Origin of the sequence: Tritonibacter sp. SIMBA_163 (genome assembly GCF_046535935.1) — a bacterium.
Classification (GTDB): Bacteria; Pseudomonadota; Alphaproteobacteria; order Rhodobacterales; family Rhodobacteraceae; genus Epibacterium; species Epibacterium scottomollicae.
The window spans coordinates 112,656-160,404 of the sequence record NZ_JAWJBP010000007.1 but is presented as its reverse complement, the minus strand read 5'-3'; the positions used below and the strand labels follow the sequence as shown (position 1 = coordinate 160,404).

Sequence of the window (47,749 nt, the reverse complement as noted above, 5' to 3'; positions counted from 1 at the left end):
CGCACCACCTGCCCCTGCGCCACCACATGGCGGGTCAGATCTTCCACCCCCTTGGCCAGCGGGCGATTGTCGAGCATGGCCACCGACTCCGCGTGGCTGTGAATGCGCGAGGGGCCGGTGCTCTCGATCTCCCAGCCCCGCTCGCCGACGATCCGCGCACCGCCCTGATGCGCGCCGCCCCGGGCAAAGGCCGGAATGCCGCCGAGATCCCGGATCTGCGCCCTGAGCTGCTCGACCTGCGCCGCATTCTGGCCATAGCGCCGATTATAAGCGCCGATCTGTGCCTCCAGCCCCTCGGCCCCCCGAAAGGCCGCACGGAACCCGGCCAGATCTGCCCCTGCCCCATAGGTCAGGTAATCCGCATCATAGAGAATGCGGCCAGACACATCCGAGAGCCGCAGCTCCGCATCCCGCCCGCCGCTGCGGGTCAGGCTGACACCGGTCTGGCGTTCCAGTGCCTCGATCTGGCTGACGATCCCTGCCGCCTCACTGCGATCAGACAGGCCATCGGCCAGTCCCTGGCCTTGTGCCTGCAGGCTGGCCAGCTGGACCTGCGTCTCACGCGACACCCGATCCGCATCGACCGCCGTGCGCAGCTCCCCCAACATGCCCCGCAGCCGTTCCATCGGTGCGCGCAGACGTTCGGTCTGGGTGGCCAGATCGCCAAAGACATCATCGGCCTCCAGCACCACACCGCCGCCAAAGGTCAGCCGGCCACTGCCATTGCCATCACCAATCAGCCCGGCAATCTCGGTGAGCTGCGCCACGGTCTCTGCCCCTGTCCCAGTGAGCGCCACATTGATGCGCCGTGACAGGTTTGCCGAGCGGGTCAGCACCAGCGCACGGGTCTCGGGGTCGAGATCTCGGCCCAGATCCAGACGCAGGCTGCGACGCACGTCTGCCGCCGCCGTCAGCGCCAGCCTGCGGGTGGCCTCATCGAGATCCTCCCCCAGCACCAAGTCCAGCGTTGCCACATGCTGAGACAGGGCATGGGTGGCAATCCAGCGATCCGCCGCGCTCAGATCATCGCGCCGGAGGATGAAGTCCAGCGTGGTGCGAATGCCGGTGTCGGCCTGTTCCACCAGATCGCGCAGCCAGACCGGGGCGTTGTCATCCAGCGTCACCGCCACATCCAGCGCCCCCACCAGATCGTCATAGCTGAAGGCCTCGGCAGTCTCGATGGCGTCCTGCAGGGCGGAGAGTGAGCCCTCAAAGGCTGACACCGTGCCATCCCAATCCGCCGCCAGCGCCTGCACCCCCTCGCTCAGCTCCGCCACCTGATCACCGGTGAGGCTCTCCAGCTGCAGGAAGTTGCCCAGCGAGGTCAGCACCTCGATCTGCTGCTGATAAAGACCGGCCAGCACCTCATCATTGCCTGCTTCCAGATCGGCAATCCCCGCCGCATAGGTGAGGCGACCCTGCACCTCGGCGGCAATCCGGCGATACTCAAGCTCCGTGCCTGCGGTCTCTCGCGCCCGGCGCAGAAAGGCGCGGGCCAGCTCCGGCAGGTCAGCTGCCGCGTCCACATCCCCCGCCTGCACCTTGGCAAAACCTGCATCCATCCGCGCGCGCAGGATCGCATCAGTCTGCCCGCCGCTGGCGGCACTCAGTTCTGTGCTCACGAGATCCACCACAAAGCCGCGCAAGCTTTCTGCGGTACGCCGCCAAGCCTGCGCCGCATCGCGCGCCTCTGTCACCATCTGCTGCGCGGCCTCGATCTGCACGCCAATCTCGCCGCCAATCTCCGAGGCCAGCCCCGCCAGCTCTGCGGTGAAGGCCCCGATCTGCGGCAGCACATCGCCAAGTGCCCCCGAGAGACGCAGCAGATCCGCATAGAGCGCCTGCCCGCCCTCGCTGGTCAGATCGAGGCTGTCCACCAGGGCGCGGAAGCCATCGCGCGAGGTGGGCATGGCGATGCCAAGGGCTTCAAACTCTTCCTGCAGGCGGCGCATCAAGACCTCGCTGCGCTCTGCTTCGGTGTAAAAGCCGCTAAAATAGCTGGAGATCGCCACCGAGAACGCGTCAGAGCCGCCAAAGGCCTCGACCAGATCAGAGGCCAGATCGGCCCCGGCCAGCGAGACATCAAAGGCGGCACGGCCCAGAAGATCCATGGCGTCATTGACCGCCACCAGGCTGCCCGACAGGCGCGCCAGCGTCTCCGAGGCACTCTCCCCGCTGCGGGTGAACGCATCGGTGCCCAGGATCAGATCCGCCATCTGATTGGAGGCCGCTGCCATGTGATCCGCGATGTCCTGCTGAATCTGCTCCTGCGTACGCCCCGAGGTCATCACCGAGAGCGTGTAGCCCTCGAAGTCCGCCAAGGCGTCAGAGCCAAGCCCCAGCGCATCCGACATCGACAACAGCCCGGAGGTGATCCCCGCCACCTGCTGATCCAGCGCCGCATCCAGCCCGCCATCAAGGGCGCGATGAACGTTCTTGTCACTGCGGAACAGGCCGCCCTTGTAGAAGTCCCGCGCATAGCCATCAAAGCCGTCCGCCCCCACCGTGCCCTCCAGCGCGGAGAAGGCGAACTTGCGGCTGAAGGCCTTCTTCAGAAGTGCGGCACCACCAAGCACAATGCCAAGCGCCGGGAGTGCCGCGCCGATGGCGCCCAGCCCGCCAGACGCGCCGGAGAGCAAACCACCAAGGTTGGCAAAGCTCGATCCCAGCCCACCACCGGAGAGCACCCCGCCAAGACCAGATCCCAGCCCGCCGAGGATGCCACCGCCGCCCAACAGGCCGCTTGCCCCCTGCCCCAGAATACCGGACAGCAGACCACCACCGCCCCCGGCACCGCCGCCAAAAAGCCCACCGGCGGCACTGGCTGCAGAGCCCGCCCCCGAGAGCGACAGCCCCAGGGCGATGCGGATCTGGCTCTTGGCAAAGCTGGCCGCAAGATCCGCGAGACCCCGCTTGGCCGCGTCTTTAATCCCGTCCCACATGCTGCGGAAGTTGCGCAGACCACCTGCGATCCAATCGCCGAAGGAGCGCGCCACGCCATCCACTGCCGAGGACAGCGGCCCGCTCATCTCCTGCCCCAGATCCTCTGCCGCCTCGGTGGTTTTGGACAGTCCCCCTGCCACGCCACCGCCGGATCCGTCATCCAGCGTCTCGCCGAGACCATCCAGCGAGCTGGCAAGCGCATCCGCGCTGTCGTCGCCTTCCGACAGCTCAGAATTGGCGCTGTCCATCTGACCGGACAACCGCCCCATCGCCGCCCCTGCCTGTTTGAACCCCTCCTTGAGCTTGCCACCGGCTTCCTTGCGCAGCCGGATCATCCGACCCTCAAGCGTGCTGGCAGCAAGATCAAGCTCCATCACCTTGTCGATGGCTCCGTCAGAGGCGTCGCGCAGGCGTTGCTGCACATCCGACAGGGCCGGAATGCCGTGCATCCCCTCCGACAGCGTCCACAGGAAGTTGCCCCAGCTCAGGGACAGATCCTGCACCATGCGGGTGAACCCCGCCTGCACCCGCGCCCAGATCGCCGCAAGCGCCGGGCCAATCGCCGTGGCGCTGGTCTGGATGCCCTGCCAGACGCCCGCCGCAAGATCGCCAAGCGCGCGCAGCGCCGCGCCCCAGCCACCGGTGGCCACCACCAGCTGATGGAACTTCATCGCCAGGTAGCCCGCCCCCACCACCAGCGCGCCAATGCCGGTGGCAATCACCGCTCCGCGCAGCAGCAACAGCCCCCGCTGCAGGCCTTTCATGGCAAGGCTGGTCACCGCCGCCTTGGTCGAGGTGGCCCCAAGTGCCACTTCCAGCGCAATGGCCGACTTTGCCGCCGCCGCAAAGCGCAAGGGGGCCAGCGCCACGGTCGAGATCACCCCCGCCATCGCCACACCCAGCGGCGCGGCCACCTTCAGCACCAGCCCCAGCGCCAGCGCTGCAGGCCCTACCGTGCCGACAATCAAGGCGCTGGTGGCGATGAACCGTTTGGTGCCCTCCGACAGACCGTTGAACCAGGTCGCCACATCCGCCACCCGATCACTCAGCCCCTGCAGCGCCGGCGCCAGCGCGACGGTCACCTGGTTGGCCAGCCCCCGGCCCGCAAGGCTCATCCGCGACAGCGCGTCATTGGTCAGCTCGATCTGATCCGCATCCACCTCGGAGATCGCCACGCCAAAGCGGTTCACATCCTGCGCCGCCGTGCGCAGTGCGGCGCCATCCACGCGGGTGAAGATCAGGCCGGCGCGACTGCCAAACAGCTCTGAGGCCACCGCCGCGCGTTCCGCCTCCGGCACATACTCCGCCAGGGCGCCCTGGATCTGTTCCAGCCGCTGATCAAGCGGCAGCGCCTGCAGCGCGCCGGCACTCAGATGCAGCCGGTCCAGCGCCTTGGCCGCCGCCCCGGTGCCGCCCGCCGCCTGGCTCAGGCGTTTGGTCAGCTGGATTGTCGCCTGCTGCACCTCGCCCATGGAGACGCCCGACAGATCCGCCGCCCGCTCCAGCACCTGCATCGAGGTGACGGTGGTGCCCAGCGACTGCGCCATCTTGGCCTGCGCATCCACGATTTGCAGGCTGGAGCGCACCGCCATGGTGGCGGCAGCCGCCATCGGCACCGTCAGGCCAAGCGCCATGCGCCGCCCCGACCGTTCCATCCGCCCGGCCAGCCGCACCATGCGGCGCTCCACCGTGCCCATGGTGGCCTTGGCCCGCTTCGCGCCCGTCTCAAAGGCGGCGGAATCCATGGAGAGCACGCCCCGCAGCGCGCCAATAACTGCCGACATCTACGGCCCCTTTTTACTCTCGAAGTGCATGTTCATCAGACCGGCGCGCAGCTGTTCCAGCTCCTGCGCAGGGTCGGTTTTGCCGCGGCCCTTGCGGCCCGCGGCTTTGGTAAAATCCGGCATCTTCCTGGGATTGTGGAACGCGTGACTGACCAGCACGCCAAGCTCCTGGTTCAGCACCCGGCGCGCCGCCACCTGTGCATCCTTGGCCCGGATCCGCGCGCGGGTGATGAGGTCGTATTCCTTTAAGGTGACCGCCTCAAAACGCTCGTGGTGCAAGCCCAGCTCACACCACGACGCAAACAGCGCGCTCCAGTCTACGCCCCCGCCGGGGGGCTGGCCTTTCCCGCTGTCTTCTCCCCGTCGCCCTCGCCCGAGGGCGGCGGGAAGGCCTTGGCGATGGCATCGCCCACAAACGGCACCACTTGGCGTGCGCCACCGGCGGCATCGACCAGGGCAATCGCCTCCTCGCGCGCAACCCCGGCGCCATTGTCGAGCCCTGCCGACAGCGCCGAGACCAGCAGGCGCACGCCGCCCTTGCCCTGGATCAGATCATCCAGCAGCACGTCAAAGGCCTTGCCGTTGTTATCTTCTTCAAAGCGCATCAGCGCGCCGGTGGTGAAGCGCAGTTTATGGGTGGTCTTTCCCTGCTTCAGAGTTGCCGCTGCAATCATCGATTACACCCCCTTGGTCCAGTTGATGAGCCCGGTGGGGCGCAGTTTGAGATCCGTCATCAGATCTCCCTCATGGTCGACCGAGGGCACCGAGGGGTTCACGAAGGCCTTGTAGGCAAAGACATCCCCCGTGGTGGCCTGACCCTCCATCATTGGCAGCTTCACCCGGAAGAACACCGGCTTGCCGGAGGCCTTGTAGCCGGCGGCCAACTCGTAAAGCGCGGCGGAATAAAAGCAGCTGAGCGTCAGCTCGCTGGTATCCGTGAGGCCCACGCCCCATTCGCGCGACCGACCGGGGCTGTCGAGCGAGGTGCGATCCCGGTATTCCGGGTTTTCTTCGGGGATCCCCACCGTCTTGCACCCCTTGATGACGACAAACGTCGCCTCTTCTCCATCCGGGGACCATTCAATGTCCGCCAGATCGCCTGCGATGACATTCTCTGCCATGGCTCGTCCTTTCATATTGTTTGGGAAGTGCCGGTTGCCCGGCCAGATCAGGCGCGGTAGCGCACCTGCACATCCAGCATTTGCAGCCGGATCACATCACCGCCGGTCTCCTGTGTGGAATCCCGCCGGGAGAGTTCTTTGATGCGGATCACCGATCCGCCGCGATAATCGGTGAGTGTCTGCGAGACCAAAGGCGCAAGCTCGATCACCTCATCTGCATCATCCGAATAGAGATTGACCTGCACCCGCGCCGTCTCCACGTTCGAGCGTCCCTTCAGGGAATAATCGGTCAGGTTGGAGATCCGTTGCAGTGTGATACGCGGGAACCCCTTGGCGTCATCAAACCCGCCCCAGACAACCGCCGGCGTGAATGATAAGAGCACGGCACAGAGATCCGTCTCCATGCTCATTTTGCCACCCTCGCCGCCTTGCGCCGCGCGCGTTCCAGCGACTTCTCGATTTCATTCCAGACCTCACGCCGCAGCGTTGCCAGCATTACCGTTGTCCCGACATCCCAGGCAGGCCGCAGAAACGGACGCGCGGGCATCGCCCCGGTCGACCGCCCCGTGGAGGACTGGACACGCGGCCCGGTGCCGAACTCATAAAGATGTGCATGCGGCGCACCCTCCCCATTCGGCTGCACCGGCCCCACATAAAGCACCACCTTGCTGCGCCCGGTATCACCGCGCGCCTCTTTGCGCTGACGGGCAGTCAGCTTGCTGGTCACGGCGACGGTAAACGGAGACACACCGCTCGCCAGATCCGCCACGGGTTTCAGGCTTTTCTTCATCGCGCGGCGCATCACGCCCTTTGCGGTACCCCGCGCCATATCCGCCAGCGCGCGCTCGATGTCGCCCGCGCCTTCGATCTTCATCTTCACCGACATGTCGCCCTCACTGACTTTTCAGGGCGGTGATCTCGATCCACCGCCGCCGGCCGATTTCCTTCGTCCCGGTGATTTCCCAATCCACCCCATTGATCCGCAGAACGTGCTCGGACGTGATCGCCGCAGCGCGCGCGGAATAGCGCAGCACAAAGCGGGCATCGGCCTTTTGCTCCACCGCCCCCGCCCGCCAGCGCTCACCGTCTGTAAGCGGCTCATAGCTGGCCGGAACCGTCAGCAATTCGACCTCGCCCGTTTTCCGCTTGTTGCCGGTGGCCGTGGTCTCAGTCTGCCGCGCAAGCACGGTCACCACGCGATCCAGACGCCTGCCCATCACTCCACCTCGCAAGGGCGGCGATAGCGTGCCTGCTTCATCAACAGCCGCACCCCAAACGAGAGCTGCGGCGGCTGCTCACCATCCACGGCGATGCCCGCTTCAAACCATTCCTTTGCCAAGAGAAAGATCGCCTGCCGCAAACGGGCCAGCGTGGGCACATCCGCGCCGCCCACCGTCGCCTGCACCCGCAGAAGATCACCGCGCACCGAGCGACCGGCCCAACTGCCACCCAACACAAGCTGCGGCTCATCATGGGCCTGTTGCACCCATGCACCCGCCAATGGCTGATCGAGCCACCCTCCAATCCCGTCACTGATCGCGAGGCCCGTCAGGTCCGTGACCGGCAGCACCGGAAACCACCACCGGACCCAAGCACCACGGGTCACGATGAACTCGACAGAGCGCGGCGTCAGCGGGCGACCGGTGGCGGTGGCGACCACCGATTCCGCCGTTTCCAGAACAAGGCTCAAGGCGGCATCGTCATCCAGATCTTCAGCAGCGATATGAACCGACCGTTTGAAGTCCTCCAGGGTCACGCCCGCCGGGATTTGCCCCTCTTCGATCACCCGCATAGTTCGCGCTCCTTACGTTTTTGCGCCCTGTTTTGGCGGTGTGCCTGCGCCTTCCTTCGGCAACGCGCTTGCGGGCTTTTCCGTCTTTTTCTCCAGTGCGGGTGGCGTGTTTTCAGCTTCTGCAGCCAGCGCCGCTTCCCGCGCCGCAAGCGCCTCTTCGCGCGCCTTCAGGTCGGCGTCGCGCGCATCCAGCTCGCCCCCCTTGGTTTCGAGTTCTGCACGCGCATCGGCGATCATCTGTTCGGCAGCGGTGGTGTCCACGCTCAGCGCTTCGACGGTCTTGGAGGCGTCCGGGTCATAGGGTTTGCACACGCCCTGCGGCCATTTTGCGATGGTTGCGGCATCAAATCCGGCGACATCGCCTTTGACGTAGCGGCCATGAGTTTTCAGAAATTCAACGATGAGTTTTGCCATATCAGCAGTCCTTGTCAGAGTGGGGTAGGACCCCGGCGCGCGCCGCCGAGATCAGGAGATCAAAGTGCGGATCAGAGCGACCAGCCGACGCCGTTCAGACCGGCAATGGCCTCATCATGCGCAGGGGCCATGTCGTGTTCTGCGATCGCGCGCATCAGGGTCAGATCATTCTGGAAGGCCGACACGGTATCACCAGACTGGTTGACGTAAGCGGCCTCCGTGCTTGACCCGAAGGTGATCTGCATCGAGTCACCGATCATGATCTCGGCAAAATCCGCGAAGTAGATCTCGGTCTCATCGCCACCCGCACCGAGATTGTCGGGGATCTGCGAGGTGGTGCGGATCGGATAGCCATGCAGGGTGCCGCTGTCGTCAATGGAGGGGAACACCTTGAAGCCATTGGGCCAACGCAGGCTTGCGAGGAAGTTCTTGGCCGAGGCCCGCATGATCCAACCCGGCGAGACCATGGCCACGTTGGCATCCTCAACCCGGCTTTTGATCCGGCGGATCGCCGTTTCGACCACGGCAGGATCCGTCCCCGCTACGGCGTCCTGCCAGTTTTCAGCCAGCGCCCACTGGCGCAGACCTTTCGGCAGATTGCCAGAGCCATCAAAGCGCAAAAACGCCAGGTCATTCTTCAGGCCCATTTCCATGATGATGCTATCGCGGGTCAAAATTGCGATGGACGCGCTGGAATGGCGCAGCAGAGAATTGCCAACCGGCACCAGCGAAGTTAGCTTGCGGAACTTCTCTTCCACCTTGTCAAACGTCGGCTCGCTCTCGACCATGGCAGCGTTTTCCGCGCCATAGGCCGCCGACGCTGGCGTGGCCTGCCGCGCGTTGCGCAGCTCACCGGCTGGCATGTCATGCACGCGCGCCCCGGAGGCCCGCACCGTCACGCGCGGTCGCAACAGCCCGATGACCTGCTGCGCTTGCGGGCGCGGCAGTGTCACGCCACCGGCGCTCTCGGACGCACCGGACAACGCCGCCGAAATTGCGCTGTGACCGTCCTGTTCCAGCCGCGCCGCCGCGCGATCCCGGTCACCGCGTGCGTTGATCAGCGCATGCGCCATGAACCCGACTTCAATGCCGTCATGTTCCGGATCTTTCGCCGCAGCAGGTGCCTGCGGTGTCTCAGTCGTGCCGCTTGCACCGGTCGCGCTGGTGTCGAGTTCGGATGTGGCGGTGGCCGCTTTGGCGCGCTCAACCGCTTCGGCCCGCGTCACCTTGACCTGCAGCGCCTTGAACTCGCCCTCAGCGGTCTCGAAGGCCGCAACCGCCGCCTCCAGCGCACCGACCTCCGCGTCGTCCTGCGCCTCCAGGTCTTCAATGGCCTTCGCCTTGTCGCCCATGGCGTCCGCCGCAGCCTTCAGCATGCGGCGCAGATCGTTGATGTCCATGTCGTGTCTCCTTTTCACATGGAAAGGCTGCACATGCGCAGCCCAATTGGCCTCGCCGCGAATGCGCGAGGTGTCCTCAGCCCAAATTGGCCAGAGAGTGTCAGAGAGAGGCGTGCGCCCGTGCCGTGGCGGCGCGCGCCATATAGGCTCGCGATGAGGTCGCCTTCTTCGGTGCGTACAAACCAGAAAGGCGCGCAATGAAGTCCGGCAGCGTTTCAATCTGGTCGACCAGTCCACGCGCAACGGCATCGCCGTTCCAGAAGACATCGCCGCCTTGTTTAATGTCGTCGCTGCGGCTCATTCGCCCCGGCAAATCCTCGGCAGCAATCCCGCGCCCCTGCGCCACGGCGGCCAGGAACTCCGCTTCCATTTCATTCAGACGCACCATGGCCGTGGCCTGCCCCGCGTCAGAAGAGAGATCCGGGCGCTTGGCGCCTGCGTGCTCCGAGGTCAGGATATAGAGCTGATTGCCCGCCTCACCCGGTTGCACCGGCTGATAGGACGTCAGCATGGTCCCGACAGATCCAACCCAGCTGCCGGGGGTGGCGCTGATCTCGGTGCATTGGCTTGCCAGCCAATAGCCCGCCGACGCAGCCAGCGGATGCACCAGGGCATGCACAGGCTTTGAAGCCGCACAGGACCGGATCGCCTCGACCGCCGCCTGCACGCCGAGGACAGACCCGCCGGGGGTGTCGAAGATCATCACCGCCGCGCGCACCTCATCGCTCGCCGCCAGTGTCGTCATGGTCTCGGCAACACCGTGATAATTGGACCAACCGAGGAACCCCTCCAGAATGCCGGAGTTCGGGGTCAGCGCGCCGCGCACCGGGACATAAGCCACGCCGCGATGCACCGCGTATCTTTGGCCGCGTTCGATGGACACGCCGACATCGGCCAACGCCTGGAGGTCCGTTGAGGCGTCCGGGGCCTCGGTTGGGATCTGCTGGTTCAACAGGCCCAACCCCGAGTCATGAATTGACAGATCCGCGCCGTGGAACAACGCGCCGATAGTGGCTCCGCTCATTCGTCTTTCCCCTTCTTTGGTTGGGTGTCATCGCGCGTCATGTTCGGCGCGGGGTTCAGCGTTTCGCCGCCCTCTACCGGCTCAAGGCCAATCTTCCTGCGCCCTTCGTTGGGCGTCATGAACGGCCCGCCGATAGCCTTGTTCATGGCCTCGTTGCGCTCTTTGATGGTCGGCTGCAGGAGTGCATCGAAGTCATGGCGCAGGAAGAACTCCGCCTCGCGTTCGCTGCGGGTCAGCACCGCCATCGCCATGGTCTGCTCTGCCAAACCGGACCAGTGGAACAGGCAATCGGTCAGGTAGTCGATGGCCTGCTGCTCGCCGTTGGCCTTCACGCCAAATTCCAACATCTGCAGCTTGGACGGCGGCATGCGGTAAATCGCGGCCAGCTGCTCCCGGTCGAACTTGCGGCTCGACAGCAGCTCCTGATCCGCCGCTGTCAGATCGAGGCTCTTGATGTCATCATCCGGGCCCAGCACGGGAACACCATCAGAGTTTGGATTGCTCAGATGCTCCTTCAGGCGGCGCGCATTGCGTCTGCGATCCTCGTCATTCTCATAGGAATCGCCCATCTTCATATACGCTTTGGCATGCGCCCCGGAGAGTGACCGCGCAGCAGACTCCTGACCAGCAAAGGCCAACCCCACCGTTTCCGCAGCCACCTGCAAAGGCGACCGACCCGTCCAGCCATCCAGCGCCATATAGCGCAGATGCACCATTGACCGGCTGGCAACACGGCGCGCCACACCGGCCCCATCGGTGAAGTCATAGAACCGATCCCGACCTGCTTTCAGTGGGGTACATCCATCCTGATCTACCAGCTCGATCAGCTCCAGCTCGCCACCGCCATCACGCGGCCCAAAGGCAAAGCCGTTGCCGCGCAGCGCCCAGGCATAGACCAGCGCAAAGCGCATGACCTTTGCAGGCACCCCAGGCGAAGCCTCCACGTTCAACAGATAGTTGGCCGGATGATCACGCACGCGAACCTCCTGACCGTCAGCGTTGCGCTGCCACAACTTCAGCGGCACCTTCGACAGATCCCCGGCGATATTATTGCAGCAGGCAAAGACAGTGCCGTGCTGCTCGCCGCGCTGTGGCGTCACGCGCGGCAGCTTGGTGGAGAGTTTCGAACCCCCACCCCAGCCGATTTCGGTCATCCGTGGCTGCGGGTTGGCGGTGCCAGAGGTCTCCACCTCCGCCGCCGAAGCCATCACCGGCGGCTCGACCCGCGCCCGCGCCGGCACCGACGCCCCGGCGCGGCTGATCTCCAAGCCCAGCAACTTCATACCACTTCGACCTCGCGTGCTTTGCGTTTCTCTTCTCCGACCTCGGCGCGCCCCAGCGCCATGATCGCCGCCACCGCCGCATCAATGCGCCCGGTGGATTTCTTCTTGTTCGGTTTTACGTTTTCGGCGGCGTCCTCATCGCGGTGGACATTGCCCACCTGCCAACCCAGCACCGGATTGCCTCCGTGCCGGATCTTGTTTTGCGCCACCTTTTCCTCGAACCGCTTCATCGGGTTCGACATCGAGGCATAGCCCTGCCGATGCTCGACCATCGGGAACCGCCGCTTGTCCAGCTTGTCCGCCAGGTACTTCATGCCCCAGGGATCATAAGCGACCTCCTGCAGGTCGAAGTTTTTCCTGATCCACTCCAGTCGGTTGGCGATCTGATCTTCATCAATCGTGCCGCCCTTGTGGATCTCCAGCCAGCCCTGATCCCGCCAGCCGACATATTCCCGTTTTTCCGTCTGCGCCCGCTGGATGAAGCCTTTCGGCCCCTCCGGCAGGAACGTGTAAGTGATCAGATAGATCAGCCCATCCATCGGCACCGCGACCACAATGGCCGTGGTGTCGATCTTGTTCGACAAATCCAGCCCCACCCAAGCCTTGCGCCCGAAGAGCATCGCCGGGTCAAACGGCGCCGAGGCCATGCCATGATCCCAGACATCCGGCGCAATCCACGACTGCGCCCCCTCGGTCCAGAGATTCAGGTGGAAGCGCCGAAAGTTCGGCATCTTGCCTGCAATCGCCAGCGCCGAGCGCAGTGTGGCCTGCATCGCCTCCTGCTTTTTACTGATGCCAAGGTTGGGGTTTCCCATCGCCCAGGCAATGGGATCGCTGGGGTCACAATCCGCCGGCGGCTCCGCCACAAAGCCAAAGAACGCATCATCCTCGACCTTGCCGCCCAACACGCTTTCCGCGTAGCCGCGGATCTCACCGCAGAGCGAGTTGCGATCCTGCCCCGCCGTGGTGATCACCCAGTCAATCGGCTGGTCCCGCGCGATCATGCTTTCCACGATGGTGTCGGCCAGTTCGCGGTCGGTCCAGCGGTGCATTTCATCACGGGCCAGGAATGACGGGTTGATCCCGTCCGAACTGTCCCCGTCCCGGCTCAGGCAGGCGATGGAGCCATCCGTGCGCGGCGTCTCAATCGAGGTGCGCCAGACCTTCATCATCTGCCCCAGAAACGGCGAGCGCTTGATCATGCGCTTCATTTCCTTGAACAGCAGCCCCGCCTGGTCCTTGGTGGTGGCGGCGCAATATCCCTGCGGCGCGGCCTCGCCGTCAAAGAGCTGCGTGAACAGCATCGGCACGCCGGTGTCGGTGGTCTTGCCGTTTTTCTTGCCCACCTGGTGATAGGTGGACCGGAACCGCCGCAGTCCGGTCTCGCGATGTTTCCAGCCAAAGACAGATCCGTGCCGAAACTCCTGCCATGGTTCAAGTTTCAGCGGCTGCCCACCCATCGGGCCCGTCGTGTGCTGCAGCATCCCCGCCCAGCGAATGATCCGGCTTGCCGCCTCACAATCGAAGTAGAGCCCGCGATCCGCGCCGGTTTCCAGATCCATCAGGTGCCGTTCGCAGGCCATCCGCACCAGATCGCCCGCGATGATGTCTCCCTCTACAACCCCAGTCGCATAGCGCGAGACCGGGTGATCAATCGGTTCCATTGAGCATCTTCATAGCATCGTCAAAGAGATCGCCTTGGCCCTCTCCCGACAGCCGCAACGCATCAACCGGCGATAGGCCAAACAGTGCCGAGTCCCGCCGCATGCCCGCCATCGCTTCCTGCTGGATGCCCCAAGCCGCCCTTTTTTTCTGCTGAACCCCGTTCCGGGTCTTGGTTTCATAGTACAAGCCCTCCAAAGCGAGGCAGGCCGACGCCGCCACGAAATTGGCGACACAGGTGCAATAGCTTGCAAACTGATAGGCATAGAGCGCATCGAGCCGATCCTTTCGAACCAGTTCGGGTGCAAGCGCATCCCAAACTTTCCGGGCCTCATCCTCCAGAAACTCCGGCGCGTCAGGGACAGGCTTCTGGATGTCGTCTTTCATGGGAACGACGTTTTGCAGGTTCGGTTTTTTCCCTTTCATCCCGCTTCCTCCATGGTTGATTAGTGGGCTTTTTTCCTCAATTTCGCGCGCACAAAAACAAAGGTATCACCGCCGGTTTAGGACATACCCCGCTCAGTTTTGAGATACCCCCCGGTCACCCGTGGAACACCTCGCGCGCAGTCTTGCGGCTGTGGCAACGATGACAAAGCGCCTGCCAGTTCGACCGATCCCAGAACAGTTTCCGGTCACCCTTGTGCGGCGTGATGTGGTCGACGTCCGTTGCCGGCTCGATCACGCCAAGCTCTCCGCAGTCCGCGCAAAGCGGATGGTGGCGCAGGAAAGCAGCGCGCGCCGCTTTCCATTTCGGGTCGGCATAGAGCACCCGAGCCAGCACTGCTGCTGGCGAGGTCTGCGCCTTGGCCCGCCGCGCCTTTAGCTTGTTTTGCCGCGCCGCTTCATGCCGTTCGCAATGCGACAGCCCAGGCACAGCGAAGTCCTCACAGCCCGACGTCACACAGATCTTCAATCGCGCCATGAGGCATCCATTCGTCAAAGTGCAAAGGGGCACGCACGTGAGATGCGTGATCAAAATCAACATCCATCAGCAATTGTTTATTGCAAAACGATAAGAATCAGTACAAATGCGATAAGCACACAACAGCAACTCTATGAGGTTTCACATGAGCGAAAATCGCTTGTCCCGCTTATCTTGGTGGCTACACCTACTCGCCACGCTCTTTGTCATCGGCATCGTCACCAGCGTCGTGGTGGTTGGCTTTCTGTTTGCGACCGATCCCAACGCCGTCGAGCTTACCGACTTCCAAGTGCCTGCAGAGAACATCGTGGTCGGCCCAATGTTTTGGTTGGGCTTTGCCATCAGCCTCATTCCGACTGGCTTTGCCATCTGGGCAATCCTGCTGCTGCGCAGGCTGTTCCGCTGCTACATGGCGCGCGAAGTTCTGACAGCTCACTGCGCCACATTGATCAAGAAGAGCGGCCTTGCGCTGCTGATCATGGCAATACTGCGCATCGTGCTCCAACCTGTTGTCACGGCTTTGATGAGCTGGTCGGCCCCTCCGGGAGAACGTATGCTCTCGCTAGGTTTTGGGACGCAGGACATCAACTTCTTCTTTGTTGCCGGCCTATTGGTGGTTATCGGTTGGGCCATGAATGAGGCGGCAGGTGCCGCAACAGAAAACAAAGCGTTCGTGTAATGGAAGTCGTTGTCAGGTTGGATGTCGTGATGGCACAGCGCAAGGTGAGAGGTCGTGACCTTGCCAAAGAGATCGGCATTACCGAACAAAACCTGAGCCTGCTCAAATCAGGTCGCGTCAAAGGTATTCGCTTTGATACTCTTGCCAAACTATGCGCTGCACTAGACTGCCAGCCCGGTGATTTGCTTGAGGTTGTCGATGCTACCGAGGCGCAACCGACCTAAGCGACATCATGAAAGACATCGCAAACGAAGTGCGCCCGGAGCAGGATCTCTGCACCGGGCGCACGTTGGGTGACTGCAATATGTCAATTGGGCTAGGATTTCGTCAAGCGGTTTTCTTCCATGGCGCGCTTGGAGGCATCACGTTCGTCACCACATGAGCGGTTAAGTGACTGATCTGAAGAGCCGATTTAATCTCCAGAAGTGCTGACCACCATTCCAGATATCCGCGCCGCATCGATGCGATCTCGCGCGCAGTTGGACGGATTTCGATTGGAGAGTAGAGCACCGGCTCCATAGCGATACTGCCATTGCGCTTGCGGCGGGGATGACTGGGCCACCCCATCGAACCGAGTTCCGCCGCATCTGATGTCCGTGCCCGCGTGCCATGCCGGTTGGTCGTGGTCGCCATGGGGCGCACCTGCAACTCACTCTGCCATTCAGGAGCCCGACCAGACCGCGCCAGCTCCGCAATCCAGATTGCCATGCGCCGGCCACCGCAACCCTCCGGCAAGACAGCCAAGGTGCTGGCCACGATCTCCGCATCATGATGCGCCGAGGATGTGCCGCCACCCTGAACCCGGCACCCCAGCCGCGCTTGCTCCATCAGGATGTACTCCATCCCGACACCGGGCTTTGCTCCGGTTTCGCGCTCGATCTCATCAAAGTCTATGCCGACCTTCTCGCGTTGAAACGCCCACTCGATGATTTCCAACACCGAAACAGATCGTTTGGTCGCGATGCCATGGGCGCCGCTGCGTATCGTAACCGTCAAACCGCACCTGCCTCTGCGACCAGAGCCGCAATCCGCTGGCATTTATCCTGCGCCTGACGCCGTGCCTTGCGGAAATTCCAATCCGCATCCGACAACGTCCCACCCCGCGCGACCCGCTCATCCTGGCGGACAATCTGGCGGCGGGCATCCTCGGCCTTGGAGCGGATCTGGTTAAGATCATAGTCCCGCGGCCAGATCCGCACCCGGCGCAGATGACCCAAGAGCTCTGGTGCCCAGCCCTCCTTCAGCGCCGCTTGCCCCAGCGGATGCGCAAACACCGCCCGGAACAGCGGCGACGCATCATCCGGCGGTGGCTGGATTGCCGCCGCCCATTGCAGGATCTTCGCAGCAATCGGGAACTGATCCTGTCCCTTGCCGCCCGGCATGCTGGCCACCTGTTCTGCGAGCGCCGCGAGGTTCAGATCGTTCATGTACGCCAGCTTGCCGCAGAGGTCCGTGATCATCACATCAAACCGCGCCACCGTCAGCTTGCTGGGCTTAGCAAGCCCAAGCCGCACCAGCGGCTCAATCAACAACTGCCGAACCCGCACCGCGCCTGCCGCCTGTTCCTTCGCATCCATCTCTGCACCTCTTTTCTCAGCAAATCCGAGTTATCCACAGCCACCGAACCCGAACGGTCCCGCGACTGTCCTTCTGTTTTGTTATGTCTCTGTCTCTGTCCCTGTCGTGCAGGACAGTCTGAGACTGTCCGAGACTGTCTTGAACTGTCCGCCGGACAGTCTTGGACACTGTCGGACAGTTATCGGACAGAGCCGGAGCGCGCCTTGCCGAGGTCGAACATATGCGTCGACCAGGACCGCATGGCGCGCTCGATCCAGCTGGCGTTGCGGTATTCACAGCCCTCCTGGACCAGCCATTCGTCCATCCAGCGAATGGCGGCGTCGTTCTTCGCCAGCTCGGCGTGATAGCCGGCCACCGTCATGCGCAAGCGCTGCAACCGCTTGGCGGCATTGGCCGCTTCATGCTTGGCGCGATTGTCTTCCTTGCGCGAAAGCGCCTCGGTCAGTGACCTGAGCACCATCGGATGCATGAGCCGCACCTCGCCGCCCTCGCAAATGCAGGGCGTCCACTTGTGCAACGGCCCGTAATCCAGCTTGCAAAGCGACCGAAAGTGCCCCGGATCAGCCAGCAACAGCTTTGCCAGCGTCTCAAGATCCTGCGGCACAGTGCCCACCGGCGTCTGGTCATAAGCGATATTGATCAGATCGAAGTAGAGCGCCCGGCACTCCGGCGTGCCCTTCAGCCGCATGTCCGAGTTCAGCCAGCGCCGCCGCTCCCACGCCATGAAATAGTGGCTATCGAGCCGGTCCTCGATGCCGAGCGGGTATTCCGGCAGCTCCTCGGTCGAAACTGGCTGCAATCCAACCGCGCCCAGCATCACGCTGCCTCTCCGAACAGAGACGACAACTCATCATCGATTGCATCGATCAGCTGCGGGCCGTTGTCGACCGCATGGCTGCGCGCCATCTTGCGATAGCGTCCAGACCAACCGCGATAGCGGCAGATCTGGGAACAAGTCTGCGTTGATGCGCCGGTGAACGTGGCCATATCCGCCAAGGTGCATTCCCCGGCGCTGTCCTCGATCAGCCACCAGATCTGATAGGCGATCCGCTCGATACGCGGTGAAGTGATCTGAGCCATTAGTGCCTCCCCCGTCCATTGGTATTGTGCCGGGAAGAAAGCTCTCTCAGTATTCCATTCAGATCAGCATGTGCATTTTTGAGGAACTTATTTTGGACACGAATACAATCACAGATACCCTCGAACTCGCCGAAAGCGGCCTGAGGGCGACGAACTCCGTCTTCAACATCGCGGGACGCATCAAGAGCCTTTTCCAGTCGCCGCAAACGGGTAGCGACGAAGAGATGAAAGCCCTGCTTTCCGATCTGACATTGCAGGTGGCTGACGCGAAGCTCGCGAATGCGGAATTGAAGGACAAGCTGACGCAATTGCTGGAGGCGCACAGCGCAGAGCAGCGCACGCTTGCCGAACTTGATGGCTACCGGATCACGCAGACCGAAGCTCGCGGCGTTGCTTACGCTCCAAAGGATATTCCAGAAGATCATCCTGAGTTTCATTTCATTTGCCCGAATTGCTATGAAGATCGGAAAAAGGCCATTCTTCAGACGCAGGGCCCTAAAATGGTCTGCGGGCGTTGCGCGACCACAGTGCAGAGGTGGTTTCCGGGAACAACGGTCGTCTAGCCTTTCCATCAAGCAGCCCTCCTCAGTTCATCCTGAAAGAATGTCGCCGCACCGGGATCGGTCAGGATCATCAGCAAGGCGGTATGGCTGGCCGGCGCTGTCACCGCGCCCCACCAGTTCAGCGCGGTCTGGAAAGACACATCGCAGAATAGCGCCACCTCGCGCGGGCTATGAAACCGCGCGTGGAAATAGGCCGACCAAAGGTCAGGCGCGCTGACCTTCAGCGCATATGGATCAAACTGATTTGACCAAGACGCTTGGTCAGCTGACGTGCCAGGCTGGTCGCATGGCACATCATTGTTCACGATCAGGGTTAGACGCGGGCGGCTCATGCGGCGGTGCCCTTGTCTGTGTCAGCCATGCAAGGCTGAACCCAAATATGGGGTTTAACCGCACCATTCGTTGCGAACTCAATCCGAATAGCCAGTGCAAGTCCTGGCTGCTTATGGCCAGTAGACAAGCGCGAAATCACCCCTTGGGTCACACCGACCCTCGCGGCGAACTCAGATTGGGTGATCCCCGTTTTGTTTAAGTACTCAGAGAGGTTCATCATGGGCGCAATATTCCTGACACGAATATGCCAGTCAAGAATATTTATTCCCGAGGGTGTTTTGCCTCCCCATCAGACTAGTGGGATATTAGCTAGATGAGCGCGACAAAGACACTTCGTCAGCTGAAGGGCTGGAACCAAAGCACCCTTGCGAAAGCAGCGGGGCTGGAGCAATCGACGATTTCCAAGATCGAACGAGGGTGGGATGGAGCGACCATTCGCAGCATGAAGCTCATCTCACAAGCGCTTGAAGTCCCACTCTACCAGTTATTTTCGGAAGAGCAGGACAGCTCCGAGCTCAAGCTTATTGAAGTTTTTCGGAGCCTGTCTGAGGAACGCCAACAGGGTTGGCTGGATATGGCGCAGTCGGTACTAGACCGGAATCAAACAAAGCCTGAATAAACTCATCCAACTGAGCTTGGTTCATTTTGCCAAGCGCGAGCCTAAATTTCTCTTCTTTCATGGTACTTCCTCGACCCTCCCACCAGGGTGGCATGAGTCCGCTTGTTCGTTTTGTGATGTCAAACTCTCAGCACTCACAGCGTCGAGAGCATGAAGAAAGCCCTCTGATCAATAACTCAATAGTCCTCACAGGACTATTTATTCTTGACAGACATATTCCAGACAGGAATATTACCCCCATCAACCGATGGAGGATTGAATGCAAGACATCACCAAGACAGCCCAGCAGATCGCCGGTTCGCCCGAAGATCACCTGAACGAAATCCACCTGTTCACATCCGCTTGGGCAGCGATGAAGGCAGCGCGCGGACAGGGCTTCAACCCTGCCCGCCTGCGTCCCCAGCACATCATCGAAGGGCCAGCGCCCTCACCGGAGCCAACTGACATGGTTCTGGATCGCGTCGGGCACCGGGTTCGCGAAATCATGCAGGACCGGGGCATCCAATCACATCGTCGCAATGCGGCGTGAGGCAAGGCGCAACCGAAACGGTCCACCGTTCCTAGCGGCCAACATGGCTCATCTAGGACAGATCCCACGGGCACCGCCCAACAGCCAATAACAGCACCACTCACCACATGGGTTTGAGGATTGACCATGTGGTTCTGTGCAGAGGTTTCGCACCCGTCTTGCGGTGCGGATCAGGCGCGGGCGGCTCAATCCTCCAAATTGCCCACCGCCCGCGCACCATAACGTCCCCGATCACGCGGCCTGAAACTGGCCCGTGACGAACTGGCCGGAGCTTCGGCTTCGGCCCTTTTTCTTCAGCATGAGGGCAGTCACCCCGCCCAAGCCTGTGGAGCATCCAATGCCATGTCCGAACTCTGAAACCAGCTTCCCGTCCGGGGCGCGCGCAAGTTCCACCACTCACGCAACCAACAAAGAGCGCGCGCCCATCCCGTCGGAGACCTCAGATTTGATTGGAACAAAGCTCAGCAACTCGCCCGCGCAACTGGCGGGCATTCTCTGCAATGATCCGCAGTTCCAGAAGTTTGCTGCCATCCGAAGCGGCCTTCCAGATCAGCAGATCAACGCCAGCGCTGCGGCCGAGTACCTGCGCACGGTCTGCAACATCATCACGCGCCGCGATCTCGACTTGCGCGGCGAGGCTTACAATAAATTCAATGCTCTACGCACTGACTTTGATGCGTGGCGCGGACGGATCGCAGCACCGCGGGAAGGCTCTCACAATGGCTAAAGCACTGGTTGCCTGCGAAACCAGCGGCATCATGCGCCGCGCCCTGGCAGCGTTGGGCCATGATGTCTGGTCCTGTGACATTTCCCCCGCCGAAGACCGATCCAACCGCCACATCATCTGCGACGTGCGGGATGGCATACTGCACGAGGGCTGGGATCTGCTCGCGGTGATGCACCCACCCTGCACCCGCCTCTGCAGATCCGGGCGGCGCTGGATGTCAGGACCAGGCAAGTGGACCCACCCGAAGAAGCTACCCAGGGGGCGGTCATGGGCGGAACTGAAAGCTGAATTCGAGCTTGGCGTGGATATCTTCACGGCCTGCTGGCTCGCGCCCATTCCCTGCCGCGCTATCGAGAACCCGACAATGAACGACCTCGCCCGCGATCGCATGCCTGCGGATCTGCCGGCGCCCGATATCGTCCAGCCCTTCCAGTTTGGCGATCCCGCCTACAAGGCGACCGGATGGTATCTCGATGGCCTTTCACCGCTGCGAGAGACGAACCGCCTGCCAGAGCCGGAACGACTGTCCGCAGAATGGAAGCGCTGGAACCATGTGCATCGCATGCCACCCAGCCAAGAGCGCGCCCGCCTCCGCAGCCGATCATTTGAAGGCATGATGAACGCCGCGGCCCGCCAGTGGGGCGATGAAGCGGACAGGCACCGCTCTCTCGCCGCCTAACTCCCGCCCCAAATGACACACACCGTCGCGACATCGGAGACAAAGATGGAAACTGCATTCTTTCTGATGGCCCAATATGGTCAGCCCGTCATCCCGGTTGATCGGTTGGTGAAGGACTATTTCAGCCACCTCACACTGCGGAGCTTCTTGCGCAAGGTAGACGAGGGCAATCTGCCTATACCGCTAGTGCGTATGGAAGACAGTCAGAAAGCTACCAAAGGCGTCCATATCAACGACCTTGCAAAGTATCTCGACGATCAGCGAGCAAAGGGCCTTCGGACATTCAACCAGATGTACAGCTGAGCCAATGGCCGCAGGAAGCACAATCACGACATTCACATGAGGCGTAGCTAGAGTTTTCCTGCATGCGCGAAAGATTTCACGAGAGCCGGCTTTTATGTCTGCTTGGATCGGCTAATCAAGCTTCGCTCCGCGCAAGTTGCAACGTTTGCAAGCTCAGCCTACTGGTGTGTTCAAGCTGGCATATTCTCCACGCACACTCCGCAGTGCGCCGTCATTCGCTGCTCGATTAGATTTGAAAGGCTCGAATAGGCACCGTAGTTATGCTTGCTTTCTTCTTCCAATTCGACTGAGACATTCGCCTATGCAACGATTTGACAGGGAATGTCGACCATACACATTGACTTCTGCTAGGTACGTCTTTCCGAAGGATTCATCAGCGACCCGCGCATTCGGTCAACCTTCCAGAAGGTCGTTCGCGATTTCACTGGTGTCAAAAATACGCGCTTGGCGCACCTTCTCTAAGACCTGCAATCGATACCGTTGTTGACGAATCTGATCCAGAGAGACGACAGAACTCGGCACAGTACATACCGTACCTAAGGCTTCGGATGAACTCTCTGCGCATGGCAAGGATTTGAAATCAAAGGATAATTGCTCATCACTTGTGGTCACATCAATCTCCCCTTCAAGCCCTCTACGCGAGGGATGCGATTACGTACTCTTCGTACTTTGTTGCAGCATCTAACGGCATCACGAGCCGAGGCAAAGCATTTTTTGTGTCACCAGGTAGGAACGAACCTCGCTCTCCCTTCCTTTCACGCTCAGATCTGAAAAACTTCAGATAGTTGCGTGGCGAAATGCCATCGAACTGGCGAAACAGCACCTTATCGACTCTTTCAGCAGGGTCCTCGGAGATCGCATCATTGTGCAGGGTGATAGCCATACTTTTTAAGTATGGCTCAATATATACGACTTCCTTGATACCAGCAGCCACGATGTGTCGAGCACAATTGTGGCACGGATAGGTATTGGTGTAGAGTGTAGCTCCTACAAGCGAATGTTTCCCCTCTCTGGCCACCGAAAGTATAGCTTCCATTTCCGCATGTATTGACCTTGAAAACTCGATCAACGCATCGACGGGGGAACCCATTAAGGACGTTCGTATTTCTTCAATTTTAGTTCTACTCTTCACATAACTTGAATCGGCAATAATCTCCGAAATCTTATCAACAATGTCATTACGGGTGCTTTCGTTGTGGCATTTAAAGCCGTCCCAAGCGTAGCAGCGATTATCAATATTTTCAAATTGGCGTTGATCCTCGTCATAGAGACCGCCTCCAAAACGTGGCACATCGTTCCAACCTAAACCTATAAACTCACCAGATTCTGAAACGATTGCAGCTCCCACTTGCCTCGACAGGCACGCGGAATTCCCCGCAATCGCATTGGCTTTGAACATTGCGGCTTCAGATTTCGTCGGAGTGTTGACTCCAATATCAAAACAAAGATCCGTTAAACGTCTCACTTTCCCTTTAAGGGCATCTAAATCACTATCATTCGAAACAAACCAGTCTGATTTGGTGAATATTTTTCGTGTTGCCTGCCCAAATTGGTGCTTTTCACCAAGATCTTTCTCGAAAAGGACCCCAATGGCTTTCGGATCCATAAGGGGGACATCAAGCCTCTTGGCTCGTTGACTGTCTGGCGCAAATACACCCACAACAACCAAAGTATCTCGATAGATACTGCGAAGGAGCTTCAACTCTTCAACATTCTTGATGGAGTCGATAATATAAGCATTCCTCTTTGGAATAATGTTTCCATCGGAGTACCCTCCGAGAGAGGTTCTAAGCTTGTGTATTTTTTCGATTACACGCTTAATCAGATATTCTTCTCCGAACCTTTCTCGTATCGCATTCCCGGCTTCCTGAGATCTCTTTAGGTAGCCCTGAAAGTTAGATCTTTCTGGAATATCAACTCCGACCAAAACAGCACTTTCGCGAATAATTTCTGAAACAGTGATAACTTCGGGGACGGTATATTCATATCTGCTTTGAAGCTCGGATTTGATATGCGTCGCAACTGTTGTGCAGCCTGATCCCACAGGCCCGACCATGGCGAATACTAGTTCTTGGGACAGACGCTCATCAATCGACCTAGCTTTGGGAACGTTGCTAGACCCTGATTGCTCAGTCGGCAGTTCTGATTTCTTGGAAGGTAGTGTCAAGCCCGATCCTCGTGATTATCACATTTATTCTTTTGTCTCAATCCTCACATGTCCCATAGAGGTCGGTCAATCTGATTCTGCTTCGGACATGTCAGAGAGCTGATATTGGTTCGTTTACAATGCCGCACCGCGACCATTGCCGACGAATCCTTTACATTGAGGTGATTCAATTTTCGTAGACGAAGACAACGGACGCTTTTGTACTTATAGTTCGTCACACAAAAAGGGCGGCGCGTGATGTGCGAGTGGAAGACTATGGTCAACGCGGCGACCACTTGTGGATGGGTTTCTACAACGTAACCTCGCGAGGAGGCGTGCTTCACCATCATCAATTGCAGACTTGCGTCAGAATGGGAGCGGACAGCCCAATCCGACCGTACCTATCTTTCGACCAGTCGGGGAGCGGAGGTTTTCTGCGGCTGAGAAGTAGTAGTTGACAATGTCAGAATATCGACATTCAAAATTCTACTCGACGCTCCTAATAAGATCTGTCTCAGCAGGTTTTTTCTTACGTCCATCCCGCCAGTCCTCCGCAATTTTTCCCCGAGAAGTCAGGCCAACCAATTTGTCTTTGAGTTCAGTTCGACGGAGATAGAGGTCTTGCTGAACGAGAGCAGATAGCTGATCAAACTTTAGGCCAGCGGGGTGCTGGGCGAGCAGCCTAAGTAGCTCGCCGTCCGCTCGTTCTAAATGGCTCATTCGCGTTCTCAGGTACGGCCCGGTGACATCCAACTGTTCACCTATTCTTCCGAAAAGATCATCTTGCGGGGGTTGCTTCTTGTTGAAACGCTGGCGATCATAATCTGACAAAGCCTGAAACTCTGCTGTACGCATGGTCTCCATACCCATTGGATGGTTGGTTGCGAACGCCAAGTTGAAGTGAATCTGTTCTTTGTCCGGGTTGTGAATGGGAGAGAAGCCTGCAAATCGATAGCCTAAGTCTGCACGTAGCATCTTCAGGTATTCTGCTTCAACGTCCTTAATGCCGGCACCGGTATCTAGCAAATACTGAGCTCGCTTTGCACCGACGAGCCCTACAAGAGCTGCTTCTTTGTCTGAATGATCGCCTGTAACAAAGCGTTCCATGAACGAGCGCATGAAGTTTACAATGATCTCGCTAGATCTGTTGCCAAAAAGTTTAAGAGCGGACGGGGGAAACCCTGTATACCCTGTAGGATCAACAAACAAAAGTTGGTAGGTATTACTCGCAGCTTTTCGGATTGCGATTGCGTTTTCTGAGAACTCTCCCTGGAACGTTTTTATCTCAATCAATGGAAATTCACCTCGAGCTCTCGCGATAAATTCTTCAAGGCGAGCATATGTGCAGGGGTCTTTTTCATTGAAAATGCATCTGATCTGAGGTGCTTGTGACGAATGCCCTCTCGCCTCGGCGACATCAGAGAGGGTGCGAAGCGATATCCCAATCGAAGTGTCCGACAAATTTTCGGTATCGGCGTTTTTCCATGGCCCAGAAAAGCCATCTATGAAATCTATGCTTTTCCATGCCGAAAGTATTTTGTTGGAAAATGGCTTTAGATACCTTCTTAAAATATCATGCTTAGCGTGGCTCTGCTCGCGCCCATTGTACAAATCGCTCAAATCGAATCCTCTTGGCTCTACCAGAGGTAGTTATCCAGACCAACGCGTTCTGGGCAAGCCATCATGCTGGAGGCCGTCGAGGGTACGGCCTGCCGCCTTCTTTCCTACACGAAACATCTTAGTGCCATCTTGCGCGTGCTTCATGCGGCGCGCTGGAAGATTTTCACCTTGTCCTGGCGCCCAGTCGCCCCACTGTTTAAAATGGAATGCAACCTCACTTTCCATGCATTGTTCGTGAAGAGAACGGAACCACTCGGGTGAAGCTGGCCTCGCTTTCGGACCACTCTCGCCACCTGTAATCACCCAATCAATCGTTGAGCCAAGCCAAGGCCTAATTGAGAGCGGACCAAGTAAGGGTTCAGCCGAGATAAAGCGCACTTTAGCTGGGATCGCTTCAAGATACGGTAGAAGTTCTTCGGCGCGATGCTGCATCTCGACGGTAGTGCCGAGCCAAACGTTATCTGGCCATTGGGTCGACCAAACTGCCATTTTATCAACGTTCTGCGGGCGCTTGGTGAGGAGCAGCCAATCCAAGTTTGGAGTTTGTTCGATAAGCTCAAAGAGGCGCGCGCGATGCGGTAGCAGTTCTTCTCGATCTTCAAAGACGTCAGCCATTGAGGCGCAAAAAACGCGGGGCCGCTCAATTGCTCCTTCTGCCTCACGGTTCCATTTTAGCGGTTGCATCCAATGATTCTTGCTCATTACACGGCGCTGAGGTTTGGGTCCCCAAACATTTTGCCCCACGCGCTTAGCCCACGTCTCGGCGTAGCAATGCTTGCAAGCTTCAGAGACTTTTGTGCATCCCCACCACGGGTTAAATGTATGAGTCGTCCACTCGATCTTAGAATTCGCGCCCATGGAATTTCCTCCAATTCATGTGGATGTTCTCGCATAGTTCTCCCGCTATGGGAAGTGTTCTGAGGTTTTGCGACAGGTATACGTGATGGTCGTCCCGCGCCAGTGATCCTAAACTCCGAGGAGCGCGCACTCTGGCTTTCTGACAGTGATCAGTTGCACGACCTCGGAAGCAACGCACGCCTTCAGCATCATCAGGTTCGCAGCTTTGTCGTGCAGGACGTCGGCCGGAGTTGATAGAGACATCCAAACGGCTTTACACAGGACAATCGAGGTAGGCATACAGTCGCGGAAAGGACATGAACCCCCTACAGTGATGAGCACTATTCCGCTGAGCAAGAAACCATAATTCGCTCCGCTTTGGACGAGCGAAAGCAGCGCGCAGGAAAGCGGGCCTTGCAAATCCTGTCAGTCTCTGCAGACAGCTATCTTTGTGTTTCAGGGTGTCGCCCACGCCTTCTCCTACAACAGCGCCTCAAAAGCGGCTCTCTCGTCTGGTGATCAACACTAGACTCACCATTCAAAGTAGTGTTCTTTCCCAAAGCATATTTTTAAGGATTAGTCATGAAAACAATCGCCATCTTCAACAACAAAGGCGGTGTTGGCAAAACAACGTACATGTATCACGTCGCGCACCTGCTTGCGGCACGTGGGAAAACGGTACTCATGGTCGATTGTGACAGCCAATGCAATCTCACTGCCTATAGTCTTCGAGATCAGGATATTAAGAAATCTTGGGCGAAAGACGGTAACAGTATATTCCGCAATATCGAGCCCGTGTTTCAAGGTTTAGGCGACATAAGAGATCGAAAGCCTTCACGTGTCGTTAATAGCAGGGGAGAACTATATATCATTCCCGGCGACCTTCAATTGACTGATTTTGAAGATACACTCGGCGACACGTGGAACGCGGCTCGTGGTGGCAGTGAGGCAGCCGTAAGGGCACAGTCTGCAATTCATCGCTGCATTCTAAACGCTGGCGCCAAGGTGAACGCAGACCTAGTTTTAATTGATCTCGGACCGAACCTAGGCGCTCTAAATCGTTCAGTTCTCGCGTCTGCTGACTATTTCATTACCCCTGTTGCTCCAGATTTATTTTCTCTGCAAGGAACTGAAAATCTGGGTAGGAAACTAGCCGCATGGCGGCAAGGATGGGATCAAGTACACAGTAGCTCTACCTCTCTAGGTTTCCCAATTCCTGCCGGAAAAGCAAAATATCTCGGTTATGTCATACAGCAGCATAATGTCAGATCAAACCCAACAGGCATGACTAAAGGCTGGGAAATATATGGGAAAGAACTATTCCCCGCCATCAAGAAAAATATCATTGATACGTTATCACCCTCTGGTCAAGTGATCGACTGGGGTGAAGGTGACTTTGAGCTAGGTAAAATTCAAAACCTACACAGTCTGATTCCCTACTCGATGGATGCGAAAAAGCCGATCTTCTATTGCAATGGATCAGATGGCTTGAATGGCTCACATATAACGAAGGCAAGAGATAGCTCTCAGTTATTTATGGACATCGTCCAAACGCTAGAAGCAGTTATAGATCCAGAATTTTTATGATTTCTTCCTCCGCATCAAGTCAAGGCTAATAGGAATGAATTGTAAGCTGGCTCCTATCCGTAGGTGCCAGTTTTACGTCGCAACCTGAAGGAACATATTTATGGACTAGTTCCAGTCGTGCGCTGCGTCTGGCACGAATGAAGGCGCAGGACCCTTCGTGCCTGCTGACCAATCAATGCATCATTACTTCGAGGCGGTCGCAACGTTCCCTGCCCTTGAATTTAGCGATCAAGACTAGACCACTATGTACGCTAGAAAGAAGCCAATCGAAGCCATGAACATCTTCTTCGAATACCCTCCCCAATCCGTTGCGTTGATCCCATTCAGCCCCCTGAACAGGGCGCAATCCCCAACAGATCCCCAACGCAGAACAAACACCAAGCACAACGCGTTGTTTAAATTGCGAAAAAATTAATACCGCAACTATCCATCATAGGCGCCACCGACAACCGCGCAGACCGCCAAAGCCCTGATTTTCCTGCGATTTCCTTGCTCATCGTAAGATTTCCTTGACCGTCAAACTAGCCGATTATTGCATATTTTTGCATGTTCTGGCGCGTCCACCTAAAAATGATGGGAATTGTTCGGGGAGAGTCTGGGACATGCCAGTCGTTGAAGCTGTGAGAGCCGATGGCTCGAAGGCCTATCTGGCACAAATTAACATTGTACGAAAGGGAGAGCGCGACCGGGAGAACCGTACTTTCGACAAGAAACGACATGCCGAGCAATTGATAAAATCGAGATCCAAAAACATCAGAGCGCTTGTCGAGAATGCTCAGGGTCATGCGTAGAAACGCAAGAGTACTCGCTAGACAGATCAAAACCCATATTTCCGTAGCAATATCAATAAGTTCACAAGTTCGACATGGCTCTGTCACATATCCTTTGAACATCGAAGTTAAAGACGCGGCTGACACTTTTACCAAAAGGACAAAATTCGTGCCCAAAGCCAATTCCGCCCTGTCGCGCCGCGCGTTTCTCACCTCCAGTGCAGCAGGTCTTGCCGCATTCTCCTCGATCATCGCCTTTCGCGCCAATGCGCAGGCGGCCGCGGGCGAGCTGCTGATGGTGCCGGCAACACCAAACCCTCATGGCACGATAGAACGTCTGTTCCTGTTGCACGGCGACCCGCTTGCCGGCCCGATCCGCAAGATCGTGACGGAAACCGGCAACCCCGTGCCCGCGCCGACGATGGAGTCTGGTGCGCGGCGCGTGCTGCGGCTGATGCATTTCAATGATATGCACAACCACATCACCGATATGCACGACAAGCGCGGTGACACGCACCGCATGTCCCAGATCGTGCGTCGTATGCAGGAGACCCGCGCTGCTGCCGCCGAGAACGAGGTCGTGCTGTTGCTGGGCGGCGGCGACGATCATACCGGTTCGGTCTTTGATGAGCTGCTGGGCTGGGAGCCCGAGGAATTCGTCGCGGATGCGGGCTACCGCGTGAACTCAGCCGCAGGTGTCGATGTCGCGGTTCTCGGAAACCATGAATTTGATCGCGGTGCGGAAATGCTGCGCCTCGGCATCGAAAAGGATGCCCGTTTCCCGCTGCTGTCGGCCAATGTCCACAGCTCCGCGCATATCGCGCGTGACCGCGACTACACCTCTGCCGCGGTGGCGGAAGTGAAAGGCATGCGTATCGGCTTTATCGGGCTGACCACTCAGGTCGACACCCGCATCGGTCAGCCAGATGACCCCGACATGGGCGTCGCAAGCCCGGTCGAGGCCGTCCGCAATGTCCTCCCCGCGCTGTCGCAGATCTGCGATGTGGTGGTGATCCTGTCCCACTGCGGCTATGGCACCGGCCAGAGCCGCTCGGGCAAGGCGGGTGCGGACCGCATGATCGGAGAGGGCGATTTCGACATCGCCGCCGCAGCAGGTCCGCTGACGGACAAGCCGGTGGTCCTGATCGGGGGGCATTCTCACACCCGCCTGAACGCCGAAGGCCTGAACCCCGACAACGTCATCGATGGTGTGCTGATGACGCAGGCCGAGGCAAACGGCAAGTATCTGGGCGAAATCACAATGTCGCTGGCTGCGGACCAGGGCCGCACAGGCTGGTTTACCCATGTCGGCCTGCATCCGATCAAGTCCCGCGATGATCGGGTCGCCACCGATGATCCGAAGTTCGATACTCTTGAGAAAGAGGACGATTACGACGCCGCATTTGAAGAGGCCCATGTCGCGCCGCTGCGTCTGGCACTGCAAAGCAAGCTGGCCGAGGCCATCGGCACCGTCACCGCAGGCAACGCCGTCAGCACCGCCACCGTCGAAGCGGAACGCTATGTCGGGGAAAATGCGCTGCTGAACTTCATGAACGACGCGCTGGTGAAACGCTCGGATGGTTTTGCCAATGGCACGGTCGACCTGGCTCTGTTCAACGCCACCGCGATCCTGTCCGGTGTGGCGCAGGGACCGCTGTCCTTTGGCGATTGGTATGATGTGATGCCCTATGCCGACCAGGTGCATATCGCCACCATGACGGGCGCGCAGATCCACGAAATGCTGCAATCCAACGCCAAGCGGATTGTGCGCCCAGAGGAGGCCGACGCCCTCGATTTCAGCGGTTTCATCTCGCGTGGCTTCCTGCATTTCTCTGACGGCTTGCGCTATCGCCTCGTGCTGGGCGACACGGTGGCGGACGCCCGTGCCGAGGACATCACCCTGCACGGTCAGCCGCTCGACAGCATGTCCGAACGCCAGTTCCGGGTGGCCTTCAACAGCTATGTTCGGCTTGGCGGGTTCTCCGAGGCCTGGAATGGCAAGGCCATCGGCGCAGGGGTGCCCGGTCAGATCCAGGGCATGGACCTGCGTGGTCTGGAGTATGAGGAAAGCGGTCTGGTCTATCGCAATGAGATCATCGCTCAGATCCGTCAGGACGGTGGGATCAGCGCCGACGCAGCCACGCTGGACGGACGTCTGACCGTCGCCTGACCGTCCAATGTCACCCAAGGACATCGAAACCCTGGCCAGATGCTCCGGCCAGGGTTTTTCTGCCTGGCGCAATTGCAGCGTTCAGTCCACAGCCTTCCAGTCAATAACGATCAGAGCAAAGGATGTTTGTGTCCCCCAAAACCTGCCAGACCGCGCGCGGGGCATGAGAACGCCTGCCACTTAGACAGTCCTCACCGCCCTGCCCCGTTTTTCGGCCTATAAAACCAGCGCCTTGTTGTTCTTGACATGACGCGCGGCGAGAGAACGGGCCTGACGGCCATTCAGCAAGAGACGTGCGCCGTCGGGGGCGCAAAAACCGGACCGTGCGCGCAGTTGCGGAAAGATCGAAAATATCTCCTCCCGCGCCTCGGCACTGATGCCTTGAACCGCCATCGGCCCAAGGTAGAGCGACTCTGTCTGGGCCCCGTTCGAGGTGACAATCTGATGCGTGTCGAAGGTGAAGTGGTAATATGTGACGTCACTGATATCCGTTGCAACGTCAATGCCCTTGGCTTCCAAGAGCTGTTTCGCCGCCGCCAGAACCTCGTTGGTGCCAAACATGCGCTGCGCGATCTTGGACCGCACAAGCACCCGGTGTTGCGGTGACACCAGAAGATCACGGGACGGGGTATCATTGCCAAGGGCGCCCGCTTTGATCCGGATCGGGTAGAGTTTCGGGTCCGCAACAAGTGCCGCCGCGCTTACCGTGCGGGAACCGATCCAGCGGATCTTCTGTAGTCCGGCGTCGCGGGTCATCACCAGATCGCCCGCTTTGAGGCGCTCTACCGCGGTCTGGCCCATGTGCGTCTCGATCAGCGTGCCCGCCGCGAAACAGACCAGAACCCCACCAACGCTGGCATGGGAATAGGCGTCGCTGTTGCTATCGATACCCAGGCTTCTGAGCGGCGTGTCCGGGGGCGGCACATCGCCGATAAAGACGAGGTAATAGCCATCCTCCCCCGCATCATTAAGATCCGCATCATTGTTCAGGTCAACATCAACAACGCCGATCTGATAGACGTTCGTCCCGTCGCTGACCTCGAACACATAATCCATGATGGCATGCCGTTCGGTGCCACCGATATTTGTGGTCTGCTGTCCGGGCTGGCCGATCACCTGGCTTGGAGAGACCGTTTCGTTTGTCGGGTCGCCGTTGTAATTGATGGCGTTGTCATCTTCTTCGCGGACAACATGCGAGGTGGTGCTACCGGAATAACTCCAGATAGCCCCCCGAGGCGGCGCAACATTATAGGTAAACCCGGATCCGTTCACGGCGCTTTGCGTGCCGAAGATCGTCTGAGTGTAGTTGTAATAAATCGCCATATTGAATGCGTTCACGCGCTAGGGGCAACCGTGGATCGGTCGGGGATTTTGACTGCTGTCTTTAACTATAATTTAAAGATTTGTCACTTTCACCCTCAAACTCACACATATTCGGCGAGGGTGCCAACCGTGCAACTCACAAGGCATGTCGCGGTACTCGCGGGGAAAACTTGGAGTTTTCGCTCGGGCACGGCGCGCTGCCAACGACATCGTGATCGCGGCAGTACACGCCAAATTGTCGGTCCTCGCCCCCTGCCCGCTATGCGTTTTTTAATCCTTTGCCGTCATACCAATTCCCAAAGACGCATATGGCACTCTGGCAGAACCAACCACACCCCGTCAGGAGGAGGCGCTCGACCGCCCCATCACACAGCCCCGGCTAACGTCAAACCCAAGGGTTTCATTGAATGACTGTCCCTTTCTCGCGAGGCACCTCTCGTCCCCTATATGAACAGGCCGTTGCTCTTTTGCGGGGGGGCGCGTTTTTGCATGCTGAGGGGATGATGCAGCGGTCTCTCGTCGAAGAAGGTGAAACAGCTCTCAGCTATCATTACCTTTCTGAGATCCTGTCGCGCTTGCCCGATCGCGTCGAAGACGCCCTGCAGGCCCAGCAACAAGCCGCTGATATCGCAGGCGATCACCCTATTTTCCTGGCGGCTCTTGGCCTTCGCCTGCATGACGCCGGCAAGGATGCCGCGGCGCTCGATGTGCTGGAACGTGCGCTTGTGATTGACCCGAACTGCCCGCTTGCATTGCCCTGGGCGCTTCGACTGCGCCGTCGTTTTCTGCGCTGGACGGATGAGGCGCAGGAAGACCAGGGCATCCGCACCACGCTGAAGAGCGGACGCCTGATCGATCCACTGATGCTGCTGTCGTTCATCGACGATCCAGAGGTGCAGCAGGCTCACTCGCAACCCAGTGCAGCGGTTGCGCGGAGCGCGGACCATGCGCCAAAGGCCCCGCCCGGCAAACTGCGGATCGGCTATTTCTCCGCCGACTTTTGCGAACATGCGACCATGCATCTGATTGCCGGGATGCTCAAAGCACATGATCGGACGCGGTTTGAGTTCTATGTTTATGACTTCCTCCCGCAACCACAGAGCCGCTATCACACGCTGATACGCGATTTTGCCGATATCTATCACGACATCTCACAGATCGACGATGCCGAGGCGATCACGCTGGCGAGGTCAGATCAACTCGACATAGCGGTCGACCTCAAGGGGCTGACGACCGACTGTCGCCCCGTCCTTTTCGAACATCGCATCGCCCCGATGCAAGTGTCGTTCCTGGGCTTTCCGGGCACAACAGCCATCCGTGAAATCGACTTCATGATTGCCGATCCTATTACCATACCGGCGGCGGAGGAGAGGTTTTACAACGAGCAGATCCTTCGCATGCCCATATGCTATCAGCCCAATGACAATACGCGCCCTGTGCCCGAGGCAGACAATCTGCGGGCAAAATACGACCTGCCGGAAGACAAGTTCATTTTTGCGAATTTCAACCACCCGCATAAGGTCGGACCACGGGAATTTGGGGTCTGGATGAACATCCTGCGGCAGGTGCCCGACGCCGTCCTTCTGTTTTATACCGGCGCGCATGACCTTTCGGTCGAGCTTGCGCGGCAGGCACGCCGTCACGAGATTGATCCATCACGGATCTTGCCTTGCGGAATAATGACGCAGACGGCGCATATCGAACGACTGGCGCAGGTTGATCTCTGCCTCGATTGTTTTGCCTATAACGCCCACACAACCGCGTCCGACGCGCTCTGGGCCGGGGTTCCCCTACTCACGCTGTGCGGGCGTCAGTTCTCTGCGCGTGTTGCGACCAGTATTCTCTCGGCCGCCGGCGTTCCGGAATTGTCGACAAACTCGCTCGAAGACTATGTCGACCAGGCCGTTCGTCTGGCCGTCTCACCTCACGAGATCAACGCGCTGAAACACACCCTCCGGCGGAACCGCAGCTCTTGCGCACTGTTCGACACGAAGACTTGGACCAGAGATTACGAGGACCTTTTGGCCGGGGCCTACCTGAGGGGCGCATCGAACAGTCCGGCCTAACAACGGCCCGGCGCGGTCTAAAACGCATGCGCGCCAGAAACCGGTCTGACGTGATCGGAGCGTTCGAGAGATGCGACCTCCGCCAAGGCAGAAGCGGCGGGGTGGACGCCGCATCTGTTGCACTGACCGCGATCGGTGCCTTGGTTGTCTTGGGCTAAAATGCGCTCAGCGACGTTAGGTGATTGAAAACAGGCGATCAAAAGACGATATCGGGGGGACAAAGAAGCGAGGGATTCGATGCGACGCAAGGACGGGATACGACATCGGCCGTCCTTATCGTTGCCCATACTGCGCACGCTTCGCAGCCAGCATCAGACCGGCGCGCTCACCCTCGGAAGCCTTCTCTCTGGCCTTGGGGAGCGATCATTTGGCTGGGCGATCGTGGTGTTTTCATTGCTGACGCTACTCCCGCTCCCCCCCGGTTCAACGCTGATCACCGCGCTGCCCCTTCTGGTGACCACCGGGCAGATGATGCTTGGCTACCGGTATGTTAGCCTGCCCGGTCCGCTCGCCCGGCTGCGTCTGGACCAGAGCAAGATGCGCCACACGGTGTTACGTCTGCGTCCCATTACCCGACGGATCGAGCGGATCCTGACCCCGCGCGTAACGATGCTTTTTGCCCGGCGGTATGATCGCCCTCTTGGACTGCTGCTGTTCCTGATTGCCTTTGCGCTGTTCATCCCAGTGCCGCTGAGCGGGTGGTTTCCGGCGATCGCGCTGTTCGTGTTTGGCGTCGGGCTGGTTGAGCGTGATGGCTTGGTTGCCATGCTGGGTCTGCTCCTCGGAGCGGCCTCAGTCCTGCTCACGGTGGTGATCCTGACCTCGCTTGCTGCGGGCGCCGACGCGCTGATCCACTAGACCAGACCGGGTCTCACCGCGGCTGTTCGCTCTCCACCCCATCTGCTGCACTGATCTCGACCCGATTGCGGCCCGCCGCCTTGGCCCGCAGCAATGCGGCATCCGCGCGGGCACGCAGCGTCTCTGTGCTATCGCCTGCGTTTGCAATCGCAAGTCCAATGGAAACGGTGATCCCGTCTATATGCTGCCCCCGGAAGGAAAAGGAGGTGCTTGCCACGCTCTGGCGAACATCCTCTGCCAACTGATGCGCACGCTCTGAGTCGTAGCCCGGCAGAAGGACCACAAACTCTTCGCCCCCAAAGCGATAGCAGGTGCCATGCCCCTCTGTGATGCGGGCCAGGATGCCGGAAAAGGACTGCATTACCGCATCACCGGCATCATGACCGAACTCGTCATTGAAGCGTTTGAACCAGTCGATATCGAGCATCAAGCAGGCCAACGGCGCCATCAACCGCCCTGTCGCGTATCGTATGAGCGCTGCATCGAGGGAGCGCCGGTTGAGCAACCCGGTGAGCGGATCACGTTCCACCAGCTGCGTCATCTGATCGCGCAGTTTCAAGTTCACCGCCGTCAGAGCGATATTCTCCGCGATCAGCTCCAGATACAGCTGATCGTCCCGGATCATCTTGGCGTCGCCCCCACGGGCGTCGAAGCTCAGCAATCCCACCGTATCGCCCTGGGCGGAAAGCGGAATGCACAAGGCTGCGGCCTTGCCCGCGCCGAGGTGGGCGCAGCGCATATCCTCGCCCTCGTCAAAGTTACTGCCATGGGTACGTCCCCGGCGCAGCCCCCAGCACGCCTCAGTTTCGAACTCCTGCGATGGCGACAGGTCGCTCTGCCAACGCGCGACACATTGCAAGGCACCGGTCTCGTCATCTCGTAGAAAGATCCCGCCAGAGAGCTCCGGAAACATCTGCGGCGCATAACATGCAAGCACGCGCGCCATTTCCGACAGGGACTGGCAGGCCTGCAGCCGGTGCATCATCTGCAAGATCAAATCCTTGATCTTGATATCCCGACGCCGCTCCGCATCCAGACGCTCCCGCTCCAGCCCGTTCTCGCGGAAGATATGGATCGCCGAATTCAACTCACCAATCTCGTCCCGACGTCCGTCCAAGGGAACCTCGACCGCGAAATCCTGACTGGCGAGACGTTTGACAATGCCGGTCATGCGCGACAGTGGCAGTGACACCCGACGCCGCAGAACAAAATAGAGCACAGCGAGAAACACCGCCGCGGTGAAGGACAGCATGATCCGGGCCGCAAGGCCGAACAGGTTGCTGCGCGCTTGCGCGGCGATCAGATCCTGGTCGGTACGAGATCGCACCATACTGCGAAACTGTTGCACATCGTCGATCAGCTTGACGTGGTCGCGATAATGTTCAGCCCCGAATAGGATCTCTTGCGCGGTTGCAGCATCGCCCGCCTGATAGGCCTTGACCGCCTCCAGCTCCATGTCTTCCAGCGCATCCACATCGGTGTTGATCCGCTTTAGAAACGCCTGTTCCTCCTCCGTCGCCCCCAGCGATGCAGCCGCTCTTGCAGTCGCTTCAAGCTGGTGCTCTACCGTGTTCGCATCGTCAAAAGCCTGCAAATGGGCGAGATCTCCGCGCATGACATAAAGACGTACCTCATCGGTACGCAGCTCGGCGCCGATTGCCAGCTCCTCACCCAGCTCATTCAGAGCAAGATGTACGCTAACCGCGCGGCGTTCCTCGCGCGCACTATTGGCGGCCGCGATAAACGCGATACCCGAAACCGCCGTGAGAACCACGGTTACACCATAGGCCCAGTTCGTTATCGTGCTGATCTTCATGCGATTTTGTCCAGATTTGCCGCATCCACCTTGCAGAGCACTTGCACTGGTACAATTGGAAATCGGCTATTTTCGAACAATTGGAATGTGTTGTGGTTTGAACGCCACCCCGCCACCACGTTTCACATCCGAACCAGGCACTCCAAGCAGTGAAATCTCCTGCCGGACCGAGAGAGCGACCCCTGATGCGTTTCGATTTATCGAAACCAGCGCGTTTTAGACGCTCGCGCAGAAGGGATCTGTTAGGATCTTTTTGCTACCCAGAGTCACACGCCAGTCCGTTTTCGGACGTAGACACTGACGAAGTGGTACATGTACATGTTTTTGCGAAAGTCCCGAGAAACCGCCCAATCCAGTCAGAATGATGACCGTAAGTTGCGCGAGATGATTGAACGGACACAAGCTGTTATCGAGTTTGAGACCGACGGTACCATCATTCGAGCGAATGATAACTTTCTCGAAGCAATGGGATATTCACTGGACGAAATTCAGGGCAAGCATCACAGCATGTTTGTCTACCCGAGTTTCGTCAAATCCGACCGATACCGCCAAATGTGGCAAGATCTGGCGGACGGGATTCCGCAAACGGATCAGTTTCCACGACTTGGCAAGGGGGGAAAGGTTGTCTGGATCATGGCAACATATGCCCCTATTATCGCCGAAGATGGCACGGTTGAGCGTATCATCAAGATTGCCAACGACATTACCAAGCGCCGCATGGAGATCCTCGGCATCGCATCCGCGCTCGAACAGCTGCGCGACGGCAACCTGACCCATCGCTGCGCTCCATCTGAATTGGAAGATATCGGCAGACTGTCGAGCGCCTATAACGAGGCCGTGGACGCCCTGAAAAATGCGATCAGGACCGTCGGCGATGTGGCACACGGCGTGGAACGCACTGCCGGGCAAATGAACGAGTCCTCCTCCGAGCTGTCGCAACGCACGGAAAACCAGGCTGCAACGCTGGAACAGACCGCCGCAGCCATCGAAGAGCTGACGGCAACCGTGCGCTCTGCCGCAGATGGCGCCAAGGAGGTCGAGGGCAACGTTCAAAACGCGCGCAACACTGCCGAAAAGAGCGGCCAAGTTGTGCGCGACGCGGTCGAAGCCATGTCGAAGATCGAAACCTCGTCGCAGAGCATTTCCAAGATCATCTCCGTCATCGATGACATCGCATTTCAGACCAACCTCCTGGCGCTCAACGCGGGCGTCGAGGCCGCTCGCGCAGGAGAAGCCGGTCGTGGCTTTGCCGTCGTGGCCTCCGAAGTGCGCGGTCTTGCGCTGCGCTCGGCTGACGCGGCTGGAGAAATCAAAGGGCTGATCGATCAAAGTGCGCAACATGTGTCCGAGGGCGTAACCCTCGTTGGTCGCACAGGAACCGAACTGGAAGAAATCGTAACCAGCGTCAATTCGATCTCTGAAAATGTAAGTGACATCGCGCGCGGAACCGAAGAGCAATCCATCACTTTGGCCGAAATCAACACCGGCATCGGTCACCTTGATGAAGTCACACAACACAATGCGGCCATGGTGGAACAGACCACCGCCGCCAGCCAGACACTGGCCAGCGATGCCAAGGAAATGTCACGGCAGATGGCAAAGTTTGTGACGGAAGAAGGCGTTGTAGTTGCCGAAGCCCCATCTACGGGAGAGAGCCCAACGGCGCCGGCACCTGAGCTGCGCACAGGGACCTGATCGCGACGACGTCGTCTCGGCGTCGCTTCCCTCTCGTCCCGCCTGCCCGGCCGGTTATTGGTCGGGCGGGACTGGATGCTGCCGGGTTTCATCTGCCTGCGCCACCACCAAGAGCCGCGTAGCATGCGCGTATCCTATCACGGCAGTACTCCTCGCTCACCCCATTGGTCGCTCGACCGGGCACTCAGGCAGAATCCCAAACCCTGTGCGCGAACGAGCTTCAGGTTTACGGCTCAGAGAAAGTTCACCGCATAACCATTTGTTTTAAAATAACCTCCCATAGCACCACCGCTATCGACACGACCATTTTTTCCAAAGCATGGCTTCACCCAAGCGGGTAATCCGGACACCTACGAGCGTTTCGTTCCTGCCTCGACATAGAGGGCGCTCACACTGCGCGGCCATGCGGCTGTCTGAGTGCGATGACGAAATCCACCACAGCCGATGAATGTGAAAAGTCCCGAGATACCGGCCATCGCGCCCATACGGCATAGACGAAGCCCGGCACATCACACCTCGAAACACCGATGCGCGCCGCAAACTACGGCGCAGTTTTCATGCGTGACAGGGTATGAAATTGACAGTAAAAGCGCGTCTTCTCATGTAAAAATCGTCAAATTCGTGCTTTGATTTACAACTCAGCCCCTGTCATCGGAAATTGATTTACAAGCAAGCCCTTATTTTCGCGATGTTTATTCACATCTTTTCAACTTTGCTTATTATCACGCCCGAGGTTGGAGATCGTTTGACTCTTTGCGCGCTTCCATGTGGAGATCACGCGCAAGAGAATATTGGAGGGAGGACATTCCATGACCACGCCCGAGAGCGCTGTGTACCCGCCGTCTGAGGACATCGTGAAGAACGCCCATGTGGATGCGGCCAAGTATGACGCGCGGTATGCGCAATCGCTGGAAGATCCGGATAAGTTCTGGGCCGAACAGGCCGAACGGATCACCTGGATCAAACCGTTCAGCAAGGTCAAGAATGTCTCCTACGACTTTGGCAACGTTGACATCAAATGGTTCGAAGATGGCACGCTGAACGTTGCTGCCAACTGCATTGATCGCCATCTGGACACGCGCGCTGAGCAGACCGCAATCATCTGGGAGCCCGATGACCCGAACGAAGCGGCCAAGCATATCTCCTACAAAGAGCTGCACCTGAAGACTTGCCGGATGGCCAACATCCTGGAGAGTATGGGCGTACGCAAAGGCGACCGCGTGGTGATCTACCTGCCGATGATCCCGGAGGCCGCCTATGCGATGCTGGCCTGCGCCCGCATTGGTGCGATCCACTCCATCGTATTTGCCGGATTCTCTCCGGATGCGCTGTCAGCGCGGGTGAACGGATGTGACGCCAAGGTGCTCATTACCGCCGATGAGGCGCCGCGCGGTGGTCGCAAGACACCTCTGAAATCCAACGCCGATGCGGCGCTGCTGCATTGCAAGGAAAGCGTGAAATGCCTCGTTGTGAAGCGCACCGGCGGTCAGACCACATGGGTCGACGGGCGCGATTACGACTACAACGAGATGGCGCTGGAGGCGAACGATTACAACAAGCCCGCCGAAATGAATGCCGAGGATCCGCTGTTCATCCTCTACACCTCCGGCTCCACCGGGCAGCCCAAGGGCGTGGTGCATACCACCGGCGGCTATCTGACTTATGCGGCGCTGACCCATGAGGTGACTTTCGACTATCACGACGGCGACATCTACTGGTGTACTGCGGATGTGGGCTGGGTCACCGGCCATAGCTACATCGTCTACGGCCCGCTGGCCAATGGCGCCACGACGCTGATGTTCGAGGGCGTCCCCACCTACCCTGACGCGGGCCGGTTCTGGGCTGTCTGCGAGAAACACAAGGTCAACCAGTTCTATACCGCCCCCACCGCGATCCGCGCGTTGATGGGTCAGGGTCCTGAATTCGTAGAGAAATACGACCTCTCCGACCTCAAGGTTCTGGGCACGGTGGGTGAGCCGATCAACCCGGAGGCCTGGAATTGGTACAATGACGTGGTCGGCAAGGGTAAATGCCCCATCGTCGACACCTGGTGGCAGACCGAAACCGGCGGTCACCTGATGACGCCGCTGCCGGGCGCCCATGCGACCAAGCCGGGGTCTGCGATGAAGCCGTTCTTCGGTATCGAGCCAGTGGTGCTTGACCCGCAATCGGGCGCAGAGATCGAAGGCAATGATGTCGAGGGCGTGCTCTGCATCAAATCCAGCTGGCCCGGTCAGATGCGCACGGTCTGGGGCGATCACGAGCGCTTTGAGAAGACTTATTTCTCCGACTACAAGGGCTATTACTTCACCGGCGACGGGTGCCGCCGCGACGCGGATGGCGATTACTGGATCACCGGTCGCGTCGATGATGTGATCAACGTCTCCGGTCACCGCATGGGCACCGCCGAGGTTGAAAGCGCGCTGGTGGCGCATGCCGCCGTGGCTGAGGCCGCCGTGGTGGGCTACCCGCATGAGATCAAGGGCCAGGGCATCTACTGCTATGTGACGCTGATGAATGACCGCGAGCCCTCGGACGAGCTGGTCAAGGAGCTGCGCCAATGGGTGCGCACTGAAATCGGTCCGATCGCCTCGCCAGATGTGATCCAATGGGCGCCGGGCCTGCCCAAGACCCGCTCCGGCAAGATCATGCGCCGGATTCTGCGCAAGATCGCCGAGAATGATTTCGGCAGCCTCGGCGATACCTCGACACTGGCCGATCCTTCGGTAGTCGATGATCTGATTGCAAACCGCACGGCGAAGGGATGACCAACATGAGTGTAGACGTGATGACCCGCCCCGCGGTCTTGATCTTGCTCGGCCCGCCCGGCGCAGGCAAGGGCACCCAGGCGCGGATGCTGCAGGACCGGTTCGGCCTTGTGCAGCTTTCCACCGGCGACCTGCTGCGCGCCGCGGTGGCCGCCGGCACCCCCGCCGGCAAGCAGGCCAAGGCGGTGATGGACGCGGGCGATCTGGTCTCGGACGAGATCGTGATCGCGATCCTGAACGACCGCATGGCGGAGGAGGACTGCCGCAACGGCGTCATCCTCGACGGTTTCCCGCGCACCACGGTGCAGGCTAAGGCGCTGGACGATCTGCTGGCCTCCACCGGCCAGCGCATCAACGCCGCGATCAGCCTGAAGGTCGATGACAGCGCCATGGTCGACCGAATTTCGGGGCGCTCCACCTGTTCTGGCTGCGGCGAAGGCTATCACGACACCTTCAAGCCACCGCTGGCGGATGGCAGCTGCGCCAAATGTGGCTGCACCGAGCTGACCCGCCGCGCCGACGACCGGGCCGAGACGGTGGCCAGTCGACTGGAAGCGTATCACGCGCAGACCGCGCCGCTGATCAGCTACTACGACGAGGCTGGCGTTCTGACATCGATCAACGCCATGGCCGATATCGACAAGGTTGCCAGCGAGATGTCCTCGGTCGTTCAGTCTGTCATCGACTGACCCGATCAAACGAGGCAGACTGCTCTGATTGAAAGATCCCGGTTCTGGACCGGGGTCTTTTCTTTTGCATCTTGTGCCGGTCATTGAAATAAGAGCGCAACGCGCGCAGGCGCCCGACCTGGCACAGAGCACGATAGACGGATTTCACGATACATGACCCAAACCAGCTTCACGCCCGGCCCTGATACGCTCACTGAGATGCGTGCCGCACTCGGTTGTTTTGCCACTGGCGTCATCGTGGTCACCACCGAGACCAAACGTGGTCCGTTGGCCATCACCGCCAACAGCTTCACCTCCGTCTCGCTGGCGCCTCCTCTGGTTCTGTGGTGCCCAGCCCTGCAGTCGAAACGCCACGATCCATTTGTCGACGCAGCGCATTTCTCGATCCATGTCATGGCAGAGCGCGATATAGACACGGCGCTGCATTTTGCCCGCAATGGCGAAGTGTTCGACACCCATGACTGGGTCCAAAGCCCCGAAGGCGTGCCAGCGCTGGCGCAGGCTCTGGTGCGCCTTGATTGCACTCACCATGCGGCCCACCCCGGAGGCGATCATACGATCCTTGTCGGGGAGGTCCTGCGGGTCAGCCAGCGCGGCGATCTTGGCGCTGGATTGGTTTTTCACCAAGGCAGATACGGCCGTTTCACCGACTAGGCAAAGACCGTCAGGCCCGCCGCCTTACCGGCGCAAGCGGCTGAATGGCCAACACGCGCTCCGGGCAGGCTGAGGCGCACAGACCGCAGCCCGTGCATTGGTTGTCCCGGATTTCGAGTGTCTGACCCTCCTCACCAAGGTGAATCGCTCCGGTCGGACAGGCCCACTCACATTGGCCGCACAGGGTACAGCCTTGGGTTATACTGACACATCCCTGTGCCTCCGGCGCAGCGGCAGGCGCCAGCCCCGGGTTGCTTGGCCCGATGTGACCGGCAATGGCCTCCGCGTCGTCAAGCAAGCTCCCCAGTGCGGAGTCCGAATGAAACAGCGCGACCGCACCCTTCAGGCCAGGACAGGCCGCCAGATCTTCGACGAGTTTCAATTGATGATGTATCAACCTGATATCCGGAGACAGTTCCAGGAACACCTTCTGGAACCCATGCGCAAGCGCGTCCAAGACATCTTCTGATGACAGACATGCGCGTGTGCAGACAGAGACATTCGTGACCGCGTAGGCCCCGCGCCGAAGGTTCGGCGGATGCCGGGGCATGGGGACGTTGAAGTAAAGCACCAGCGCCTGAGCCCCGCCCCCCATCTGGCTGCTGAGCCGCGCCTCAAGACAGGCGCGCTCCAATGATGCGGAGCGGCGATCACCCGCAGACGTCGCCGCGCCGCAGAAACACAAACTACTTGTTAAATGGGACATTCTATCCCCCCAGAACGCGGGGCGGCAGATGCCCCGCACACATCAAGTGAAGCGCCTAGACCCTTAACAGAAAGTTACTTTTTCTTAGAATTGACGGCGCCCACCCGCAAATGCGGATGGGCGCGCTCGCTCCCTCACACGGGAGCCCTCGTCTCAACGAAAGTTCAGACCTTAATTGAGTGCTGCATCAGAGATTGCATGGGTCCATGCCCCTTCAGGCGTCTTGGTGATCACCGGATCGGAGCCGCCGGTCAGCAGGGTTTCCACGGTGCGTTCATAATCCGCCGCATCAAGCGCACCATTGCTGCCGGAGGTCAGCTTGGCCACTTCGCGCATCATGCGCTTCTGGTGGACTTCCGTCTGCGCGCCGGACGCATCGTTGTCGAGTACAATATCCGCCGCCTCATCAGGGTTTTCTTCCGCGTATTTCCAGCCCTTCATCGAAGCCCGAACAAACCGCTCCATCTTGCCAACAAACTCCGGATCCTCGAGGTTTTCCTCAAGGACATAAAGCCCGTCTTCCAGCGTCGCGACGCCCTGATCCTCATATTTGAAGGTGACCAGCTCATCCTCGGCCACACCGGCGTCGATCACCTGCCAGTATTCATTATAGGTCATGGTGGAAATGCAATCGGCCTGACGTTGCAGCAGCGGGTCAACGTTGAAGCCCTGTTTCAGCACCTCGACGCCCTCGGGCCCCTTGCCCTCTGTCGAGATCCCCAGCTTGCCCATCCAGCTCATGAACGGAAATTCATTGCCGAAGAACCAGACACCAAGGGTGCGGTCAGCAAGATCGGCGGGTTCCGAAATGCCGGTGTCTTTCCAGCATGTCAGCATCATGCCGGAGGATTTGAACGGCTGGGCGATATTGACCAGCGGCAGACCCTTTTCGCGCGCCGCCAGCGCGGCTGGCATCCATTCCACGGTGACATCAGCACCACCGCCTGCGATCACCTGTGTTGGTGCAATGTCAGGTCCGCCCGGCAGGATGGTCACGTCGAGGTCTTCCTCGCCGTAGAACCCTTTGTCGAGGGCCACGTAATAGCCCGCGAATTGGGCCTGCGTGACCCATTTGAGTTGCAGTTTGACCTCATCCGCGGCGTGGGCGCCAGAGGCGGCCATCAGTGCCATGGCGGCGGCTGTGAGCACTTGTTTCATATGTTTGAACTCCCTGTTGATTATAGTGAAAGCCTGCGCGAAACGGGTGCTTCGATCAAAGGTTTTTCGCGTCAAGACCGCAGGAAAACCTAAAAATGCGCAGGTATTGAGCACAGCCCGGTCGGGGAGTTTATCCCTCTTTTCCAGATACTTGCGCCCAAATTTGAATGCGCCCCCGCAGGATGCGGAGGCGCAGAATTCACGCCCCGCGTTGCGACGGGTGCCAGAAGGTCAAGGCCTTCTCCAGCGCCGCAATCAGGCCGTAGAACAGTGACCCGGCCAGGGCCGCCACCACGATCTCGGCCCAGACCATGTCCAGCGCCAGCTGACCGACCGAGGTGGAAATGCGAAAGCCCATACCGACAGTGGGCGAGCCAAAGAACTCTGCCACGATCGCGCCGACAAGCGCCAGTGTGGTGGAAATCTTCAACCCGTTGAACACGAACGGCAAAGCCGCAGGCAAGCGCAGTTTCAACAAGCTCTGCCAGTAGGAGGCCGCATAGGTGTGCATCAGGTCGCGCTGCATCTCGGAGGCTTCGCGCAGCCCCGCCACGGTGTTCACCAGCATCGGGAAGAACACCATGACCACAACCACGGCGGCCTTGGAGTGCCAGTCAAACCCGAACCACATCACCAGAATCGGCGCGGTGCCAACGATGGGCAGGGCCGCCACGAAATTGCCGACAGGCAACAGGCCGCGACGCAGGAAATCGCTGCGATCCACCAGAATAGCAGTCACAAAGGCCGCGCTGCAGCCGATGACATAGCCGCCAAGCGCGCCTTTCAGGATCGTCTGGGCAAAGTCCTGCCACAGGATCGACAGGCTATCCGCAAACCGCACCGCGATCAGCGTGGGTGCGGGCAGGATCACCAGCGGAACGTCCAGTCCGCGCACCAGCAGCTCCCACACCAGCAGTATGGTAAGGCCAAAGATCACCGGCACCAGCAGGCCGACGGCCCGCGTATCAGCGCGCGGTCCATTGGCCAGACGTGCGTTGATCCACCAGCCCGCACACCAGACGAGAAACGCAAGAAACACCAATTCCATCACTGCGCCCCTTTTTTCTGTCTAACACACAAAGGAGGCCGCACCTGCGCTGTGGGGGCCGCGCCCGTTTTTGCAACAGTCATCATGCCTTCACCCCCATGCGTCCAAGCAAGACGCGCTCAATCAGCCCCAGCAGCGCAACCAGCAAGGCCGCCAGAATCGCGGCAGCAAACAGCGCCGACCAGATCTGTACGGTCTGCCCGTAGTAGCTGCCCGCCAGCAAGCGCGCGCCAAGCCCCGCCACGGCACCGGTGGGCAACTCCCCCACGATCGCTCCGACCAGCGACGCCGCGATGCCGATTTTCAGCGAGGTAAAGAGATAGGGCATCGAAGACGGCAGCCGCAGTTTCCAGAACACTTGATTGCCAGAGGCAAAATAGGTCTTCATCAGGTCGAGCTGCATGTGATCAGGGCTGCGCAGCCCCTTCACCATACCCACCACCACCGGGAAAAAGCTCAGATAGGCGGCGATGATCGCCTTGGGCAACAGCCCCTGGACGCCGATGGAATAGAGCACCACGATGATCATCGGCGCCAGCGCGATGATCGGGATGGTCTGACTGACGATGGCCCAGGGCATCACCGACATGTCCATCACCCTTGAGTGCACGATGCCCACGGCCAAGAGAATGCCCAGCCCTGTGCCGATGGCAAACCCCAAGAGGGTCGCCGACAGCGTCACCTGCGCGTGGTAGATCAGGCTGCGTTTGGAGGTGATCTTCTTCATCACGGTGGTCTGCCACAGCTCCACCACCACCTGATGTGGCGCGGGCAAGCGCGGTCGATCCACCGACCAGACGCGGTCTATGGCAAAGCTGTTCTGCGCCACCAAACCAAGGGCGGAAGCCTCCCGGCGCTCTCTGGCGGTGGCCGGTTCGACCTGCTCCCCGGCGCGCTCTGCGGCGTCCAGCACACCTTTGATGTTCATCGGCACGCAGGCGATATACCACAGGCCGACAATGGCGGCGACAACGGTGAGGACGGCTACAACGGTCTTCATGCGCGCGCCTCCCGGATGTTTCGGTCAGTCATGGCCATGCCCCGCGCGCAGACCTTCGCGAACACGATGGGCGATCTCGATGAACTCCGGCGTATCGCGGATATCCAGCGGGCGTTCCCTGGGCAATGTGCTTTCGATCACCTCATGGATGCGGCCCGGACGCGGCGACATCACCACGATCTTGGTCGACAGATAGACCGCCTCGGGGATTGAGTGGGTGACAAAGCCGATGGTCTTGTTGGTCCGCGCCCAGAGCTTCAGCAGCTGTTCGTTGAGGTGGTCGCGCACGATCTCGTCCAGCGCCCCGAAGGGTTCGTCCATCAGCAATAGATCCGCATCGAAGGCCAGTGCGCGGGCGATGGACGCCCGCTGTTGCATGCCACCCGACAGCTGCCAGGGAAACTTGCCGCCAAAGCCCGCAAGCTCTACCAGCTCCAGCACCTCGGCCACACGCTGGTCTTGTTCGGCCTTGGAATATCCCATGATTTCAAGTGGTAGCTTGATGTTCTTAGCGATGGTCCGCCACGGATACAGCCCCGCCGCCTGGAACACGTAGCCATAGGCACGGCTCTGGCGGGCCTGCTCCGGCGTCATGCCGTTCACCGACAGGCTGCCCCCCGTCGGGGTTTCCAGCGCCGCCACGCAGCGTAGGAATGTGGTCTTGCCACAGCCCGACGGGCCGATGAAGGAGACGAACTCCCCCTTGTTGATATTGAGATTGATGTCTTTCAACGCATGCACCGACGTCTCGCCGGATCCGAACACAAGGTTCAGATCACGGGCTTCGATCACGGGGCCGGCCTGGGCGGCGTCGGAGGCGCTGTCTACCTGGGAGGTCATTTGCATATTCATTTCATAGCCTTGGTCAGACAAACGGGGACCCGAGGCCCCCGCTATATTGCGCTTAGACGCCGGTGGCGGGGATGCCGCTGCGTTCGACGGGGCGCGGTGCGGTCAGGTCCTTCCAGGTGGACAGGGCGGTGTTGACCGTGGTGTTGGGCGCGCGCTCAACGAACTTGCCGTGCCCCTCCTGGGTCTTGATCTCGCCATCCATCACCGCGACTTGGCCGCGTGTCAGCGTATAGCGTGGCAGGCCCTTGACCTCCTTGCCCTCAAAAACGTTGTAATCAATGGCAGATTGCTGCGACGCCGCCGAGATCGTTTTGGTCTTCTTCGGATCCCAGACCACCAGATCCGCATCGGCGCCGACCAGTACCGCGCCTTTCTTAGGGTAGCAGTTCAGGATCTTGGCGATATTGGTCGAGGTCACGGCGACAAATTCATTTGGCGTCAGGCGCCCGGTCTCAACCCCATGGGTCCAGAGCATCGGCATACGGTCCTCAAGCCCGCCGGTGCCATTGGGGATCTTGGTGAAATCCCCCACGCCATAGCGTTTCTGCTCG

The 47,749-nt window shown here is 59.4% G+C and carries 49 protein-coding genes (1 of these 49 running past the window's edge); 16 read left to right on the top strand and 33 right to left on the bottom strand.

Annotated features, from left to right (window positions below; translation table 11 throughout):
- From R0J92_RS12970 to R0J92_RS12900, 15 genes are all read right to left on the bottom strand, one after another.
- A partial coding sequence (locus tag R0J92_RS12970) for a hypothetical protein (RefSeq protein WP_411051965.1) occupies nucleotides 1–4,727 on the bottom strand: 4,727 nt, incomplete at its 3' end.
- Entirely contained in the window at nucleotides 4,728–5,006 is a 279-nt protein-coding gene (locus R0J92_RS12965; RefSeq protein WP_411051964.1) for a hypothetical protein, read from the bottom strand.
- Nucleotides 5,007–5,044: 38 nt separating this feature from the next.
- The gene (locus tag R0J92_RS12960) at nucleotides 5,045–5,401 is read right to left on the bottom strand and encodes a hypothetical protein (RefSeq protein WP_411051963.1); all 357 of its coding nucleotides are present in this window, start codon (nucleotides 5,399–5,401) and stop codon (nucleotides 5,045–5,047) included.
- A 3-nt stretch (nucleotides 5,402–5,404) separates the two neighbouring features.
- Nucleotides 5,405–5,848, bottom strand: coding sequence for a hypothetical protein (locus R0J92_RS12955; RefSeq protein WP_411051962.1), 444 nt, complete (start codon nucleotides 5,846–5,848; stop codon nucleotides 5,405–5,407).
- A gap of 47 nt (nucleotides 5,849–5,895) precedes the next feature.
- Nucleotides 5,896–6,258, bottom strand: a complete 363-nt coding sequence (locus R0J92_RS12950; RefSeq protein ID WP_411051961.1) for a hypothetical protein — start codon at nucleotides 6,256–6,258, stop codon at nucleotides 5,896–5,898.
- The gene (locus R0J92_RS12945) at nucleotides 6,255–6,734 is read right to left on the bottom strand and encodes a hypothetical protein (protein WP_411051960.1); all 480 of its coding nucleotides are present in this window, start codon (nucleotides 6,732–6,734) and stop codon (nucleotides 6,255–6,257) included. Before R0J92_RS12945 ends, R0J92_RS12950 begins: the two co-directional genes overlap by 4 nt.
- Before the next feature lie 7 nt (nucleotides 6,735–6,741).
- Nucleotides 6,742–7,065: a phage head closure protein gene (locus tag R0J92_RS12940; protein ID WP_411051959.1), complete on the bottom strand. Its 324-nt coding sequence runs from the start codon at nucleotides 7,063–7,065 to the stop codon at nucleotides 6,742–6,744.
- On the bottom strand, nucleotides 7,065–7,640 hold the full coding sequence (locus R0J92_RS12935; RefSeq protein WP_411051958.1) for a hypothetical protein: 576 nt from the start codon (nucleotides 7,638–7,640) through the stop codon (nucleotides 7,065–7,067). Before R0J92_RS12935 ends, R0J92_RS12940 begins: the two co-directional genes overlap by 1 nt.
- A gap of 12 nt (nucleotides 7,641–7,652) precedes the next feature.
- Entirely contained in the window at nucleotides 7,653–8,054 is a 402-nt protein-coding gene (locus R0J92_RS12930; RefSeq protein WP_106162741.1) for a hypothetical protein, read from the bottom strand.
- A gap of 71 nt (nucleotides 8,055–8,125) precedes the next feature.
- Nucleotides 8,126–9,454 carry a phage major capsid protein gene (locus R0J92_RS12925; RefSeq protein WP_411051957.1) on the bottom strand — a complete coding sequence of 443 codons (1,329 nt, stop codon included), beginning with the start codon at nucleotides 9,452–9,454 and terminating at the stop codon, nucleotides 8,126–8,128.
- A 100-nt stretch (nucleotides 9,455–9,554) separates the two neighbouring features.
- Nucleotides 9,555–10,478 (bottom strand): S49 family peptidase, encoded by a 924-nt coding sequence (locus R0J92_RS12920; protein ID WP_411051956.1) that lies wholly within the window; start codon nucleotides 10,476–10,478, stop codon nucleotides 9,555–9,557.
- On the bottom strand, nucleotides 10,475–11,761 hold the full coding sequence (locus R0J92_RS12915) for a phage portal protein (RefSeq protein WP_411051955.1): 1,287 nt from the start codon (nucleotides 11,759–11,761) through the stop codon (nucleotides 10,475–10,477). The genes R0J92_RS12920 and R0J92_RS12915 overlap by 4 nt, the downstream gene beginning before the upstream one ends.
- Entirely contained in the window at nucleotides 11,758–13,425 is a 1,668-nt protein-coding gene (locus tag R0J92_RS12910; protein ID WP_411051954.1) for a terminase large subunit, read from the bottom strand. Before R0J92_RS12910 ends, R0J92_RS12915 begins: the two co-directional genes overlap by 4 nt.
- A complete protein-coding gene (locus tag R0J92_RS12905) occupies nucleotides 13,412–13,810 on the bottom strand; it encodes a P27 family phage terminase small subunit (protein WP_411051953.1) in 399 nt (132 codons plus the stop codon). Before R0J92_RS12905 ends, R0J92_RS12910 begins: the two co-directional genes overlap by 14 nt.
- Before the next feature lie 154 nt (nucleotides 13,811–13,964).
- Nucleotides 13,965–14,345, bottom strand: coding sequence for an HNH endonuclease (locus R0J92_RS12900; RefSeq protein ID WP_411051952.1), 381 nt, complete (start codon nucleotides 14,343–14,345; stop codon nucleotides 13,965–13,967).
- 145 nt (nucleotides 14,346–14,490) lie between these two features.
- Here R0J92_RS12900 and R0J92_RS12895 point away from each other — a divergent pair, with 145 nt between their 5' ends.
- On the top strand, nucleotides 14,491–15,024 hold the full coding sequence (locus R0J92_RS12895) for a hypothetical protein (RefSeq protein ID WP_411051951.1): 534 nt from the start codon (nucleotides 14,491–14,493) through the stop codon (nucleotides 15,022–15,024).
- On the top strand, nucleotides 15,024–15,248 hold the full coding sequence (locus tag R0J92_RS12890) for a helix-turn-helix domain-containing protein (protein ID WP_411051950.1): 225 nt from the start codon (nucleotides 15,024–15,026) through the stop codon (nucleotides 15,246–15,248). The genes R0J92_RS12895 and R0J92_RS12890 overlap by 1 nt, the downstream gene beginning before the upstream one ends.
- Nucleotides 15,249–15,351: 103 nt before the next feature.
- Here the strand turns inward: R0J92_RS12890 and R0J92_RS12885 are convergent, their stop codons facing one another.
- From R0J92_RS12885 to R0J92_RS12870, 4 genes are all read right to left on the bottom strand, one after another.
- The gene (locus tag R0J92_RS12885; RefSeq protein ID WP_411051949.1) at nucleotides 15,352–16,020 is read right to left on the bottom strand and encodes a hypothetical protein; all 669 of its coding nucleotides are present in this window, start codon (nucleotides 16,018–16,020) and stop codon (nucleotides 15,352–15,354) included.
- Nucleotides 16,017–16,601: a hypothetical protein gene (locus tag R0J92_RS12880; protein ID WP_411051948.1), complete on the bottom strand. Its 585-nt coding sequence runs from the start codon at nucleotides 16,599–16,601 to the stop codon at nucleotides 16,017–16,019. The genes R0J92_RS12885 and R0J92_RS12880 overlap by 4 nt, the downstream gene beginning before the upstream one ends.
- 179 nt (nucleotides 16,602–16,780) lie before the next feature.
- A complete protein-coding gene (locus R0J92_RS12875; protein ID WP_411051947.1) occupies nucleotides 16,781–17,419 on the bottom strand; it encodes a hypothetical protein in 639 nt (212 codons plus the stop codon).
- Nucleotides 17,419–17,682, bottom strand: coding sequence for a hypothetical protein (locus R0J92_RS12870; RefSeq protein WP_411051946.1), 264 nt, complete (start codon nucleotides 17,680–17,682; stop codon nucleotides 17,419–17,421). The genes R0J92_RS12875 and R0J92_RS12870 overlap by 1 nt, the downstream gene beginning before the upstream one ends.
- Nucleotides 17,683–17,774: 92 nt before the next feature.
- Here R0J92_RS12870 and R0J92_RS12865 point away from each other — a divergent pair, with 92 nt between their 5' ends.
- Complete coding sequence (locus tag R0J92_RS12865; protein ID WP_411051945.1) at nucleotides 17,775–18,245, top strand: hypothetical protein; 471 nt, start codon at nucleotides 17,775–17,777, stop codon at nucleotides 18,243–18,245.
- Nucleotides 18,246–18,253: 8 nt separating this feature from the next.
- On the opposite strand, the gene R0J92_RS12860 is transcribed toward R0J92_RS12865, so the two are convergent.
- Both R0J92_RS12860 and R0J92_RS12855 read right to left on the bottom strand, forming a co-directional pair.
- Complete coding sequence (locus R0J92_RS12860) at nucleotides 18,254–18,577, bottom strand: hypothetical protein (protein WP_411051944.1); 324 nt, start codon at nucleotides 18,575–18,577, stop codon at nucleotides 18,254–18,256.
- Entirely contained in the window at nucleotides 18,574–18,795 is a 222-nt protein-coding gene (locus R0J92_RS12855) for a helix-turn-helix domain-containing protein (protein WP_411051968.1), read from the bottom strand. Before R0J92_RS12855 ends, R0J92_RS12860 begins: the two co-directional genes overlap by 4 nt.
- A gap of 96 nt (nucleotides 18,796–18,891) precedes the next feature.
- On the opposite strand from R0J92_RS12855, the gene R0J92_RS12850 reads away from it, so the two are divergent.
- From R0J92_RS12850 to R0J92_RS12830, 5 genes are all read left to right on the top strand, one after another.
- Complete coding sequence (locus tag R0J92_RS12850; protein ID WP_411051943.1) at nucleotides 18,892–19,197, top strand: helix-turn-helix domain-containing protein; 306 nt, start codon at nucleotides 18,892–18,894, stop codon at nucleotides 19,195–19,197.
- Between the two features lie 259 nt (nucleotides 19,198–19,456).
- A complete protein-coding gene (locus R0J92_RS12845) occupies nucleotides 19,457–19,726 on the top strand; it encodes a hypothetical protein (RefSeq protein ID WP_411051942.1) in 270 nt (89 codons plus the stop codon).
- 445 nt (nucleotides 19,727–20,171) lie between these two features.
- Nucleotides 20,172–20,453: a hypothetical protein gene (locus R0J92_RS12840; RefSeq protein WP_411051941.1), complete on the top strand. Its 282-nt coding sequence runs from the start codon at nucleotides 20,172–20,174 to the stop codon at nucleotides 20,451–20,453.
- Entirely contained in the window at nucleotides 20,446–21,132 is a 687-nt protein-coding gene (locus R0J92_RS12835) for a hypothetical protein (RefSeq protein WP_411051939.1), read from the top strand. Before R0J92_RS12840 ends, R0J92_RS12835 begins: the two co-directional genes overlap by 8 nt.
- A 45-nt stretch (nucleotides 21,133–21,177) precedes the next feature.
- Nucleotides 21,178–21,435 (top strand): pyocin activator PrtN family protein, encoded by a 258-nt coding sequence (locus tag R0J92_RS12830; protein WP_168611870.1) that lies wholly within the window; start codon nucleotides 21,178–21,180, stop codon nucleotides 21,433–21,435.
- Between the two features lie 393 nt (nucleotides 21,436–21,828).
- On the opposite strand, the gene R0J92_RS12825 is transcribed toward R0J92_RS12830, so the two are convergent.
- The 4 genes from R0J92_RS12825 to R0J92_RS12810 form a co-directional block, all read right to left on the bottom strand.
- Nucleotides 21,829–22,047 carry a hypothetical protein gene (locus R0J92_RS12825; protein ID WP_411051938.1) on the bottom strand — a complete coding sequence of 73 codons (219 nt, stop codon included), beginning with the start codon at nucleotides 22,045–22,047 and terminating at the stop codon, nucleotides 21,829–21,831.
- A gap of 22 nt (nucleotides 22,048–22,069) precedes the next feature.
- Nucleotides 22,070–23,602: an anti-phage dCTP deaminase gene (locus tag R0J92_RS12820; protein WP_411051937.1), complete on the bottom strand. Its 1,533-nt coding sequence runs from the start codon at nucleotides 23,600–23,602 to the stop codon at nucleotides 22,070–22,072.
- A gap of 465 nt (nucleotides 23,603–24,067) precedes the next feature.
- Nucleotides 24,068–25,201, bottom strand: a complete 1,134-nt coding sequence (tcmP, locus tag R0J92_RS12815; protein ID WP_411051936.1) for a three-Cys-motif partner protein TcmP — start codon at nucleotides 25,199–25,201, stop codon at nucleotides 24,068–24,070.
- A 30-nt stretch (nucleotides 25,202–25,231) separates the two neighbouring features.
- Nucleotides 25,232–26,059 (bottom strand): DUF5131 family protein, encoded by an 828-nt coding sequence (locus tag R0J92_RS12810; RefSeq protein WP_411051935.1) that lies wholly within the window; start codon nucleotides 26,057–26,059, stop codon nucleotides 25,232–25,234.
- Between the two features lie 561 nt (nucleotides 26,060–26,620).
- Between R0J92_RS12810 and R0J92_RS12805 the strand changes: the two genes are divergently transcribed.
- Nucleotides 26,621–27,625 carry a ParA family protein gene (locus tag R0J92_RS12805; RefSeq protein WP_411051934.1) on the top strand — a complete coding sequence of 335 codons (1,005 nt, stop codon included), beginning with the start codon at nucleotides 26,621–26,623 and terminating at the stop codon, nucleotides 27,623–27,625.
- Between the two features lie 939 nt (nucleotides 27,626–28,564).
- The gene (locus R0J92_RS12800; protein ID WP_411051933.1) at nucleotides 28,565–30,565 is read left to right on the top strand and encodes a bifunctional metallophosphatase/5'-nucleotidase; all 2,001 of its coding nucleotides are present in this window, start codon (nucleotides 28,565–28,567) and stop codon (nucleotides 30,563–30,565) included.
- Nucleotides 30,566–30,781: 216 nt separating this feature from the next.
- Here the strand turns inward: R0J92_RS12800 and R0J92_RS12795 are convergent, their stop codons facing one another.
- On the bottom strand, nucleotides 30,782–31,888 hold the full coding sequence (locus tag R0J92_RS12795; RefSeq protein ID WP_106164744.1) for a Hint domain-containing protein: 1,107 nt from the start codon (nucleotides 31,886–31,888) through the stop codon (nucleotides 30,782–30,784).
- 500 nt (nucleotides 31,889–32,388) lie between these two features.
- On the opposite strand from R0J92_RS12795, the gene R0J92_RS12790 reads away from it, so the two are divergent.
- Entirely contained in the window at nucleotides 32,389–33,954 is a 1,566-nt protein-coding gene (locus R0J92_RS12790; RefSeq protein WP_411051932.1) for a UDP-N-acetylglucosamine-peptide N-acetylglucosaminyltransferase, read from the top strand.
- 279 nt (nucleotides 33,955–34,233) lie between these two features.
- On the top strand, nucleotides 34,234–34,812 hold the full coding sequence (locus R0J92_RS12785; RefSeq protein WP_411051931.1) for an exopolysaccharide biosynthesis protein: 579 nt from the start codon (nucleotides 34,234–34,236) through the stop codon (nucleotides 34,810–34,812).
- 13 nt (nucleotides 34,813–34,825) lie between these two features.
- Here the strand turns inward: R0J92_RS12785 and R0J92_RS12780 are convergent, their stop codons facing one another.
- Nucleotides 34,826–36,628, bottom strand: a complete 1,803-nt coding sequence (locus R0J92_RS12780) for a diguanylate cyclase (RefSeq protein ID WP_411051930.1) — start codon at nucleotides 36,626–36,628, stop codon at nucleotides 34,826–34,828.
- A gap of 318 nt (nucleotides 36,629–36,946) precedes the next feature.
- Here R0J92_RS12780 and R0J92_RS12775 point away from each other — a divergent pair, with 318 nt between their 5' ends.
- The 4 genes from R0J92_RS12775 to R0J92_RS12760 all read left to right on the top strand — a co-directional run bounded on the left by R0J92_RS12775 (nucleotide 36,947) and on the right by R0J92_RS12760 (nucleotide 42,434).
- Complete coding sequence (locus R0J92_RS12775; protein WP_411051967.1) at nucleotides 36,947–38,323, top strand: methyl-accepting chemotaxis protein; 1,377 nt, start codon at nucleotides 36,947–36,949, stop codon at nucleotides 38,321–38,323.
- A gap of 809 nt (nucleotides 38,324–39,132) precedes the next feature.
- Entirely contained in the window at nucleotides 39,133–41,091 is a 1,959-nt protein-coding gene (acs, locus tag R0J92_RS12770) for an acetate--CoA ligase (RefSeq protein WP_317386390.1), read from the top strand.
- A 5-nt stretch (nucleotides 41,092–41,096) separates the two neighbouring features.
- Nucleotides 41,097–41,780: an adenylate kinase gene (locus R0J92_RS12765; protein ID WP_106164859.1), complete on the top strand. Its 684-nt coding sequence runs from the start codon at nucleotides 41,097–41,099 to the stop codon at nucleotides 41,778–41,780.
- Nucleotides 41,781–41,933: 153 nt separating this feature from the next.
- Nucleotides 41,934–42,434, top strand: a complete 501-nt coding sequence (locus R0J92_RS12760; RefSeq protein WP_411051929.1) for a flavin reductase family protein — start codon at nucleotides 41,934–41,936, stop codon at nucleotides 42,432–42,434.
- Between the two features lie 10 nt (nucleotides 42,435–42,444).
- On the opposite strand, the gene R0J92_RS12755 is transcribed toward R0J92_RS12760, so the two are convergent.
- From R0J92_RS12755 to hydA, 6 genes are all read right to left on the bottom strand, one after another.
- Entirely contained in the window at nucleotides 42,445–43,140 is a 696-nt protein-coding gene (locus R0J92_RS12755; RefSeq protein ID WP_411051928.1) for a 4Fe-4S dicluster domain-containing protein, read from the bottom strand.
- A gap of 171 nt (nucleotides 43,141–43,311) precedes the next feature.
- Nucleotides 43,312–44,298 carry an ABC transporter substrate-binding protein gene (locus R0J92_RS12750; RefSeq protein WP_411051927.1) on the bottom strand — a complete coding sequence of 329 codons (987 nt, stop codon included), beginning with the start codon at nucleotides 44,296–44,298 and terminating at the stop codon, nucleotides 43,312–43,314.
- Nucleotides 44,299–44,497: 199 nt separating this feature from the next.
- Nucleotides 44,498–45,346 carry an ABC transporter permease gene (locus tag R0J92_RS12745; protein ID WP_106164752.1) on the bottom strand — a complete coding sequence of 283 codons (849 nt, stop codon included), beginning with the start codon at nucleotides 45,344–45,346 and terminating at the stop codon, nucleotides 44,498–44,500.
- An 82-nt stretch (nucleotides 45,347–45,428) separates the two neighbouring features.
- Nucleotides 45,429–46,346 carry an ABC transporter permease gene (locus R0J92_RS12740; RefSeq protein ID WP_106164753.1) on the bottom strand — a complete coding sequence of 306 codons (918 nt, stop codon included), beginning with the start codon at nucleotides 46,344–46,346 and terminating at the stop codon, nucleotides 45,429–45,431.
- A 24-nt stretch (nucleotides 46,347–46,370) separates the two neighbouring features.
- On the bottom strand, nucleotides 46,371–47,198 hold the full coding sequence (locus tag R0J92_RS12735) for an ABC transporter ATP-binding protein (protein WP_106164754.1): 828 nt from the start codon (nucleotides 47,196–47,198) through the stop codon (nucleotides 46,371–46,373).
- 52 nt (nucleotides 47,199–47,250) lie between these two features.
- Nucleotides 47,251–47,749: the end of a dihydropyrimidinase gene (gene hydA / locus R0J92_RS12730; protein WP_411051926.1), read on the bottom strand. It continues 956 nt past the right edge of the window; only the last 499 of its 1,455 coding nucleotides appear in the window; its start codon lies beyond the right edge, outside the window — the gene reads right to left on this strand; the stop codon is at nucleotides 47,251–47,253.

What these genes read in the sequence shown, in the direction of transcription:
- R0J92_RS12880 (WP_411051948.1), bottom strand. Translation starts at nt 16,601, where the DNA reads ATGGATGCGAAGGAACAGGCGGCAGGCGCGGTGCGGGTTCGGCAGTTG.
- R0J92_RS12955 (WP_411051962.1), bottom strand. Translation starts at nt 5,848, where the DNA reads ATGGCAGAGAATGTCATCGCAGGCGATCTGGCGGACATTGAATGGTCC.
- R0J92_RS12925 (WP_411051957.1), bottom strand. Translation starts at nt 9,454, where the DNA reads ATGGACATCAACGATCTGCGCCGCATGCTGAAGGCTGCGGCGGACGCC.
- R0J92_RS12910 (WP_411051954.1), bottom strand. Translation starts at nt 13,425, where the DNA reads ATGGAACCGATTGATCACCCGGTCTCGCGCTATGCGACTGGGGTTGTA.
- R0J92_RS12750 (WP_411051927.1), bottom strand. Translation starts at nt 44,298, where the DNA reads ATGAAACAAGTGCTCACAGCCGCCGCCATGGCACTGATGGCCGCCTCT.
- R0J92_RS12950 (WP_411051961.1), bottom strand. Translation starts at nt 6,258, where the DNA reads ATGAGCATGGAGACGGATCTCTGTGCCGTGCTCTTATCATTCACGCCG.
- R0J92_RS12775 (WP_411051967.1), top strand. Translation starts at nt 36,947, where the DNA reads ATGTTTTTGCGAAAGTCCCGAGAAACCGCCCAATCCAGTCAGAATGAT.
- R0J92_RS12850 (WP_411051943.1), top strand. Translation starts at nt 18,892, where the DNA reads ATGAGCGCGACAAAGACACTTCGTCAGCTGAAGGGCTGGAACCAAAGC.
- R0J92_RS12740 (WP_106164753.1), bottom strand. Translation starts at nt 46,346, where the DNA reads ATGAAGACCGTTGTAGCCGTCCTCACCGTTGTCGCCGCCATTGTCGGC.
- R0J92_RS12760 (WP_411051929.1), top strand. Translation starts at nt 41,934, where the DNA reads ATGACCCAAACCAGCTTCACGCCCGGCCCTGATACGCTCACTGAGATG.
- R0J92_RS12915 (WP_411051955.1), bottom strand. Translation starts at nt 11,761, where the DNA reads ATGAAGTTGCTGGGCTTGGAGATCAGCCGCGCCGGGGCGTCGGTGCCG.
- R0J92_RS12830 (WP_168611870.1), top strand. Translation starts at nt 21,178, where the DNA reads ATGGAAACTGCATTCTTTCTGATGGCCCAATATGGTCAGCCCGTCATC.
- R0J92_RS12930 (WP_106162741.1), bottom strand. Translation starts at nt 8,054, where the DNA reads ATGGCAAAACTCATCGTTGAATTTCTGAAAACTCATGGCCGCTACGTC.
- R0J92_RS12805 (WP_411051934.1), top strand. Translation starts at nt 26,621, where the DNA reads ATGAAAACAATCGCCATCTTCAACAACAAAGGCGGTGTTGGCAAAACA.
- R0J92_RS12935 (WP_411051958.1), bottom strand. Translation starts at nt 7,640, where the DNA reads ATGCGGGTGATCGAAGAGGGGCAAATCCCGGCGGGCGTGACCCTGGAG.
- R0J92_RS12945 (WP_411051960.1), bottom strand. Translation starts at nt 6,734, where the DNA reads ATGTCGGTGAAGATGAAGATCGAAGGCGCGGGCGACATCGAGCGCGCG.
- R0J92_RS12810 (WP_411051935.1), bottom strand. Translation starts at nt 26,059, where the DNA reads ATGGGCGCGAATTCTAAGATCGAGTGGACGACTCATACATTTAACCCG.
- R0J92_RS12870 (WP_411051946.1), bottom strand. Translation starts at nt 17,682, where the DNA reads ATGGCTCAGATCACTTCACCGCGTATCGAGCGGATCGCCTATCAGATC.
- R0J92_RS12900 (WP_411051952.1), bottom strand. Translation starts at nt 14,345, where the DNA reads ATGGCGCGATTGAAGATCTGTGTGACGTCGGGCTGTGAGGACTTCGCT.
- R0J92_RS12780 (WP_411051930.1), bottom strand. Translation starts at nt 36,628, where the DNA reads ATGAAGATCAGCACGATAACGAACTGGGCCTATGGTGTAACCGTGGTT.
- R0J92_RS12745 (WP_106164752.1), bottom strand. Translation starts at nt 45,346, where the DNA reads ATGGAATTGGTGTTTCTTGCGTTTCTCGTCTGGTGTGCGGGCTGGTGG.
- R0J92_RS12735 (WP_106164754.1), bottom strand. Translation starts at nt 47,198, where the DNA reads ATGAATATGCAAATGACCTCCCAGGTAGACAGCGCCTCCGACGCCGCC.
- acs (WP_317386390.1), top strand. Translation starts at nt 39,133, where the DNA reads ATGACCACGCCCGAGAGCGCTGTGTACCCGCCGTCTGAGGACATCGTG.
- R0J92_RS12895 (WP_411051951.1), top strand. Translation starts at nt 14,491, where the DNA reads ATGAGCGAAAATCGCTTGTCCCGCTTATCTTGGTGGCTACACCTACTC.
- R0J92_RS12855 (WP_411051968.1), bottom strand. Translation starts at nt 18,795, where the DNA reads ATGAACCTCTCTGAGTACTTAAACAAAACGGGGATCACCCAATCTGAG.
- R0J92_RS12845 (WP_411051942.1), top strand. Translation starts at nt 19,457, where the DNA reads ATGCAAGACATCACCAAGACAGCCCAGCAGATCGCCGGTTCGCCCGAA.
- R0J92_RS12790 (WP_411051932.1), top strand. Translation starts at nt 32,389, where the DNA reads ATGATGCAGCGGTCTCTCGTCGAAGAAGGTGAAACAGCTCTCAGCTAT.
- R0J92_RS12905 (WP_411051953.1), bottom strand. Translation starts at nt 13,810, where the DNA reads ATGAAAGACGACATCCAGAAGCCTGTCCCTGACGCGCCGGAGTTTCTG.
- R0J92_RS12960 (WP_411051963.1), bottom strand. Translation starts at nt 5,401, where the DNA reads ATGATTGCAGCGGCAACTCTGAAGCAGGGAAAGACCACCCATAAACTG.
- R0J92_RS12835 (WP_411051939.1), top strand. Translation starts at nt 20,446, where the DNA reads ATGGCTAAAGCACTGGTTGCCTGCGAAACCAGCGGCATCATGCGCCGC.
- R0J92_RS12920 (WP_411051956.1), bottom strand. Translation starts at nt 10,478, where the DNA reads ATGAGCGGAGCCACTATCGGCGCGTTGTTCCACGGCGCGGATCTGTCA.
- R0J92_RS12795 (WP_106164744.1), bottom strand. Translation starts at nt 31,888, where the DNA reads ATGGCGATTTATTACAACTACACTCAGACGATCTTCGGCACGCAAAGC.
- R0J92_RS12890 (WP_411051950.1), top strand. Translation starts at nt 15,024, where the DNA reads ATGGAAGTCGTTGTCAGGTTGGATGTCGTGATGGCACAGCGCAAGGTG.
- R0J92_RS12875 (WP_411051947.1), bottom strand. Translation starts at nt 17,419, where the DNA reads ATGCTGGGCGCGGTTGGATTGCAGCCAGTTTCGACCGAGGAGCTGCCG.
- R0J92_RS12940 (WP_411051959.1), bottom strand. Translation starts at nt 7,065, where the DNA reads ATGGGCAGGCGTCTGGATCGCGTGGTGACCGTGCTTGCGCGGCAGACT.
- R0J92_RS12765 (WP_106164859.1), top strand. Translation starts at nt 41,097, where the DNA reads ATGAGTGTAGACGTGATGACCCGCCCCGCGGTCTTGATCTTGCTCGGC.
- R0J92_RS12860 (WP_411051944.1), bottom strand. Translation starts at nt 18,577, where the DNA reads ATGAGCCGCCCGCGTCTAACCCTGATCGTGAACAATGATGTGCCATGC.
- R0J92_RS12755 (WP_411051928.1), bottom strand. Translation starts at nt 43,140, where the DNA reads ATGTCCCATTTAACAAGTAGTTTGTGTTTCTGCGGCGCGGCGACGTCT.